The 56,701-nt window shown below is 28.6% G+C and carries 50 protein-coding genes and 8 tRNA genes; 26 read left to right on the forward strand and 32 right to left on the reverse strand.

Annotated features, from left to right (window positions below; translation table 4 throughout):
• Nucleotides 1-114 precede the first annotated feature (114 nt).
• From CJJ23_RS02495 to def, 4 genes are all read right to left on the reverse strand, one after another.
• Nucleotides 115-513: an RpiB/LacA/LacB family sugar-phosphate isomerase gene (locus CJJ23_RS02495; protein WP_095334798.1), complete on the reverse strand. Its 399-nt coding sequence runs from the start codon at nucleotides 511-513 to the stop codon at nucleotides 115-117.
• 9 nt (nucleotides 514-522) lie between these two features.
• Entirely contained in the window at nucleotides 523-2,676 is a 2,154-nt protein-coding gene (locus tag CJJ23_RS02500) for a phenylalanine--tRNA ligase subunit beta (protein ID WP_095334799.1), read from the reverse strand.
• A gap of 7 nt (nucleotides 2,677-2,683) precedes the next feature.
• Nucleotides 2,684-3,631: a phenylalanine--tRNA ligase subunit alpha gene (gene pheS, locus CJJ23_RS02505; protein WP_095334800.1), complete on the reverse strand. Its 948-nt coding sequence runs from the start codon at nucleotides 3,629-3,631 to the stop codon at nucleotides 2,684-2,686.
• Between the two features lie 117 nt (nucleotides 3,632-3,748).
• A complete protein-coding gene (gene def / locus CJJ23_RS02510; RefSeq protein ID WP_095334801.1) occupies nucleotides 3,749-4,300 on the reverse strand; it encodes a peptide deformylase in 552 nt (183 codons plus the stop codon).
• A 116-nt stretch (nucleotides 4,301-4,416) separates the two neighbouring features.
• Between def and rsmD the strand changes: the two genes are divergently transcribed.
• On the forward strand, nucleotides 4,417-4,980 hold the full coding sequence (gene rsmD / locus CJJ23_RS02515; RefSeq protein WP_095334802.1) for a 16S rRNA (guanine(966)-N(2))-methyltransferase RsmD: 564 nt from the start codon (nucleotides 4,417-4,419) through the stop codon (nucleotides 4,978-4,980).
• 79 nt (nucleotides 4,981-5,059) lie between these two features.
• On the opposite strand, the gene secDF is transcribed toward rsmD, so the two are convergent.
• The 8 genes from secDF to CJJ23_RS02555 form a co-directional block, all read right to left on the reverse strand.
• Nucleotides 5,060-7,651 carry a protein translocase subunit SecDF gene (secDF, locus tag CJJ23_RS02520; protein WP_095334803.1) on the reverse strand — a complete coding sequence of 864 codons (2,592 nt, stop codon included), beginning with the start codon at nucleotides 7,649-7,651 and terminating at the stop codon, nucleotides 5,060-5,062.
• A gap of 341 nt (nucleotides 7,652-7,992) precedes the next feature.
• Nucleotides 7,993-8,964 (reverse strand): Holliday junction branch migration DNA helicase RuvB, encoded by a 972-nt coding sequence (ruvB, locus tag CJJ23_RS02525; RefSeq protein ID WP_318024410.1) that lies wholly within the window; start codon nucleotides 8,962-8,964, stop codon nucleotides 7,993-7,995.
• On the reverse strand, nucleotides 8,930-9,532 hold the full coding sequence (gene ruvA, locus CJJ23_RS02530; RefSeq protein WP_095334804.1) for a Holliday junction branch migration protein RuvA: 603 nt from the start codon (nucleotides 9,530-9,532) through the stop codon (nucleotides 8,930-8,932). The genes ruvB and ruvA overlap by 35 nt, the downstream gene beginning before the upstream one ends.
• A 186-nt stretch (nucleotides 9,533-9,718) precedes the next feature.
• Nucleotides 9,719-9,803: transfer RNA gene (locus tag CJJ23_RS02535), tRNA-Leu, on the reverse strand.
• A 27-nt stretch (nucleotides 9,804-9,830) separates the two neighbouring features.
• Nucleotides 9,831-9,906 (reverse strand) — tRNA-Thr (locus tag CJJ23_RS02540).
• A 4-nt stretch (nucleotides 9,907-9,910) separates the two neighbouring features.
• Nucleotides 9,911-9,986 (reverse strand) — tRNA-Val (locus tag CJJ23_RS02545).
• 5 nt (nucleotides 9,987-9,991) lie between these two features.
• Nucleotides 9,992-10,067 (reverse strand) — tRNA-Glu (locus CJJ23_RS02550).
• 1 nt (nucleotide 10,068) lies between these two features.
• Nucleotides 10,069-10,143 (reverse strand) — tRNA-Asn (locus tag CJJ23_RS02555).
• Nucleotides 10,144-10,309: 166 nt separating this feature from the next.
• Between CJJ23_RS02555 and CJJ23_RS02560 the strand changes: the two genes are divergently transcribed.
• Nucleotides 10,310-11,200 carry a TraX family protein gene (locus tag CJJ23_RS02560; RefSeq protein WP_095334805.1) on the forward strand — a complete coding sequence of 297 codons (891 nt, stop codon included), beginning with the start codon at nucleotides 10,310-10,312 and terminating at the stop codon, nucleotides 11,198-11,200.
• 1 nt (nucleotide 11,201) lies between these two features.
• Here CJJ23_RS02560 and CJJ23_RS02565 read toward each other — a convergent pair whose 3' ends face one another.
• Nucleotides 11,202-11,915, reverse strand: a complete 714-nt coding sequence (locus CJJ23_RS02565) for a potassium channel family protein (RefSeq protein ID WP_084232240.1) — start codon at nucleotides 11,913-11,915, stop codon at nucleotides 11,202-11,204.
• A 75-nt stretch (nucleotides 11,916-11,990) separates the two neighbouring features.
• Between CJJ23_RS02565 and CJJ23_RS02570 the strand changes: the two genes are divergently transcribed.
• Together CJJ23_RS02570 and CJJ23_RS02575 are read left to right on the forward strand one after the other, a co-directional pair.
• Complete coding sequence (locus CJJ23_RS02570; RefSeq protein ID WP_095334806.1) at nucleotides 11,991-12,800, forward strand: Cof-type HAD-IIB family hydrolase; 810 nt, start codon at nucleotides 11,991-11,993, stop codon at nucleotides 12,798-12,800.
• Nucleotides 12,801-12,812: 12 nt separating this feature from the next.
• A tRNA-Cys gene (locus tag CJJ23_RS02575) sits at nucleotides 12,813-12,886 on the forward strand.
• A 107-nt stretch (nucleotides 12,887-12,993) separates the two neighbouring features.
• Here CJJ23_RS02575 and CJJ23_RS02580 read toward each other — a convergent pair.
• The 6 genes from CJJ23_RS02580 to prfA form a co-directional block, all read right to left on the reverse strand.
• Complete coding sequence (locus tag CJJ23_RS02580) at nucleotides 12,994-13,908, reverse strand: MMOB4860 family gliding motility internal complex protein (RefSeq protein WP_095334807.1); 915 nt, start codon at nucleotides 13,906-13,908, stop codon at nucleotides 12,994-12,996.
• Between the two features lie 92 nt (nucleotides 13,909-14,000).
• On the reverse strand, nucleotides 14,001-14,978 hold the full coding sequence (locus CJJ23_RS02585) for an MAGa3780 family membrane protein (protein ID WP_143823616.1): 978 nt from the start codon (nucleotides 14,976-14,978) through the stop codon (nucleotides 14,001-14,003).
• A gap of 197 nt (nucleotides 14,979-15,175) precedes the next feature.
• Complete coding sequence (locus CJJ23_RS02595; protein WP_095334810.1) at nucleotides 15,176-16,885, reverse strand: hypothetical protein; 1,710 nt, start codon at nucleotides 16,883-16,885, stop codon at nucleotides 15,176-15,178.
• Entirely contained in the window at nucleotides 16,885-17,610 is a 726-nt protein-coding gene (locus tag CJJ23_RS02600) for an ATP-binding cassette domain-containing protein (protein WP_095334811.1), read from the reverse strand. The genes CJJ23_RS02595 and CJJ23_RS02600 overlap by 1 nt, the downstream gene beginning before the upstream one ends.
• Nucleotides 17,603-18,310: a peptide chain release factor N(5)-glutamine methyltransferase gene (gene prmC, locus CJJ23_RS02605; RefSeq protein WP_095334812.1), complete on the reverse strand. Its 708-nt coding sequence runs from the start codon at nucleotides 18,308-18,310 to the stop codon at nucleotides 17,603-17,605. The genes CJJ23_RS02600 and prmC overlap by 8 nt, the downstream gene beginning before the upstream one ends.
• On the reverse strand, nucleotides 18,310-19,389 hold the full coding sequence (prfA, locus tag CJJ23_RS02610) for a peptide chain release factor 1 (RefSeq protein WP_095334813.1): 1,080 nt from the start codon (nucleotides 19,387-19,389) through the stop codon (nucleotides 18,310-18,312). Before prfA ends, prmC begins: the two co-directional genes overlap by 1 nt.
• A 40-nt stretch (nucleotides 19,390-19,429) precedes the next feature.
• On the opposite strand from prfA, the gene gltX reads away from it, so the two are divergent.
• Both gltX and CJJ23_RS02620 read left to right on the forward strand, forming a co-directional pair.
• A complete protein-coding gene (gene gltX, locus CJJ23_RS02615) occupies nucleotides 19,430-20,827 on the forward strand; it encodes a glutamate--tRNA ligase (protein ID WP_095334814.1) in 1,398 nt (465 codons plus the stop codon).
• A complete protein-coding gene (locus CJJ23_RS02620) occupies nucleotides 20,818-21,195 on the forward strand; it encodes a hypothetical protein (protein WP_095334815.1) in 378 nt (125 codons plus the stop codon). Before gltX ends, CJJ23_RS02620 begins: the two co-directional genes overlap by 10 nt.
• Nucleotides 21,196-21,272: 77 nt before the next feature.
• Here CJJ23_RS02620 and CJJ23_RS02625 read toward each other — a convergent pair.
• The 4 genes from CJJ23_RS02625 to CJJ23_RS02640 all read right to left on the reverse strand — a co-directional run bounded on the left by CJJ23_RS02625 (nucleotide 21,273) and on the right by CJJ23_RS02640 (nucleotide 22,953).
• A tRNA-Thr gene (locus CJJ23_RS02625) sits at nucleotides 21,273-21,347 on the reverse strand.
• 43 nt (nucleotides 21,348-21,390) lie between these two features.
• Nucleotides 21,391-21,855: a hypothetical protein gene (locus CJJ23_RS02630; RefSeq protein WP_095334816.1), complete on the reverse strand. Its 465-nt coding sequence runs from the start codon at nucleotides 21,853-21,855 to the stop codon at nucleotides 21,391-21,393.
• Nucleotides 21,848-22,318 carry a DUF4231 domain-containing protein gene (locus CJJ23_RS02635; RefSeq protein WP_180738012.1) on the reverse strand — a complete coding sequence of 157 codons (471 nt, stop codon included), beginning with the start codon at nucleotides 22,316-22,318 and terminating at the stop codon, nucleotides 21,848-21,850. Before CJJ23_RS02635 ends, CJJ23_RS02630 begins: the two co-directional genes overlap by 8 nt.
• 80 nt (nucleotides 22,319-22,398) lie before the next feature.
• The gene (locus tag CJJ23_RS02640) at nucleotides 22,399-22,953 is read right to left on the reverse strand and encodes a hypothetical protein (protein WP_095334818.1); all 555 of its coding nucleotides are present in this window, start codon (nucleotides 22,951-22,953) and stop codon (nucleotides 22,399-22,401) included.
• A gap of 113 nt (nucleotides 22,954-23,066) precedes the next feature.
• On the opposite strand from CJJ23_RS02640, the gene CJJ23_RS02645 reads away from it, so the two are divergent.
• A complete protein-coding gene (locus CJJ23_RS02645) occupies nucleotides 23,067-24,131 on the forward strand; it encodes a formate/nitrite transporter family protein (protein ID WP_095334819.1) in 1,065 nt (354 codons plus the stop codon).
• 113 nt (nucleotides 24,132-24,244) lie between these two features.
• Nucleotides 24,245-25,183 carry an MSC_0882 family membrane protein gene (locus tag CJJ23_RS02650; RefSeq protein WP_095334820.1) on the forward strand — a complete coding sequence of 313 codons (939 nt, stop codon included), beginning with the start codon at nucleotides 24,245-24,247 and terminating at the stop codon, nucleotides 25,181-25,183.
• Between the two features lie 353 nt (nucleotides 25,184-25,536).
• Here the strand turns inward: CJJ23_RS02650 and CJJ23_RS02655 are convergent, their stop codons facing one another.
• Nucleotides 25,537-26,268: a hypothetical protein gene (locus tag CJJ23_RS02655; protein ID WP_143823618.1), complete on the reverse strand. Its 732-nt coding sequence runs from the start codon at nucleotides 26,266-26,268 to the stop codon at nucleotides 25,537-25,539.
• A 284-nt stretch (nucleotides 26,269-26,552) separates the two neighbouring features.
• On the opposite strand from CJJ23_RS02655, the gene asnA reads away from it, so the two are divergent.
• The 9 genes from asnA (at nucleotide 26,553) to CJJ23_RS02700 (ending at nucleotide 35,360) form a co-directional block, all read left to right on the forward strand.
• Nucleotides 26,553-27,533: an aspartate--ammonia ligase gene (gene asnA, locus CJJ23_RS02660; RefSeq protein ID WP_095334822.1), complete on the forward strand. Its 981-nt coding sequence runs from the start codon at nucleotides 26,553-26,555 to the stop codon at nucleotides 27,531-27,533.
• Nucleotides 27,534-27,668: 135 nt separating this feature from the next.
• The gene (locus CJJ23_RS02665; protein ID WP_095334823.1) at nucleotides 27,669-28,679 is read left to right on the forward strand and encodes an SPFH domain-containing protein; all 1,011 of its coding nucleotides are present in this window, start codon (nucleotides 27,669-27,671) and stop codon (nucleotides 28,677-28,679) included.
• A 526-nt stretch (nucleotides 28,680-29,205) separates the two neighbouring features.
• Complete coding sequence (locus tag CJJ23_RS02670) at nucleotides 29,206-30,201, forward strand: YwaF family protein (protein WP_095334824.1); 996 nt, start codon at nucleotides 29,206-29,208, stop codon at nucleotides 30,199-30,201.
• Between the two features lie 104 nt (nucleotides 30,202-30,305).
• Complete coding sequence (gene dnaX / locus CJJ23_RS02675) at nucleotides 30,306-32,669, forward strand: DNA polymerase III subunit gamma/tau (RefSeq protein ID WP_095334825.1); 2,364 nt, start codon at nucleotides 30,306-30,308, stop codon at nucleotides 32,667-32,669.
• 3 nt (nucleotides 32,670-32,672) lie between these two features.
• A complete protein-coding gene (locus CJJ23_RS02680; protein ID WP_095334826.1) occupies nucleotides 32,673-32,960 on the forward strand; it encodes a YbaB/EbfC family nucleoid-associated protein in 288 nt (95 codons plus the stop codon).
• A gap of 2 nt (nucleotides 32,961-32,962) precedes the next feature.
• A complete protein-coding gene (locus CJJ23_RS02685; RefSeq protein ID WP_095334827.1) occupies nucleotides 32,963-33,550 on the forward strand; it encodes a toprim domain-containing protein in 588 nt (195 codons plus the stop codon).
• Between the two features lie 2 nt (nucleotides 33,551-33,552).
• Complete coding sequence (tmk, locus tag CJJ23_RS02690; protein ID WP_095334828.1) at nucleotides 33,553-34,188, forward strand: dTMP kinase; 636 nt, start codon at nucleotides 33,553-33,555, stop codon at nucleotides 34,186-34,188.
• A 2-nt stretch (nucleotides 34,189-34,190) separates the two neighbouring features.
• A complete protein-coding gene (locus tag CJJ23_RS02695) occupies nucleotides 34,191-35,099 on the forward strand; it encodes a hypothetical protein (protein ID WP_095334829.1) in 909 nt (302 codons plus the stop codon).
• A 185-nt stretch (nucleotides 35,100-35,284) separates the two neighbouring features.
• Nucleotides 35,285-35,360: transfer RNA gene (locus tag CJJ23_RS02700), tRNA-His, on the forward strand.
• An 8-nt stretch (nucleotides 35,361-35,368) separates the two neighbouring features.
• Here the strand turns inward: CJJ23_RS02700 and CJJ23_RS02705 are convergent.
• Entirely contained in the window at nucleotides 35,369-35,944 is a 576-nt protein-coding gene (locus CJJ23_RS02705; RefSeq protein ID WP_095334830.1) for a thymidine kinase, read from the reverse strand.
• A gap of 91 nt (nucleotides 35,945-36,035) precedes the next feature.
• Here CJJ23_RS02705 and CJJ23_RS02710 point away from each other — a divergent pair, with 91 nt between their 5' ends.
• From CJJ23_RS02710 to CJJ23_RS02730, 5 genes are all read left to right on the forward strand, one after another.
• Nucleotides 36,036-36,263 (forward strand): YneF family protein, encoded by a 228-nt coding sequence (locus tag CJJ23_RS02710; protein WP_084232265.1) that lies wholly within the window; start codon nucleotides 36,036-36,038, stop codon nucleotides 36,261-36,263.
• Between the two features lie 170 nt (nucleotides 36,264-36,433).
• On the forward strand, nucleotides 36,434-39,178 hold the full coding sequence (gene gyrA, locus CJJ23_RS02715; RefSeq protein WP_095334831.1) for a DNA gyrase subunit A: 2,745 nt from the start codon (nucleotides 36,434-36,436) through the stop codon (nucleotides 39,176-39,178).
• A gap of 126 nt (nucleotides 39,179-39,304) precedes the next feature.
• Nucleotides 39,305-41,140 carry an MIP family Ig-specific serine endopeptidase gene (locus tag CJJ23_RS02720; protein ID WP_095334832.1) on the forward strand — a complete coding sequence of 612 codons (1,836 nt, stop codon included), beginning with the start codon at nucleotides 39,305-39,307 and terminating at the stop codon, nucleotides 41,138-41,140.
• A 30-nt stretch (nucleotides 41,141-41,170) separates the two neighbouring features.
• Nucleotides 41,171-42,709: an MAG5620 family putative phospho-sugar mutase gene (locus CJJ23_RS02725; protein WP_095334833.1), complete on the forward strand. Its 1,539-nt coding sequence runs from the start codon at nucleotides 41,171-41,173 to the stop codon at nucleotides 42,707-42,709.
• A gap of 77 nt (nucleotides 42,710-42,786) precedes the next feature.
• Nucleotides 42,787-42,978 carry a hypothetical protein gene (locus CJJ23_RS02730; RefSeq protein WP_095334834.1) on the forward strand — a complete coding sequence of 64 codons (192 nt, stop codon included), beginning with the start codon at nucleotides 42,787-42,789 and terminating at the stop codon, nucleotides 42,976-42,978.
• Between the two features lie 385 nt (nucleotides 42,979-43,363).
• On the opposite strand, the gene CJJ23_RS02735 is transcribed toward CJJ23_RS02730, so the two are convergent.
• On the reverse strand, nucleotides 43,364-43,546 hold the full coding sequence (locus CJJ23_RS02735; RefSeq protein ID WP_095334835.1) for a hypothetical protein: 183 nt from the start codon (nucleotides 43,544-43,546) through the stop codon (nucleotides 43,364-43,366).
• Between the two features lie 522 nt (nucleotides 43,547-44,068).
• Here CJJ23_RS02735 and CJJ23_RS02740 point away from each other — a divergent pair.
• On the forward strand, nucleotides 44,069-44,563 hold the full coding sequence (locus CJJ23_RS02740) for a peroxiredoxin (RefSeq protein ID WP_095334836.1): 495 nt from the start codon (nucleotides 44,069-44,071) through the stop codon (nucleotides 44,561-44,563).
• A 67-nt stretch (nucleotides 44,564-44,630) separates the two neighbouring features.
• Here the strand turns inward: CJJ23_RS02740 and CJJ23_RS02745 are convergent, their stop codons facing one another.
• The 3 genes from CJJ23_RS02745 to CJJ23_RS02755 form a co-directional block, all read right to left on the reverse strand.
• Nucleotides 44,631-45,977, reverse strand: coding sequence for an ABC transporter permease subunit (locus tag CJJ23_RS02745; RefSeq protein WP_095334837.1), 1,347 nt, complete (start codon nucleotides 45,975-45,977; stop codon nucleotides 44,631-44,633).
• Nucleotides 45,961-47,568: a sugar ABC transporter ATP-binding protein gene (locus tag CJJ23_RS02750; protein ID WP_095334838.1), complete on the reverse strand. Its 1,608-nt coding sequence runs from the start codon at nucleotides 47,566-47,568 to the stop codon at nucleotides 45,961-45,963. The genes CJJ23_RS02745 and CJJ23_RS02750 overlap by 17 nt, the downstream gene beginning before the upstream one ends.
• A 72-nt stretch (nucleotides 47,569-47,640) precedes the next feature.
• Entirely contained in the window at nucleotides 47,641-49,254 is a 1,614-nt protein-coding gene (locus CJJ23_RS02755) for a substrate-binding domain-containing protein (RefSeq protein WP_095334839.1), read from the reverse strand.
• A gap of 286 nt (nucleotides 49,255-49,540) precedes the next feature.
• Between CJJ23_RS02755 and CJJ23_RS02760 the strand changes: the two genes are divergently transcribed.
• The 3 genes from CJJ23_RS02760 to CJJ23_RS02770 all read left to right on the forward strand — a co-directional run bounded on the left by CJJ23_RS02760 (nucleotide 49,541) and on the right by CJJ23_RS02770 (nucleotide 53,127).
• Nucleotides 49,541-50,176: a LemA family protein gene (locus CJJ23_RS02760; RefSeq protein ID WP_095334840.1), complete on the forward strand. Its 636-nt coding sequence runs from the start codon at nucleotides 49,541-49,543 to the stop codon at nucleotides 50,174-50,176.
• Between the two features lie 142 nt (nucleotides 50,177-50,318).
• Nucleotides 50,319-52,082 (forward strand): DUF2130 domain-containing protein, encoded by a 1,764-nt coding sequence (locus CJJ23_RS02765; protein WP_095334841.1) that lies wholly within the window; start codon nucleotides 50,319-50,321, stop codon nucleotides 52,080-52,082.
• 109 nt (nucleotides 52,083-52,191) lie between these two features.
• Entirely contained in the window at nucleotides 52,192-53,127 is a 936-nt protein-coding gene (locus CJJ23_RS02770) for a DUF3137 domain-containing protein (protein WP_095334842.1), read from the forward strand.
• A gap of 114 nt (nucleotides 53,128-53,241) precedes the next feature.
• On the opposite strand, the gene CJJ23_RS02775 is transcribed toward CJJ23_RS02770, so the two are convergent.
• From CJJ23_RS02775 to CJJ23_RS05045, 3 genes are all read right to left on the reverse strand, one after another.
• A complete protein-coding gene (locus CJJ23_RS02775) occupies nucleotides 53,242-54,279 on the reverse strand; it encodes a hypothetical protein (RefSeq protein WP_095334843.1) in 1,038 nt (345 codons plus the stop codon).
• A gap of 229 nt (nucleotides 54,280-54,508) precedes the next feature.
• Nucleotides 54,509-55,732, reverse strand: coding sequence for a hypothetical protein (locus CJJ23_RS02780; RefSeq protein ID WP_095334844.1), 1,224 nt, complete (start codon nucleotides 55,730-55,732; stop codon nucleotides 54,509-54,511).
• On the reverse strand, nucleotides 55,704-56,701 hold a 998-nt coding region (locus tag CJJ23_RS05045; protein WP_180738013.1), incomplete at its 5' end, for a S8 family serine peptidase. The genes CJJ23_RS02780 and CJJ23_RS05045, both read right to left, overlap by 29 nt.

Below are 56,701 nucleotides of genomic sequence, written 5' to 3' on the forward strand. Positions count from 1 at the left end.
AATAATAAAAATGAACTTTCGAATGAAAGTCCATTAAAATAAAAATGTAAGAGTTGCAGTTATTAGAACACTCTAGGAAAATCTAACAGCCAAAAACTGCTAGATTTTTTGTATTTATTGCTTCTCTAATTCATCTAAAGCATCAATAAAATTTTTTAAATTATGGGTTTTTCCACCCAAAGTAATGATTTTTGGTTTTTCAGTTTGAATAGATGTTTTGATTTCTGTTTCATTAGTCTTAATATTTAAAACATTTTCAACTTTTTGTTCAGTTAAATACTCTAAAACACCACGTCCTGAGCCACAAACTCCAACACCAAAAATGATGTCTTCGTCCTTCATAGCATCTTTCATTTTAGTTGCTAAGGTTGTGTATGAATTAACTCGATCTTCATTTGGATATGAACCTAAATCAACCACCTCATAATCACGTTTTTCTAGTTCATCAATAATTTCTTTTTTTAGTTCTAAACCTTGAGAAATATTACCGATGATGATTTTCTTTTTTGCCATAAAATACTCCTAATTTGTTTTTAAAAGAAGACTTGAATAATCTTCTTCACTATATATTCTAACAGTAATTATTTTTTTACCTTCTTTTTCAAATTCACTAATTATTTTATAGTCAAAGATTTTTTCTAAACTTGTAATCTTAGTTTCAATAACTTTTGAATTTTGATTTAATTCTAATTCAAAATTGACATCATAAACTTTTAATTGCTTGCTTAGATCAAAGCTATTTTTTGAATATTTTTTTGGAGTAATTTCATCAATTAAAATTTCAGCAATGACAACATCATATTCACTAATTGAAGCATCTAATCTAGCAATATAACCAACAACTTTATTATTTGATTTAATAATCAAGTTTTCTATTTTATTTGCAAAATCAAGAACATCTTTTTGATGCTCAAAAACTAAATCATAATTTCTAAAAATTCTGATTAAGTCATTTTTTAATTTTAAAAAACTAGATTGATTTGAAGCTAAAGCCATAACTCTTTTTGAGTTATTTACAATTCCTATTTCAAAAATTGAAACGTTATCCATTTTTCTTTTTACATTGTAATCTATGACACCTAAAAAGGAACTTATTAATGAGTTTCTAACTACTTCTCTTTCTTTAGAAACAAAGGTTTGTAAAACCATCTCTTTTGTAAATTTGAATGGATTAAAAATATTTTTTTCTTTTGAAATTAACGAGTATGTTTTAACTTCTTGATAGCCAAGTGAAGGAACAACATCTAGGAAATTATCAATATCTTCTTGAATGCTGAAAGGTGCCACTTTTGGGGCATTTGCGACAATTTTTTCATACCCGTAAAATCTTAAAATCTCTTCAACCATGTCTTGAGTATTTTCAATATCATGGCGGTAAGTTGGAATTATAACTTCATTATTTTTAAATTCAAAACCTAAAATTTCTAATGATTTAATTGCATCTTTAAAATCATATTTTTGATTATCTGAAAGATAATAATAAACATCTTCAATTTTGAATTTTAATGACTTATTTTTGAGTTCTAAATTTTCAGAAATAAGAACATCATTATTAAATTTATTAGCAACAAAAATAATTGCTAAGTTCATGGTTCCTTTTGAAATTTCTTTAGCAGACTGGCGACCAGCATTTGATTCAAGCTTAATTGTATTCATACTTTTTCTAATTGCTTTATTGTCAAAAATTCCAAATTCAAAAATGTAATTATGCCCTTTACTTTCCTTAACAGAAAATTTCTCAATTCCCATAACACCAGCTAAAGAAATAACATCATTATTATTTTTAATTACTAAAGTATTATCTAATTTAACTTCCTTATTTCCTAAAATTTCAACCTTGTCATTACTATTAGAAATATTTACATTTTGAAGATCTTTTTCGTAGTACACATGAGTTGGCATTCCTGTCATAATTAAAGATAGGTTTGTTAAATCAACAACATCATTAATTGATTTAATATTATTTTTAGCTAATAAAATTTGCTCTTCAATTGTGATTCCAAATTTATCTTTTGTTTTTAATAAAACAAAATTTTCAACTTCATTTTTAGTTACTTTTAAGTTTTTATTTAATTCATATTTATTTGAACTATTTTCAAGTTTTTGATTAACTTGAAAATATGCCCTAAGTTCTTGAGCCATTACTAAATATGAATTTGCATCGCTACGATTTGTAAGAATTTTAATGTCAATAATTTGATCATCTAATTTGTAATATTTAATAGGATCTAAGTTTAAATCAATCTTATCAATTAATAAGATTCCGTTTTTATGTTCTTCTCTAGCAAGCGTATCATTAGGGATTAATTCTGCAAAAGAAACCATCATTCCTTCTGAAACAATCCCCTTCATTTTTCTTGCTTCAATGGTTGTACCTTTTAATTTTGATCCAGGTACAAAAGCCATTAAGTAGGCACCATCTACAACATTTTTTGCAGCTGTTTGAATAATTCTGACTTGGTCATTAAATTGCACTTCACAAACTGTTAAATTGTCACCTTCAGGATTTTTATAGGTTTTCAAAACGTGTCCAAATTTAATGCCTTCAACATTTTGAAAACTACTAATTGACTCCACTTCAAAACCAATGCTGTTAATTGCTTTGCTAACATCTTCAATTGTTACAGAATTATCTAAACCTGCAAGTTCTTTTAATTTTAAATACGAAAATAACATATCGCTCCTAGAAGTTTTTTAAAAACCTTAAATCATTATTATATAAGTCTCTGATGTCTTCGATTTTGTACTTAATCATTGCTAAACGTTCAAGTCCTACACCTGCAGCAAAAGCGTTCATGCCGTTTGTATAGCCTGCATATTTCATTACGTTAGGATGAATAATTCCTGAACCTAAAACTTCAATTCAGCGACCTTCATAAAACATATCTACTTCACAAGAAGGCTCTGTAAAAGGAAAAAATGAAGGTCTTAATCTGATCTCAACTTCTTCTTCAATTACATAAGATAAAAAGCCTTTTAAAGTGTAAATTAATTCATTAAAAGTAACGTGTCCTACTGATATAAAATCACATTGACTAAATTGATGTGAATGAGTTTGATCATCACTATCATTACGATAAACTGCACCAATTGTAAAGTGAGAAAATGCCTTGTTTTTATTCTTTCTTAATTCATTTGCACTTCATCCTGTATTGTGAGTTCTTAATAAAGTTTTTTCATCAAAGTATAAAGAATCTTGCATTTCTCTTGCAGGATGCATTTGGGGAATATTTAAGGCTTCAAAATTAAGTTCATCACTAATAATTTCTTTTGCACTTTTATCATCTGTGTAATATCCATTTTGCATAAATCATTGTCGCATTCTTTTTGCAATTAAACTGATTGGATGATTACCATAATAAAGTCCATTATCAGCAAAAATATCACTTTGATATTTTTGATTTCTCAGAGTAATATTATGCACTCTAATTTGTTCTTCAATTTCTAAATAAATTGCTTCATATTTTTTATTAGCTTCTTGAAGTAATTTACCTTGTACTGCTTTTTCATTATTAGGTGCATTTCTTAAACTTAATTTTAATTTTCCTAATTCACCTTCAGCAGAATTGACACTTGCTTTGAATTGTTTTAATTCTTCAAGTGTAACTATATCTTTATATTTTTCTTTCATAAAACTCCTTGCTTATTTGAAATTAATAATATATTTTATTTTTGTTTTTAAACAAAATGAATTTGTTTTTTTATTTAAAAAACTTTTTATTTTTGATTTCATAAATCAAAAATTATTTTATAAAAGTTCGACACCTTCATCATTTCATAATCTTTTTTTATCGATATGATCGATAAATAATTTTCCATCAAGATGATCTAATTCATGTTGGAAAACAATGGCAACATAACCTTCAACTTCAAAGTCGTAAAGTCCATTCATAAAATATGAATATGCTTGCACTTTTATTTTTCTACTTCTTCTAATTAGTCCCTCTTGATTTGGATGTTTTTCATTAACACTTAAACATCCTTCACCTGTATGTAAAGCTTGCAAATCAATTGATTTTTCTAAAACCACTGGATTAATTAAAACATCCCTAAAATAGGGGTTTTTAGGATCAGAATCATTTGGAACATTAACGTAAAACATTCTTTTTAAAATTCCATATTGTACAGCAGCAACACCTACTCCTGGGCGATATTTTGTCCCTTCAGTTTGGCTGTTATCAATATGTCTGATCATTCTTTCTGCAAGTTTGTTATTAGCTTCATTAAGTGGTCAAGTAACTTCTTTTGAAATTTGCCTTAAACGCTTATCTGGTAGTTCAATAATATTTACTAGTTTCATAAAAATTATTATAAATAAGTTTTTATATCTTAAGCAATTTTATTTTGAAATATCTTGAATATTTTTTAATTAGATAAAGCTAATTAAAAAGCCCAAAAGAAAGTAAAATATAAAACATGTTAAGAATTATTGCAGGAAAATATCGCTCTCGAAAAATCGAAGCACCTCCTTATGAAATTACTAGACCAACAGGTGACAGAATGCGTGAAGCGACATTTTCAAAAATCCAAGCGAAGTTACCTGGAAAAATATTTTTAGATCTTTTTTCAGGTTCAGGTGCAAATCCAATTGAAGCAGTTAGTCGTAATGCAATGAAGGCAATTGCTGTTGAAAAAAATAAAATTGCTTTTTCTATTTTGCAAGATAATGTCAATAAATTAGGAATTAATAATATTGATCTTTATCATACTGATGCACTAAGTTTTTTAAGAATGAAAAGAGGAATTAAGGTTGATTTTATTTATTTAGATCCACCTTTTAAAGATGTTGAATTATTGAATCAAGTTTTAGAAACAATTATTGAATTTGATTTTTTAAATAAAAACGGCATGGTGATAATTGAAACAATTGAAAATGAATTATTAAAAATACCTGACAAATATGTCGTTATCAATTCAAAAAGAGACATCAAAACTTACTCAAATTCTAAGGTTATGATCTTCTTACATTTGAATAATTAATTATTCAAATTAAGACAAATAAAATAAGCACGAAAATGAAATCGTGCTTATTTTTTTGTGCAATTTTTAATGCTTAAAATTAAGCATTAAAATCGTTAAATCCAGAGAAAACTTGTTCTTCAACTTTTCCTGAACTTCAGAAATTATTAAGTTCTCTTCTTCTAATTCCTTTTTGTCTTCAGTTCTCAAAATGAGATCAAATATACATATAAGTAAAGTTAGAAGTATATAGAGAAATTCCTAAAGAAATAATAATTCCAATGCCTGCGTTGTAATCAATTACATTAGCAAAGGCACTAAAAACTACCATAATAACAACTAACAAGAAAGTAACAATTAATGATTTTTTAAAGTTTTCTTTAATTGATGTATTACTAATATTTCTAATAGTTAAACTATCCATTTTGACATTATAAAATTCATTGTAAATAACTGTTTTAACACGGTTAGCTAATGTTATTTTATCTGTGACTGAATAAACAAAGATAGTTACCACAGTTGCCATAAAGTAGTTATTAATTTCTAATCTTGTGATTAAGAAGAAAGCAATTAATAATGCAATATCTATCACATTTGTTAAGATTAAAGCTAGTGCAAAGGTTCATCTTAAACGAATAAATGAGTAACCAAAAACAACTGCAAAAGCAATTCCTAAAGTAATTGCAATATTAGTTAAATTAGTTTGTGCTTCTAATAAAGTAACCTGAGAAGAATTTAAAATTAAATTCGAAACAGCATTAGTATTAACTAGATTGTCTAAAACAGTTAAATTCTCTGCAGAAATTAAGTTTTTAGTTTTAATGACAACTGCATAAGTTAAGCCGTTAGTATTTGTTGCAAAACTTTGAATTTCACTTGGGTTAAAAATATTCAAGGCTCTGATTTCGCTTACTAGTTGATTAGCAGATGTTTGTTCAAAAACTAAATTCATCGCGCTATCACGCTGGATTACAATATTTGTTCCACCACTAAAATCTAATGAGCGATTAAATGGTGTTGCAGCATCTTGGTTAACACCTGCAATTGCTGCAAAAATAATTGCCCCAACTATTAATAAAATAACGATTGCTAGATTAAATCATTTTGCATTTTTTAAATAGTTAAAGGAAACTATTTTTTTCAAAAATTTTGAATTAGTTGTTTTCTCAGTTTTCTTCCTAATTCCTAATAAGTGTAATTTGTTTTCAAAATATTCACTATCAACGACTAACCTGGTTGCCATTCTTGTTACTAAAACTGCGATCAGTAATGTAAAGATGATTGATAAAATCATCGTTAAACTGTAAGTTCTAATTACTTTGAAACCAAAGTAAAATAGAACTGCAGCAATAATTATGGCAATTAAATTGTAGTCAAGTAGACTTAAGAAGATATTCGAAGCACTCGTTTTATAAGCCTTCTTGAGTGTATCCCCCGTGCCGACTTGCTGTTTGATTTTTTCAAAGAGCATAATACTTGTTGATAAAGCCATTGCACTTCCAACTAGTAGTCCAATAATTGAAGCTTCGCTTCATTCTCCATTTAACGCTGTAAAAACAGCCATCGTTACAAATAAGAATAAAGCAGTTGCAATCATGGCAATTACACCTAGCACTCCATAGTTTAAAACCATAAAAACAGCGACTAAACTAAAGGCTATAATCAAAGCATATTTAACATTATTAAAAGCATCTGACCCGTTTAAAGCATTAATAAATTGCTGTGAAATTTTTTCTAAAGAGTAATTAACTGTTGAAGCGTTAATGTCAAAAGCTCATTGCTTTGCCACTGTTGCAGTCATTGCTGCATTAATTAATAAGTTAGTTGAATTTTCAAAATTAGTAATTTCTTTAGTTGCAATTAAATATGAACTAGCATCAATTTCAACTTGTTTCAAACTATTATTAACGGTAGCGTTATTAATAGTTGAAGTTGGGCTATTCTTAACAAAAGCAAAGTTGTAAGGGTTATAGTTAACGCTTGCAAACGATGCTTGATTTTGGCTTAAATTTGCTTGTCTGACAAATTCTTCTAAGTTAAATCAAAAGACAACATTTTTATTAGTTGTATCTTGCATTTTAGTTAAAGTAATTTGGGTTCACTGAGTAGCAGCAGTTGATGATTCAAATTCTGCAATAATATTGGTTGTTCCATCATTTGCTAATTGTGTGGTTGCTGATGAAGCTTTGATTGGCACTTGATAGCGACTTCATTCGATTTCACTAGGATTTTGATAATCTAATTTTGTTAAACTAGAATTTGCTTGTCCATCAATAAAAAGTGGCACTCCATTTGTATCAGTCACTATAAAAGTTGGCTTATTAACAATTGTATTGGCAAATAAAGTAAGCTCATCATTATTTGTAACTCGTGAATCAGTTGCTTCAATCACTCCATTACCTAGTAAGGAAATATTAACACCTGCTAAACCAGTTCCAGAAGTTAAACGGTCGTTTAAATTCTGAGCGATCGAAACACTTAATTCATTATCTGCTTTTTGTCCTTCGCTATCATAAGCCTGAGCAGTAACTTGTGCACCACTACTATAATCAATTGAAGTTCTTGTATTATCTTTTAAATATAAAACTGATCCAAGGGTTACTATTAAGATTGAAGCTAATAATGAAAAGATTAATGTAAAAAATCTTCTGGGATTACTTCAGTGAAAAATTTTCTTGAAAAATTTCTTCAAAACTAACTCCTTGTTTTCTTAATTTGATATCAGTGATTTGTTTTTAAATTATAGAGCACATAAAAAGATATAGCAAAAATTAAATAATAAAAAATAATTGAAAAATCAAGTTGTAAATTTGACCTTTCAATTACTGATTTTTGAGAGTACGAAAACCTTTCTTTACCCTTTTTGGATAGAGAATTCTTCTTAAAAGTACAAAAACTAGTGTTTTTGATAGTTGAAAACTGCATCTAGAAGAAAATTCTGCTTTCTAGAAATCGTTTAGATAAAGAAAGTTTTAAACTTTTTGAGATGTTTTTGGAATAACTTTATAACTTAGTGAAGTTTTATAGACAAATTTATTGTTTAGAAATATTTCTTTCTAAGTATTTTTCTCCTTGTTGAGTAAGTTGGCGACCGCGAATTGTTTTATTAATTAGTTTAAAATTTAAAAGAGCTGGCTCAATTTCTTGAGTAATACTTTCTTTTGAACTGTTTAAAAGACCTGCCAAAACATCTAGTGAAACATATTTATTTTTAAAACTTTCACTCAGTGTTTGTAAGTATTTTAAATGCTCTTCATTCAGTCCAAATTCATAAAGACCTAAATAATCAAAAATCTTACTTAAGATTTTATGATTTAAATTTTCTAGTTTATTAAAGACTACATAGTCTTTAATTCTTGCTAGCAAATTATTAGTAATTCTAGGTGTAAGCTGTGAATATTCTGCAATGTAATCGATATTGTTTTCATCCAAATCTATCTTAATAATTTTTGCATTATTCTTAATAATTTTTTTAATATCACTAAGTTGATAAGTAACCATTTTGCTTAAAAAGCCAAAACGATCACGTAGTGGTTTAGAAATTATTTCTAATTTAGTAGTTGCTCCGATTAAAGTAAATGGTTTAACTTTCATTCTGACAACTTTTGAATTACTATCAACACCTAAAACAATATCGATTACAAAATCCTCCATCACTGAATAGAGCATTTCTTCAATATTTTTAGGTAAAGAATGAATTTCATCAATAAAAAGAATTGTATTTTCTTCAATTGCTGTTAAAACACTCAATAAGGTTGCTTTTTTCTCAAATAAAGAACCCTGTGAGTAATAAATTTTCATGCCACTTTCTTTTGCAATCACATTTGCAAGTGTAGTTTTTCCTGAACCTGGTGCCCCATATAATAAAATATGGGGCAAGACTTTGTTTTGAATCTGGGAAGATCCAATCATAATTTTTAATGTATTTTTAATTTTTTCTTGACCAATATATTGTTTAAAAGATGTTGGTCTAATTTCTAAATTCTGGTGCTTGGCTAATTGCAACAATTGCTCTTTCAATTAATTCTTCAAGGCTACCTCCTGCATCGATATGATCAAGGGCGTATTTGATTTGCCGTTTTTGATAACCTAAAACTTTTAATGAAGTTTCTAGTTCATTAATTTCTTGCTGCGAAGTAGTCATCACATTGATTTGTTCTCGAGCATTTTCTCGGTCAATCATTTTCAGCATTTTCTTTTCTAAAGTGAAAATAATTGTGTTTGCAACTTTAGCATTAACATAGGGAATAACTGAAAGTAAGTCAATATTTTTCTCAACAATCATGGCTGCAACTTTTTCTCATCCTTCATTTAAAATTGAAAAAGCAATCTTAGGACCAATGCCACTAATACTGATTAAATCAGCAAATAAAACCCTTTCACGAAAGGTTTTAAAACCATAAAGTTGTTCGCTATATTCAGTGCGATGCTCATAAATGTACAACTTACTTGAAACATCAAGAGCTCATTTTGAATTAGGATTTACCTTAATTGAATAGGCGTTTTCTGCCGCTTCGTAAATAATATTTTCACCATTTTGGTGGACAATTTTGCCAAATTTATATAAAATCATATTTTTCCTTATTTATTTTTATTTAAAGATCTTTGAGATAACCTCCCTTTATCTCACCTTAGTAATAAAGAAAAATGACAAAGTGCAAAAAAGTGGCACTACTTTTTTGCTAGATTATTTTTGTAAATTCAAAAATAAAAAAACAACCTTTTCAGGTTGCTTTTGGTTTGGTCATTTTAAATGATATGGTGCACGAGGAGGGACTTGAACCCTCACGCCGCAAAGCACTGGTGCCTAAAACCAGCGTGTCTGCCAATTTCACCACTCGCGCTTGTAGAGATGGTAGCTTAACGCTATATGGTGCCGACTATAGGAATCGAACCTACGACCTACTGATTACAAGTCAGTTGCTCTGCCTGCTGAGCTAAGTCGGCATAATGGTGGGGGTTGAGGGGCTCGAACCCACGACCCACAGCTTGTAAGGCTGTTGCTCTCCCAGCTGAGCTAAACCCCCATTAATGGTGACCTATACGGGACTCGAACCCGTGAATGCATGGATGAAAACCATGTGTGTTGACCGCTTCACCAATAGGCCATGGCGCCGATTACAAGATTTGAACTTGTGACCAACTGGTTAACAGCCAGCTGCTCTGCCACTGAGCTAAATCGGCAAGATTGCTTGAAGAGATGCTATTTTTTAGCCTTTTTATTATATACACTTTTGTCAGAACAAAATAAAAAAATTGAGATTTTTTTAAAGCGTTTTTTGGAGTAATTTTTTGGCTTCAAAAAATTAAAATTCAGTCAATATTAACAAAAAACAATATAATTAATTTTATGTCAAATGTCAATCTGAATAATAAAAAATCATGAAGTGAAAAATTTAAAACATCAAATCAAAACTTTAAGGTTGCGTTTCTTAGTTCAACCAAAAATTTAATTAAGTTTGATTTAAATAATTTTAGTTGAGAGTTTTTATCTTCAAATGTTTTACGCTGAATTGCAGTTTTTACAATGTTTATCGATCATGCAGGCTTAATTGCTAGACCTTCTGAAGTTTGATTTCGAATTGTGGGAAGGCTTGCTTTTCCAATCTTCGCCTTCTTAGCAGGAGTAGGTGTTAACTTTTCTAATCGCAAACTTTACTACGTATTAAGATTCTTAGTCATTGGTGTTATCATCCAATTATTTATAATTATTTTTTATTTTACAGTTAATAGAAATACTGGTTTAGGTCCTTTTTATTTTAATATCATGTTCACTTTATTTTTCGGAACTTTAGTGGGCTATGTTCATTATAAAAATAATATTGCAGGTTTTGCTTTAGCCTTAATTTTATTAGTTCCATTTTTACTAATTGACTTTTTAAATACAAGTGTAATCGTTAATAATAATTTATTAAACATCACAATTGACTATTCAACTTATGGATATTTATTAATTTTAGCTTCATATTTTAGTTTCTACTATGCTAAAAAACTAAATTCAAAAAACTGATTTATCTTCTTTAAAGTCGCTTTTATTGCACTTTTTCTAATTATTTCTGTTTTATTCATCGGTTTTTTACAAACAATGGGTAATACGCAGTGATATGCTTTATTTACTATTCCTTTATTTTTAGTTTATTCAAAAATAAAACCATATAAAAATATGGTTTTAAATATTTGGTTTTTATCTGCTTATGCTTTGAGTTTTATCATCCCTGCATTAACAGTTTTTTCATTTTAAATTATTCAACTGTATCTTTGAATTCATTACTTTTAGCAGTTGCTTGGTTTTCTTTATTAAAGATTTCAAAAATGTCGTTAATTACATCAAGAGGTCCGATTAAGGTGATTAGATCACCTTTTTTTAATATTGTATCACCAGTAGGAATCTTAGTAACTCCACCTGATTTAATCAGCACAATACTGATGCCCCTTTTTGTTAAGTTAAGTTCTTTAACTGGTTTATTTTCAATTTTATTATTAAATAATTGAGTCGAAGTCATAACAAAACCTCCACCCATCTCGGTCATATTTTTACTATATTTAATAAAACTATCACTCCCTGCAATTAAAGCAGTTCTAATTCCAGCTTCTTCTTCAGGTAAAACATATTGGTCAACACCAATTTGTTTTAAAACACGAGCATGCTTAATGCTTGTGGCACGTGCAATAATATGTTTAACATTAATTTCAAGTAGTGAAGCAACAATCTCGATATTATCAGGAGCAGCTACAATAACTGTTTCTAAGTTATGAACTCCTAATTTTTTTAAGGCTTCAATATCAGTTGCATCAGCAATATAAGCTGATGTAACTTGATTTGCTCAAGGTCTTAAATTAATTTCATCGTTATCAATTAAAACAATTGAACGTTGCATACTGCGAAGTTGTTTGGCTACTGATGAGCCAAAACGCCCTAAGCCAATAATTCCGATATCTTTTTTATATTTGATCATAAGTTTCCTTACATATTTTAACTTTAATTTAACTTTATCATTATAAATGAGGTATATCATTTATAATAGATATTTATGAAAGAAATTGAAGCATATTTTATTGACTTAGATGGTACGTATGTCGACATAGGGCATAAAAATGTCTCGAGTGCAAATAAACAAAGCGTCAGGCAGGCGCTAAAGCAAGGCAAAAAAGTAATTTTTGCTACAGGTCGCAACATGACAATTAACACGATGTGAATTATTAATTCAACCAATGTTAAAGATGCCATTTTTATGAATGGTGCTATCATCATGATGGATGGCAAAATCGTTAAAGAATCAAGAATTTCATCTGCAGCAGTTAATGCCTTAAATGACTATTTTATTAAAACAAAACCTTTTGTTGTCTTAAACAGTTTGATTAAAAAATGAGTTCACACAGGAAAATATTACTTGTATCCACTATTTTTTCTAATCGGAACGAAAATCTTACCCATGAAAGCTTTAAACACTTTTTACCCAGTCGTTCATAAGTACAATATCTTCTCTTTTTCAAAGAAGAAAATTCAAAAAATAGTTAGTGATTTAAAAGCTCTAAACTTAGATATTTCAATTGCAACCAGTTATAAAGATCGTGTGATTGAGATCACAAGTAAAGAAGCTTCTAAAGGTTTAGCAATTGAATATGTTTTGCAAAAATATCAAATTGATAAAGAAAACGCAGTTCATATTGGCGATTCCTTGAATGATTATAGTGCTAAAAACTATGTGGGCAAACTAATTGCAATGAGCGATTCAAATGAATCGTTTTTAAAGTTAGTTGATTATGTCGGTCCAAATCACAAAAAATCTGGAGTTGCAAAGATTATAAAAAATAATGAATTTTACGCAAAAATCAAGTAAGATTTTTATTACGGCACCATAGCTAAATGGCAAAGCATTGGTCTGCAACACCTTGACTGCCGGTTCGAGTCCGGTTGGTGCCTCCATTTGCAAATATTGCACCAATATAAAAAACTAGTTTTAGCAAATCTAAAACTAGTTTTTTATTACTTAAAAGTAATCAAAAAAGCCCCATTTTAGGGACTTTTAGGTATTAGAAATCACCATTTAATTCTTGGTCAATTAGACTTTGTTTACGTTTTGTATATGCTTCAGGAGTGATCATATTGTTTGCTAGTAATTGGTCTAATTGAGCAATTTTAACTTGAATTTGTGACTTAGGTGCTTGGTTAGTTTCAGGCATAAAGTCAAATTGTTGAGTTACATATTGTTGTTGAAAGAATGGATTTGGTTGTCTTTCAGGATTTGGATTAGGTGCAGGAATGTAGCCAGTTTTATGAAATTCGTTGTAGTATGCGTTTGAATTACTATTTGGTAGTGGATTCAAAGGCATCGGTAAGTGAGATACATCTAAACGAAATTCTTGTTCAACAACTTGAGGTTTAGGTTGCACAGGTGCAGGCGCTTGCTGTTTAGGTGGAATGTAAACAAGGTTATTATCTGGATAAGTAAAAGGTGAAGTCATCATGTACATTTGAGTTGTAGTTAATGCTTGCTGTCTTGTTGTATAAGTTTGACTTACAGTTGCATGATGATGTCCATGTTGTTGTTGATTTTGATTATCATAAACTTGAGGTTGATTTTGAAAATCACCTTGTTGAGTTTGATTTGGATTAGGCTGTGCATATGTTCATGTTTGAGTTGGCACTTGGTTTGGTTGTTGTGCTTGACTTACAGGAACTTGATTTTGTGCTACAAAATCAAATTGTTGTTGCATAGTTTGGTGTTGTGGTTGTAGCCCTTGTTGAGCATAAGGTTGTGGTTGTTGTGGAAATTGACCTTGTTGCTGGAACTGTGGTTGTTGAGCTTGTTGATTTCTAATGTATTGAGTTTGTGAAAAATTTTGAGGCTGTTGTTGGTATGCTTGCCCTTGATTTATTTGGTTGTTTACGTTAGGTTGTTCAACTGGTTGCCCGTATTGATTAAAAAATTGCTTTTTGTTATTCATTTCTTTCCTTTTTTTAAATTTGAAAATTTTTTATTTTATCTTGGTTTTAATTATAAATTAAAACTAAAAATTATATAAAAAAATGACTGATTTTAAGCAGGCATTTTTTTGTTTGCTTTTCTGAATGAAATCTGGTTTAAAATTAGTTCATCCTTCTTAGTGAACTTGCAAACTTTAAAACGTTTATCAGTTTTTTCTTTCTTAAATAAACGGTAATGTTTGATTGAATATGCACCAACAAAAAATAGTGTAATAAACGCTGGTAAAATATAAATTAAAGAAACCATTATTAAATGCATAGCAACTCTTCCAATAATTTTTCCTGCAGTTTCAGAAGAACCTAAGGAACTTATATATAAAGGTTGGAATGGGTTTGCAAATCCATAAACTACTACATAAGTTAAATATTTTTTATTAACATCTGCAATTTGCTCTGTAGTTGTGTTTGCCCCTAAGTTAGCAATTGCTTGGTTATGGTTTGCAACTAAAGTAGGATTATTTAAGGTTGAAAAAGCCATGATGATCATAAAAATATAATATGCAGTTAAATATAAGGGAATCATAATTCTGGTTTTTCTTAAAACAATAAATTCTTTTCTTACAAAAAATAAAACTATAAATCCAAAAACTGGAAATAGAAAATGTGTTAAGAAACTGTCAACAGCTGATAAGGTAATTTTTCAGTTTGTACTATTTCATGAAAGTAATAATCAATAAATTATGAAGGTAATTGAAATTCAAATTACGGCTGCAAAATATCAATTATATGAAGTATTTGTTTTTCTAAAAATTAGAATAAACATGGCGATTGCTAATATTAAATTTGACTGAGTAGTAAAATGTAAAAAACTATAACCTTGTCCTACTAGTTGTTGTAATTCATGTTCTAAATTATTTACAACTGGTGGCATTGCTGCTCTTGTCATGGTTCATATAAAACCAAATAAAGAAAAAAATAAAATTAATAAATCTGTAACTGTAAATTTCAGATTTCAAGATGATATCGAAAATAATTCATGTTTGTATCACACTCTACTTCCGTTATCACTATTTAAAATTTGTTTGTTCATGCTACTAATGATAGCGATTTTTAAAAAAATCTAAAAACTTTTTTAAAATAATCTGAATGGTTTAATTTTATTAAATTTGTTTTATAAAAATTAAAAAAGTAAGCAAAAATGCCTAAAACAGGCACTTTTAGACACTTTTTAGATTAATTAATTTACTGAGTAAAATCATTTGAAAATAATTTACTATCCATAAATAATTAATAAGGTTTTTCAAAGAAGAATTCTCTTGTATATATATTTTTATGAAAAGGCATTTTTAAAGTTTTGTTTCTAAAGAAATATGAAATACCTTTTCCGATTAAAATAATACCTGCTGCACCAATTGCAAAAATTACAACTTGAGGCAAAGCATTATTTAAAATTGTTGGATCACCTGCACCTGCAGTTAAATAAGTTAGTCCAATATAGGATGCTTGAAATTGCGACATGATTGTAAATTGCTGAAACATCTCATACATAATAACAGGTGCTGCTCATGAAACTATGACATGTTTTATGCTAGGAAAAACATAATAATAAGTTACATATAATCTGTTAAAACCACGTCTGATAATTCTGATGTTTTTTAATTTATTTTCATCAAAACCATCAATTGCATTTCTAATTGCAATTGCTAAACCATTTGACTGAACAATTGCGATCGCAAAAATTGCTGTAGTAAAAGTATTAGTAAAAATAGGTCTAATTAAAAAGAACAAAACAACCGTTGGCATTACTCTAAAAAAATAAACTATTAATTTTAAGAATCTTCTTAAGTATATTGTTTTTGTTTGTTTGGAAATTAAAATTCCAAAAAGTGTTCCAAAAATTAATGCCATTGCAATCGAAGCAAGTAACTGTGAATAGGCCGAAAAAATATGTGTTGCAACTGTTTCGATATTAAAGTTATCTCATGATGAAGCATTAAAAATAGTTGATACCGAATAAGAATAATTAGATCATTGCTCAGTTGTTGTCGTATTAAAGCCATAAACTAAACAAGCAAAAGTTGTAATCAAGAAAAATGAAAAAATAAAAAACTCGATGATTTGCACATTAATTAATTTTCTTCTTATGTTTTGAAAATGAAGATCATCTCTTTGTCTAAATAATCCTCATTTAACAATTTTGATAATGGCTAATTCAAGCAAAATATATGCCACAAGTAAAATAATTAAAGGTACTCCGACAACTGCATAGTTTTTATTTTCGCCAGAAACAAAACCTCTTACTAAATCAGCTGCATGAATAACTCCTAAAACAGGCATAAATGAAGTAAATCTTGTCATTCATTCTATTCTTTGAAAAATTTGTACGTATATTTCGAATGCTTTATAACGATGTATTTTTAAATAGACAATAAAACTATTTTCCAATTTCAAAGTTTGTGAATAAAACTTTCTGACTTCTACTTTTTCAATTATAGGTAAAAGTGAATTATGAAGATAAATTCAACTAACTCATCAAACAAAAAAGATTGTTCCCAAAAACGGATTAAGTTGCTTTGAATATAAGAAAGCAATTAAAATAAAAGGTAATAACATCTTTGCATAAATAAATGTTTTAGTCATATTTGAAACTATTTTTCTTTGTAAATTATTAGCGGCTAAATACACTGAAAAGAAGGAAAAAATATAACCTAAAAATGTTCCTGAAATACTATATAAAAGTGTAATGATAATAAAATGTCAACTACTAAAAAATAAATTTGAAGATGAATCAGATGAATTTGATAAGGCACCCATTTGTTCAAAAGAATAAAAAAATTCACTAATTCCAGTTCGTGAAATTTCTGCTTTATTTACAATAAAACTTACTATTACCAAAATAAAAGTAATTACAAAAACACTTAAAAAGATACCTCTTCTTAAATTATGATTTCGCCTTCTACTTTTGAAGAAATTAAGAACAAATTCCTTTGTCCTCATTAGATTTTATTTTCCTCAATTAATTTTAAAAATTCAGCCTTTGATGCTTTCCTTAATTTACGATTATCTAAATAATAAAAGTTTTCAAAATGATCTCTAAGTAAATCTAAATCACGTGAAACAAAAATCATTGTTGCCTTATTTTTATGACAATAATCTTTTACCATTTCAACGTATCATGATGATAAAGTTGAGTCAATATATGAAGTAGGATCATCTGCTAAAATAAATGTTTTGTCACTGATTAAAAGTTGTCCTAATTCTAATTTTGCACGAGAAGTAGGATCTAATGTTTTTGTAATTGCAAATGTTTTTGGAATTAAATCTACCATCGTTAAAACATCATAAATTTTACGATCTTGTTCGTCATCAACTAACCTAAAAAATTTCTGAATAGTTTTAGTTTTAGGAATTCATCTTTGCAGTTCTTCATAAACTGTTTCATACTCTAATGCATATGTTAAATTAGAAGAATAATGAATGCTTTTTCAATATTCTAATCTGACATTTTTACTTAACTTTTCAAAGTCATGTCCCTTGTAAGAAATAAAGCCTTCACTTAAAATTAATTCTTTCAAAAAGATCTTTAAAAAGTCGGATTCACCGCTAGTTTTGCGATCTGCGATAGCAATTATTTGTCCTTCTTCAATTTCAAAATTAATGTTTTTTAAAACATTATTTTTTTGATCTTGTAACTTAAATGAAGCATTTAAAATTTTAAGCATCAGCACCTTTTTGATAATAAGCAAATCTAATTTTGCCATTAATATCTTTAACAGTTTTAAAATTAAATTTTACAAAAAAATTGCTATGTCTGTGATTAATTTCAAAAAATAATCATCCATCTTTATTTAAATATTTATCATAGTCTTTTAAAATCTTTTTATAAACTTCTAGACCATCATCTTTTGCAATTAAAGCAACTTCAGGTTCATGTTCTAAAATAGTTTTATCAGGTATATCTTCAAGTATTAAATAAGGTGGATTAGCAACAATTAAATCATATGTTTTTGAAACATTTTCAAAAACATTACTTTTAAAAAAATGTACATTTTTAATGTCATTTAAAAGTGCATTTTTTTGACTTTGTTTTAAAGCTTCATCACTAATATCAACTGCATCAATTAAAGCATTGGAATAAATTTTAGCAAGTGCTAAAGCAATGAAACCTGAACCTGTTCCTATATCTAAAATTGAATTTATATTTTTAATTTTTTCCTTAATTAAAATAATTAATTCTTCAGTTTCATATCTAGGGATTAAAACATGATGGTCTAAATTAATAGTCACATTTGCCATTTCTAAATAACCAATAATTTTTTGAATAGGAACATTATCTGCTAACATTTTTAATTCTTTTTCAGAAATTTTTTCTTCAAGTTGATAACGCTTTTTTTCTAGTAAAAGTAGTTGCCTGCGATCCATTATAAATTTGCTTCTTTAATTAATTCTGCTTTTTCTTCTGCAAGTAAATTATCAATAATCATTTGTAATTTACCAGACATAATTGACTTTAAAGATGAACTAAAATTAATACGATGATCAGTTACACGATCTTGGGGATAGTTATAAGTTCTAATCTTTTCACTACGTGCTCCTGAACCAGCTAATTTTCTAAATTTATTTTCTTCTTCTTGTTTTTTTCTAAGTTCTAAATCATAAAGTTTTGATTTTAAAAGTTTCATTGCTAATTCCTTATTAGCAATTTGACTTTTACCTTCTTGCGAAGCAGAAACAACACCTGTTGGAATATGCGTAATACGCACAGCTGAATCAGTTGTATTAACAGATTGACCTCCTGGACCTGATGAACGATAAGTATCAATTCTTAAATCTGCTTGATTAATTTCGATTTCAATATCATCATCAATTTCAGGCATTACAGTAACTGTTGCAGTTGAAGTATGTACTCTTCCTTGAGTTTCAGTTACTGGAATGCGTTGTACACGATGAACACCTGATTCAAATTTTAATTTTGAATAAGCTCTTTCACCTGAAATTGATAAGGAAATTAAAGTAAAGCCACCATTTGCTGCATAACTTCTGTCAATAACTGAAACACTCATTTCGTTATTGACTGCTCATTTTTTATACATGTCAAATAGGTCACCTGCAAAAATGTTGGCTTCATCGCCACCTGCAGCACCTCTAATTTCCATTAAAACGTTTAAACTATCTCTTTCATCTTTAGGTAATAAAAGAATGGTTAATTCTTCTGTAAGTGTTTCTAATTGAGGTTCTAACTCAGTAATTTCCTTTTTAGCTAAAGCAATTAATTCAGGATCATCCATGATTTCGAGAATTTCTTTGGCTTCAGTTATTTTTTTTTCATAATCTAGATATTTGCTGAAAGTATCAGCAATATCTTTTAGGTTAGATAGATCACGAGAAACTTTATTGTATTTCTTAATGTCGTTGACAGTTTCAGGATCTTCTAATAATTTATTTAATTCTTGATATTTGCTATAAATTTCTTTAAGCGAGTTGTACATTGATTTTTCCATAGTTATTCTCTATTATATACTTATGTGCTAAAATTTGAGCATGCAAAAAATTAGAACTAGATATGCCCCTTCACCGACAGGTTACCTTCATATTGGTGGGGCAAGAACTGCCCTTTTTGCTTATTTATATGCAAAAAATAAAAATGGTGACTTTATTATCAGAATTGAGGATACTGATATTGAGCGTAATGTTGAAAACGGTGAAAGCTCACAAATTGACAATTTAAGATGATTAGGAATTGAAGCTGATGAATCACCTTTAAAACCTAATCCTGACTATGCACCTTATCGCCAGAGCGAAAAATTTGATAGATACTATGAAATAGCTTTAAAGTTAATTCAAGATGGTTTAGCTTATAAAGCTTATGATTCTGATGAAGAACTAGAAAAACAAAAACAAGAAGCAGAAGCAAAAGGGCTTGCTTCATTTCGTTATGACCGTAACTGATTAAAAATTTCTGATGAAGAAAAACAAAAACGAGATCTTAAACACAAATTTGTGATTCGTTTAATTTCAAAGCCAAATATTATTTATAAATGAAACGACCGCGTTAGAGGAGAAATTTCATTTGATTCAAATGACATTGGTGACTGAGTAATTATTAAAAGCAATAAAATTGCAACCTACAATTTTGCAGTTGTAATTGATGATCATGATATGGCCATCACTGATGTTCTTCGTGGTGAAGAACATATCACAAATACACCTAAACAGTTAATGGTTTATGATGCTTTAGGATGAAAACACCCAAACTTTGGACACTTAACAATTATCACTAATGAAGATGGTAAAAAACTTTCAAAAAGAGATACATCTTTAAAACAATTTATTGAAGATTATAAAATTGAAGGTTATCATCCTGATGGAATTTTCAACTTTTTAGCATTACTAGGTTGAACTCATCCTGACGCTAAAGAAGTGATGAATCATGAAACTTTAATTAAAGATTTTAACCCATCTCGTTTATCAAAATCACCTTCTAAATTTGACATTGAAAAAATGAATTGATTTTCAAAACAATATTGACAAAAAGAAAATGATGAAGTTATTATTGAAAAATTAAGACGCTTAAAAAACGATGATAATTGACTAGAAATTTTTGTCAAAATTCATAAACCACATATGGTAACTGTGAAACAAATTGAAGATGAATTAAAAGAATATCTAGAGCCAAAAATTGTTGACCAAAAATTTAATGATGATGAAATAAAAGTAATTAAAACATTTGCCAAATTTTTATCTGAAACTAAATTTACAAACGAAAATATTAAGTCAGCAATTGACCTAACATCTAAACTTTTAAATGTAAAAGGTAAACCCTTATTTATGAGCATTAGAAGAGCTTTTACTTTTAAAGAACATGGGCCTGAATTAGCTAATTCAATTTACTTATATGGAGAGACATTTATTAAAAATGTTATTAAAAAATGACTGTAAATTTTAAATCAAATTTTGTTCAAAATGGAAATGATTTTGAAGTCGCTTTTAAAGCACCTTTATTGCAAGAAGATGAATTTGAGGGAGCGAAAGTAATTGAATTTATTGATCCTGAAAGAAAGATTGTAAATCGCTTTGAATTTGGTGAAAAAGAAATTTTAATTATCGCCGGACCTTCTTCAATTCAACTAGTTTTAGATGAAACAGTTGATAATGAATATCCCGTTGAAGGTAAATTTATGCCGATTGTAACCTTTATGAAAGAATACAATAAAGAAGAAAACTTATTTGAATTCAAATATGAATTATTAAGTACTCGTGGTGATGAAATCGGAAAATTTCACATAACAATTTCAATTGAAGAGTAAAAAAATAAACTTTGTTTCAAGCAAAGTTTATTTTTTATATTTGGTCTAAAAACACGGTTTTACCGATAGTTTAGATATGGTGCCGATAACTGGAATTGAACCAGCGACCCCATCCTTACCATGGATGTGCTCTGCCCCTGAGCTATATCGGCACTAAATAATTTTATATTATTTAGCAAACAATTTTTAAAATTTTTATAATTCAGTATCGTTTTTATTTTGGGTCTCAACTATGCTTTCATAAATCTCGACAATTTCTTGTGGATAGTTATTTCCCTTGATATCACTCAATGTTAATTCTGCTAACTTTTTTTCTTCTTGTAAAAAATTAATACTATTTTTAAAAGCAAATAAAGAGATTACTGAATCAACAAAAGTTATTAAAGCAAACATGATTGTAATTGTAATAAAAAAGACAATTGTTTCAACTGGAAAAATGTTATATCTTATTTGTAATAAGTTTAAAATAAGCAAAGAAAAATTTAAAAATAATTGTAAAAAACGAAGAGCTAAAAATGTATTTTTTGAACGCTTTTCTTTCTTCTCATTTATCGCTCTAATAGCTTCATATTTTTGATATGCATCTTTTCTTTTAGGGTCTTTATTTAATAAGGAATCATCATCATTATTTTTAAATAAAAACTTCATTAAATTAGCCATTATTTTCCTTTCTTAATTTTGACTGTCTTGTAATTTTAACGCTTATAAAATTAACAATTCTAACTGTCTCTTCATAAAGATTTTTATCCTTAGTTTCAAGATCAGAATACTCTGCTAAATTTAATTCATATAGCATTTTTTCATATTCTAATTCTCTAATTCTAACCTTTGCTTTTTTATATTTATCATTAACACTAAAAAAAGCCACCATACCAATTATTGCTGATGATGCAGCAGAAATAATTGCCGTAAAAATCGGGTATGAACTTGTATTTGCTCCACCAATAGTAATTGAATTTCGAAGGTAAATTAAAGCGTTATTATATTCAATATCTAAATCTGTTAATGAAGTTCCTTCTGCTGCAGTTCTAAGAGCAGATGAACCTAATGAAGTAACGGCTGCTAAGTGTAAAACAGAAATTACTGCTGTATAAAAAATAAGCAAAAAGCTTATGATGTTCATAAGATAAAATAAAATTCTATAAACATGTAAATGGATTTTACTTTTCTTATAATAGCCTTCAAAAAATAAAAAATAATTCATTATAATTCTCTTTTCATTTTTTTAATTATGAACTGTTTAAAAGTTAAAAATTTCTTTTTAGAATAATATTCAATCGTTTGGTTACAGTCATTTATAAATTGTTCAACTTTATATTCTGAGTCGTATTTCAAGTGAGTTAAAAAGTAAGATAGTTCACGATTGACTCCACGATAACTTTTAAATTTCTGATTGATCGTAAAAAATTGAACAAAGAAATTTATAAAAAAGCTAATGATAATAAATGAACAAGTAATGATCGAAAGTTGAATAGCATCTGAGTAACTAATTCCTAAATTAACAACAAAAGCACTGCGTTCAATTGCAGAAATATCTGCAGCAGTTAAAGAATTACGTTTATTAACAATAAAAATGAGTGCTACTATCGCTAAAACTAAGATGATTATACTGATTGTAGTCGATACTAGGTTCAAAATTGAGTTACTTATGGCTGAAGTAAGCATTTTGTTCTTAGAAATCTTTAATTTCTTCTCAAAAAACTGGTGTAGTATCTCAACTTTCTCTCTTTCTGTGAAATTTTGAGTGGTTTTTTTCATATTTTTTGCAGTTTCTCCTTATTTGTAATTATCAGCCTGCTATAGTGCTAATATGATTATGTATATATTTTAGAATATCTACAATTTATATATTAATTTGAACAGGAAATTATATGCATAATTATAAAGATAATTTTGACAATGCATTAAACTATTCGACAGCAAAAGCAACAATGGTCTGATGGAGAATTGTTATCATGGGTATCCTTGGTACAGTTTACATGGGACTTGCTTATGTTGGCTATATTAAAGTTGCAGCCCAATTTTTAACTCCCGAAAGCATTGCTTTAGCAGCATCAGCAGGTGCTGCCAAGCAAATTGCTTTTGAACCTGGAGGAATTTTATTAGCATCATTCATGCTACCAATCGGAGTAGTCTTAATAGTCTTTCTAGGGGGTAGCCTATTTGCTAGCGACAGCATTAATATGATTGCTGTTTTTTCACAGGTTATTAAAGTTAGAACAATGTTTAGAAAATGATTAATTGTTTTAACTGCTAATGTGATGGGAGGTTTCTTAATCGCTTTTGTAATGTGATGAGGAAATGTCTTTAATGCTCGAGATATCAAGGTAATTGCTTTTATTGTTGAAGCAAAAACTGAAACAGAATGATGAATGGTAATTGGTAATTCTTTCGCCGCAAATATTATTGTTGCTGGAATGATCTGAGCTTCACTTGCAACAAGTAACCCAGTTGGTAAAATCGCTATTATTATGTTGCCTTTTGGTTTATTTGTTTTAACAGGATTTAACTTAGTAGTTTCAAATGCAATCGTATTTGCTTTCGCTATTTTATCAAATGACAGAGTGGCACCTTGATTAACTGAACCAGGAGAGTGAATCGGAAGGGCAATTTACATTAACTTCTTCCCTAGTGCTTTAGGTAACTGATTATCAGGAGCCTTATTCTTACCAGGACTTTACTACTTATTAATTAAGTTCAAAGTAAAACCAGGATCAAGATTATTGAACTTAGGAATTTTCAAAATGGCTGAAGAAGGTACAAAAATTGAATCAAGTGAAAAAACTTTCTTCTACACACCTTTTGATGCAACATGTAAATTTAATACTGAAAGTACTTTTAACCCTTTCAGAACTGCTTATAGAAAAATTAAGCGCAAAATGTTCCCAAACCAAACGGAACATAATCATGCTTCGCATAAAAATCATAAGCACTAAAAAATAGTTTTTTAAACAAGTCAAAACAAAGCAGATAAATCATCTGCTTTTTTTATAAATTACAAAATAATTTATAAAAATTTCTTTAGCATGCTTTTGCTATAATTAAAAATATGAACATCAAACCACTCAATGATACTTCAACCATTAACATCATCACACCTAGTGAACAGATGCAAAAGATTTATCTTGAAACAACTACTTTTCAAAAGCCACCTAACGAGATTATTCCTAATGGGTTATATCGAGTTTTTCGCTTTGAAAGGTTTTTTGATGTTTTTATGATGGTTGCTTTATCAATGATCATTTTGACAATGGCAGCCATAATTATTGTTAATACAATTCGCCCTGATTTATTACTGACACCAACAATTAAGCAAGAATTAACTTTTAATGTCGCTGAAAATACGACTTTACAGCCTTTAATAGCGATTTATATTATTACTGCTTTAGTAATTTTTGCAGCTTTTGCAAAAATAATTTCAGTCTCTATCGACTTTAGCTCGATCAAAAGATCGATGGAACAATATCGTAATAATTTAAAAAATGAAGATTATTCTTCACCAGCTTATATTGATAATTTATATAAACGTTTGATCGTTGGTCAGGTTAATCATAATTGAATCACAATTCACTTATTATGATTTGGAGGCTTATTTGTAGCAATTCTTTTTGGTCTAAAAAATGCTGATTGATCAATTGGTGAACCAGGTGGAGTTTACTTACCAATTACTTGAAATATCTGAATTAAAAATGCTTTTATCGATCCTGATTTAGTCGTTACTTTATTTGTCACAATTCTACTTGCTTGAATTTTGAGTCACATTGTTTTTTTTCTTGTTAGAAAAAAACGCAAAATGGATATTGAAAGTTTTTTTGCAAAATCACAACTAGCAGATGTTGAAACTAGCCAAAAATGAGTAAGTAAAACTAGAAAAATTTGATTTACAACCTTTTTAATTTTGAACCTGATTTTAATAATAATTCCTGCTGCATATTTAATTTATCAAGTGATTAAAAAACGTAAGCAAATTTCTGCTTTAGCAACTTAAAAAATAATTTTAATAGCAAAAACTTTTGCTATTTTTTTATGCTTAAAAAAATTTAAAAAGCATAAAAAGAACCCGCTTTGAAAGCGGGAATATATTAGAAAAGAATATATAAATTTATAAATTAAAGAGTACAATAGAACCAATTTTGATCCTATTTGGGGTTTGTTCAAGAATAAATATAATTCATATTTTGACCTATATTTTGAAGTTGTCTCTTTGCAACTGTTTTATGCTCTTGATTACATAAAACATAATAATTATGAAATATCTGCAAAAATTTTTGCAAAAAGCGCTTTGTTTTAGTAAGGAAGGCTTAAAATAGCCAAAATATGGTATAATATATAAACTATTTTTTAAGATCTATTTCTGCGAAATCAATTTCATCAACTTCATCCGCTTGATGAATCTTCATCGTCATCATCTTGATCTGAATCTTGTTCATCTGATTGCTCGTTAGATGAATTATTTTGTTGATTATTTGAAGAGTTATTTACATTAGAATTACTTGTGCTACCTGAATTAGTTTGCTGATTGCTATTTGTATCAGTTGTATTTGATGTATTAGTTTGTTGGATGGTTGTTCTGCCTTGTTGATTATTTGATGAAGAAGTAGAAGTATTTGCGCCAAATAATTGGGTTAAATTAATTTTTGTACCATCAATAGTTATGAATTGACTTCCATTTTCTGCTGAAAGTGAAATACCATGCTGATTTCCACTTGAATCTGCAAAAGTATAACTACCACTTGTTGTATTATTTGTTCCAATATTACTAATTGCTGACAAAATATCTGTAACAATTTCTGAATCTCAATTATTAGCCAAATAATTCATTATTTGTTGAGTTGTTTCTGCTCCAATTTTTGAGTTTAATTCCTGAACAACCTGACCTGCTTTTTCTAAAGTGCCACTAAAATCAGCATTACCAATATCAGTGGCAAGCTGTTGAATTCTTTTAATATTTTCAGCAATTTGTTCTGCATTAATACTTTTTGTAACTACCACTGCTGTAACAGAAGCAGCGACAATTGCAACAGCAGAAACAGCTGCTAAGGTTCCGTATAAAATCAATTTTTTCTTATGCATTATTGAGCCAATTTTAACAGTATTTTAAAATATCAATGAAAATTGAAATATCTTAATTATTTTTTAAAAAGCACTAATTAATTATGCTTAAATTATCTAACCCACTGTTATAAATGATAAAAATTTGATGTTAAAATAATTTATATTATAAAAACAGACTTAAAAACTGCTTTTGTTTTTGCAAATTACTTTAGTTTTTACGCAAAACTAAAATATCTATAACAAAAATGGCTTTTGTAGTTTATTATTTACTAATATTTATATCGAATTAAAAATGGAGAATAATGTACAAAACAAAATTAGATATCAATCAAACTCAGGTAGCAATTGGCTTAATTAAAAGTGTTTTTCCAAAATATTTATCTCAAGAATTACATTTAACAAGAGCAACTGCACCTTTATTCTTAGACCCTAAAACTGGTTTAAATGATGGACTAAATGGTGAAACACCAGTTAGTTTTCAATTCAAAAATATTGACACGACAGTGGAAATCGTACACTCTTTAGCAAAGTGAAAACGACATTCATTAAAGGTTTATGAATTTCAAGAAAACACTGGAATTTATACAGACATGAACGCTATTAGAAGAGCTGAAGATCTAGATGAAGTACACTCATTTTATGTTGATCAGTGAGATTGAGAAAAAGTTATTAATGTTCAAGACCGTAATTTAAATTACTTAAAAATGACAGTTAAATCAATTTATCATCAAATCAAACGCATGGAATATTTACTTAAAAGTGAATATTACAACCTAGAAATTAAGTTGCCTGATGAGTTGACTTTTATCACTGCTCAAGAATTAGAAGATCTTTATCCAGACTTAAATCCTGAGCAAAGAGAGCACCAATTTGCTAGAAAAGTTAAAGCATTTTTTGTCATCGGAGTTGGTTACAGCTTAAAAAGTGGTGTTAAACATTCGGGTCGTGCTTTTGACTACGATGATTGAAATTTAAATGGAGATTTAATTGTTTATCATCCTGTTTTAGACCGTGCTTTAGAACTAAGCAGCATGGGAATCAGAGTCGATAGTACTTCAATTGTAAAACAAGCAAATAAATCAAGTAATGAAGTTGCAAGTATTAGTCCTTATCACAAAGGAGTAATTGAAAACCAATTACCTCTTACAATTGGTGGAGGAATCGGTCAATCAAGACTATGCATGTTCTTATTAGAAAAGGCTCATATTGGTGAGGTTCAAGTATCTTATTGAAGTGAAGCAGAAATTAAAACTGCTTTAGCTAAAGGTATCAAATTATTATAGTTTTTAAAATTTACGCTCCTTTTTAAGAGCGTATTTTTTAAAGTTTTATGAACTTCCAAGCAAATAATATTTTTGAGATTAATTTAATTTGGAATATAATTTAAAAGTAAATAACAAGAGAAAAAGAGGTGTCGAATGTTAGATGGCGGCCAAATAGCTGGAATCATCATTGCAGTACTAATTATAGGATCTATAATTTTATTTTTAGCACTGTCAATCAAGATCGTTCCACAAGCAAGTTTTTTTATGGTTGAAAGACTTGGTAAATTTAAAAAGAGTTGACAAGCAGGAATTCACTTTATGATTCCTGTAATCGATCGAATAGTTTTAAAAGAAACTATTCGTGAGAAGGTGATTGATTTCCCTGCACAAAACGTTATTACCAAAGATAACGTTACCATGCGAGTTGATACAGTTACATACTTACAAATCATGGATCCACAAAAATATTTTTATGGAGTTGAAAACGCTGTGTTAGCGATTGAAAACTTAGTAGCAACAACCTTACGTAACTTTTTGGGAAATATTACAGTTGATGAAACATTAACATCTAGAAATAGAATTAATGGAGAATTAACTCAAATCTTAGATGTTGCTAGTGATGCATGAGGTGTTAAAGTTAACCGTGTTGAATTAAAAGAAATTGCTCCACCTGCTTCAATTTTACAAGCAATGGAAAAACTATTGCAAGCTGAAAGAGATAAGTCAGCAATCATAACTGAAGCAGAAGGATATAAAACTTCAAAAATTGAAAGAGCACTTGGAGATAGTGAAGCAATTAAATATTTAGCTGAAGCTAATAAACAAAAAACTATTTTAGAAGCTGAAGCTAACCAAGAAAAAATTCGCCTTGAAGCAGAAGCTAATAAAGAAAAAATAATTTTAGAAGGTGAAGGAAGAAGACGTTATGTTGAACTTTTAAAAGCAGCAGGCGTTGACCAAAAAATTCTTCAATGAATTGCTTTAGATAAAATTGATACATTAGCAAATGGTAATGCAACTAAAATTATTATTCCACCTGATTTAGCTTCAACTGCAAGAAGCATGTCAACTTTTGCAACCCTATTTGATTCAAAAGATGAAGCTAAAAATCATTCAAATAATCACCATATTAATTTAAATGAATTAATAGAAGAAACTAAATAATTTTAAAAATTAAGGGTCATAAATATGACTCTTTTTATTGCCTTATTTTAAAATTTTGTATAAAAATTATTAGGTGTTTTATCAATTAAATTTTAATGCCTGTTTTAGAAAAAGATAGATTCATAATTTTTAAAAATAGCTATATATTTAATTTTAAAATATTTACCATTCATTTTCTAAAATAATTAAATTATGCTTTCATATTTTTAAAAAATATATGTAGCAAAATAAAAATAAATAGTTATTAAATTCAATTTTAGATTACAAGTATAAAATGTTATCAATGAGTAAAATCTAATTAGAACAATTTTATTTTTTGAAAAAAAATAATGTCAATAAATTTAAAAACTTTTGCAAAGCAAATAAATTTAAAATAAAATGATTTACATAATATTTTCAGATATTCAAAAATTAGTTTTTTATTCTGAAAACGGGTACATATATACTTTTTTTTGAAAAATTGGCTCATTAATAATATTTTTTAAATATTTTCAAAATAATTTGAAAATTTAATAAACTTTAATACATGAATAATTACAACTTTTTTAGCTGAGCAGGAAATAATACAATTTTTGCAGGTGGACAAAAAATATTAATGATCGCACTTATAGTTGTTGCACTTTTAGCAATGGTTGTAGTTTCATTTTTTACACCATACATTAAGCGTAAATATGATAGTTATATTTACTTACAACAACAAAATGCAAAATCAAAATCAATGTTTTATTTTAAAACAAATTGATGATGAATTATCATTGCATCTTTTTTAGTTTTTATTTTCTTTTTTAGGATTTTGATTTTTACAAATTCAATCGTAAATACTGATCTTCCTATTTATCCAAGAATTTGAGAATTAGTACCACTTCATTGAACTCGTATTTCGATGGTTTTATTAATTGTAGTTTTATTTTCAGTTGGAAAAGTTAAATCAAGTTCTTACACTTACTTTTTATTTTTACCTTCGATAGCAACTGGATTTCTTGCTTTAACAAATCCTGATTTAGGACCTAGACCTGAAGCATATGCAGGAATAGAAGTTCATTGAGGTGCAGACAGTTATGTTTTTTGAGACTATTATTTTGTTCATATTTTTAACGTTATTGTACCATGAATGTTATTGATTTTATATAGACCAAAATTAACTTTCAAAACTTTAATTTATTCATTTATAGTTATTTGAATTTATTTAATTTCAGTTTTTATAATTAATATCTCATTAGCTAGTTCAAGTGAAACTGTAGATGAAATTTGAATTTCAAATTATGCTTATTTAGCACCAGATAGATATAATCCAACTTTATCGGGATTTGCAAAACCTTTAACCTTATGACCATATAATTTAATTACCTATCTAATTTTGTTTACATTTACAAATTGATTAATTTCAATTATTTATTACTACATAGATAAGGCATTTAAAAAATATTATCCATACCATCAATTAAACCCTGAATGAAACTTTATAATTAATGTAAAAAAACAATTTTTAAAGTGCAAAATATGGTTAACCAAAACTAGATAAATCAGCAGAATTTAATTCTGTTTTTTTATTAAATTTAATATTTATATTAACTAAAAAAAGACTACATCATAATATAATTAAATAAATTAATAGAAGGAAGTGTTATGTCATATCAAGCGTTATATCGTGTCTATCGTCCTACAACTTTTGATGAAGTAAAAGGTCAAGACGCAGTTGTTACAACTTTGAAAAATATTCTCGAAAACGATAAATTAGTGCATGCTTATTTATTCAGTGGACCACATGGAACTGGTAAAACATCGATTGCCAAGATTTTTGCAAACGCAATTAATTGTATCCACAAAATTGATAGCCAAAACCCTTGCCAAATTTGTGTTGATAAATTAGCATCAAATCTTGATATTACTGAATTAGATGCAGCTTCTAATAATGGTGCTGATGATATTCGCCGTATTAACGATGATGCCATTTCAATGCCCTTAAATGGTAAATATAAAGTATTTATCATCGATGAAGTTCATATGCTTTCTAAGGCTGCATTTAATGCTTTTTTAAAGACATTAGAAGAAGCACCCAAACATAGTGTTTTTATTTTAGCAACAACTGAAGCTAATAAAATTCCTGCAACAATTTTAAGTAGAGTGCAACGACTAAACTTTAGAAGAATTAGTAACACAATTTTGAAAATGCATCTTCAAGATATTTTGATTAAAGAACATATTGAATTTGATGAACAATCATTAAATTATATTGTTAAATTAGCAAATGGGTCATTGCGTGATGCTTTATCAATTGCTGATCAAGCATCAGTTTATGGAAATAAACATATTACCATTCAGTCGCTAATTTCAGCCTTTGGAATTACTTCATATGAAACAGTTATTGACTTATTAAATTTTGCTTCAAATGATTTAGCAAAAGCAATGAAAATGCTTCATAATTTAAATAATTCGGGTGCTAATGCAGAATATTTATTAAACAATATTATTGCTATTATTAAAGATTTTATTTTGATGAGTAAAACCAATACTGATGAATTTAATAGTGTCTTAACTTTTGACCAAAAGAAACAATTTTATTTTACAACTAAAACTGCTTATGATTTATTAGACTTTGCAATTCAAACTTTTGAAAGACTTTATACTTCAAATACACCTTTTGATTTACTAGAAATTTTAGTGATTCGAATTCATAATCATTTAGGTGATTTAAATTTAAAAACTCAAGTTTTTTCAACAACTGAAATGGAAAAACGTTTGAAAGAAATCAAAGCTGAAGATAATCAAAATCGCTTTAAAGTAATTCAAAATGTCAAAGTTGATGATGAAATTAGCAACGCTCCAAAAACTTCTTCATTAAATGTTTTTGGAAGTTTTGTAAAAAGTGTTTCAAATAGTAAAGCAAGTGATTTAGCAGATGTTGAAATTGCTAGTACAAAATCAATTCAAATTGATACTGATGATTTACGTGGAATTCAAACTCCACCTGAAAAAGATTCGATTTTTGATATCGTTGGTGTGCAAGATGATCAAGTTGTTAAACCAATTGAATTTCAAGAAACTCAAAGAATTAAAGTTAAGGAGCAACCAAAAACAGCACCAACGATTGCACCTAAAACAAGTAATTTTGAAGCAACTAGCACCGACTTATTAAAGCAAACTAATGACTTTATTTCATCAATTAATGAATCAAATGATTATATGGATACTCAGGAAAATTTCATTTCTACAAATGAAATTTTAATCGATACTGATTTAGTTAATAACAACGAATTGATTTCATCAAATTTCAACGAAAACATTAATGCATTTAACACACTTAAAGAAGATAAAGTTTCTTCTGATACCGCTGAATTAGTGGATACAGTTATTTTAAATGAACCTGTTTTAAAAATAGATGAAACACAAATGGCAACTACTTCAATGAAGCCCCAATTTAAAGGTGATACTTTAAATAACACACTAGATTTTTCTAACACTGAAACAAATAGTTTTAATAAAACTGATACAAAAATTGACTTAAATAATTTAGCAATTAATTTAGTTACAAAAGATGTTCATTCAAAATCTGATTTAATTAATTTATTTAAACTAAGACATTCAAAAGATGCTGGTGAATATGAAAAAGAAAGTTATCGAAATCGCCGTTCACATTTTGAAAATATCAGATTTAAAGATTATGAATATCTTTTTAGCAAATTAAAATTTGTAACATCAGGAGAAAATTTTGTTATCCTAACTAGTGATGATGATAACGTTGTTTTCTCAACATTAGAGAAAGTCGAAGACCCTAAATTCTACGATTTAATTTACAGTATCTTTAAAGAAAATAAACATGTTTTTGTCGCAACAAGTAATTTAATTACCGAAGCAAAAAACGATTGAAAAATTAATCGTGATAAATATATGAGCGAACTTAAGCCTCAACCTTTAAAAGAAAATAAGAAGAAAATTGATCCTGAAGAAACCTTAATTAATATCTTCGGAGATGATTTAAACAAGGAGTAAATTATGAATAATAATGAAATGATGAAGCTTGCAAAAAAAATGCAAGCTGAAATGGAAAAAAGAGAAAAGAAAGTTCAACAAGAAAATTTTACTGTTGAAAAACAAGGCATTAAAGTTACCTTCAATGGTATGAGACAATTAAAAGAAATTAAAATTGATGATGCCTTAATTGATCCTGAAGATCCTGAAACATTAGAAACAATGATTCAAATTGCTGTTAATGAAGTACTTGAAAAAATTGATGCGGCTTACGACGCAATCGAAGCAGAAGCTAAGAATTTTCCTTTTTAATAATGGCTTCGAAAACGTTTGAAAATTTAGTTGAAAGTTTAACTAAGTTAGATTCAGTTAGCAAAAGATCAGCAGCAAAATTAGCTAATGATTTTTTAAAATTAAGTGAAAAAGAAATTGAAGATTTTACTGCCATTTTAAATGAAGCAAGAGCTAAGAATCAGTATTGTAAATCATGTAATTTATTTCAAGAAATGCCTATCTGCACTTACTGCTTAAATACTAATTTAGATAAGAGTCTTTTGATTTCTGAATCATCACAAAATATTTTTAAGTTTGCAAGTATTGAAAATTATCATGGCTATTTTTTTGTAAGCAATCCTTTATTAAAAATTAGAAATCAGATTGCATCTATTGCTTGAAAAGATCAATTAATAAATTTTGTTGAAAAATATAAAATTGAAGAAATTATTTTAGCAATTTCACCGACTTTAAATGGTGAAATTACTATTACATATATTAAAAATTTATTTGCTGATCATGATATTAAAATTACTAGATTAGCACTAGGGATTCCAGTTAATAGTGACATCGATTATATCGATAATATTACTTTAAAAAGCGCAGTTACAAATCGAGTGAAAGGTTAAAGATGTTAATCACTTTAGAAGGTTTAGATGGTTCAGGAAAAACTACAATTGCTAATTCAATTTTTAATGAATTAGTTGGATTAGGTTTAGAAAAAAATTTCATCTTCACAAGAGAACCAGGTGGAGCAGGAATTATTGAAGCTGAAAAAATTAGAGAAGTTATCTTGGATAGTCATAGCCGTTTAAGTAATATTTCTGAGGCTCTTTTATATTCTGCTTCGAGAAGAATTCATATCGATAGAGTAATTGAACCTAACTATGAAAATAAAATAATTATTTGTGATCGTTACATTGATTCATTTTATGCTTATCAAGGTTATGGTCGTGAATTAGGGATTAAGTGAACAAAAGATTTAACCGAATTAGTAATTGGTAAGTACAAACCTGACTTAACAATCTTTATTGATATCACTTATGAAGAAACACGCAACAGGCGTGAAAAGCGTGAAACGACCGACCGTTTAGAAACACAGAGTCAAGATTTTTATAAGCGAACTTATGAAGGTTATTGAAAATTAATTAATGAAGATCGTGAGCGCTTTTTAGTAATTGATGGCAAATTAAGTGTCGAAGAAATTGTCAAAATAATTATGGACAAAATTAAGACACTTGATAAATTTAAAAAAATGGGTAAATAAAAATGAATCAAAATATTGACTATTTAAGAAATATTGTAAATAATAAAATGGTTTCACACGCCATTATTTTTAAGGCGAGTCCAAATACAAATGTGGATGAGCCTTTATTATTTTTAGTCAATAGTTTAAATAATTCTAATTATGAAAAATTAGATAAGAGTCTTATTTCAAATAATATTTTATTATTAGATGATGTCAAAGAAGACTTAGTAAAAAATAATTTAGTTGAAGTTTTAGAGAAATTATTTAAGACAACTTTGGTTGCAAATAAACCAAATATTTTTATCATAAAAGAAATCGAAAATGCTTCAAATGCTTTTAATAATTCATTATTAAAAAGTATCGAAGAAGCGCCTGAAAATAGTTATATATTCATCGTAACATATAACTATCATAAAATTCTTTCAACTATAAAATCAAGATGTCAAAGCATCACAATTTTACCTTTATCTTTCAAAGAAAAGATGCTCTATTTAGAGAGCCTTAATTTCAAATCTCGTTACCCAGAAATATATGCAGAATTGTTCGATAATTACGAACAAATAAAACAAAATTTTAATGATAAAACCGAAGAAATTATTAATAAAACTTTAACTGCTTTTTTAAATAGTTATGAAAATTTTTATAAGCTAGTTCATTTTTTACATCTTGAAATTTCTAAAACAAAATATGAATTAACCTTAAATATTTTAAAAATTTTTTACAAGGTTTTAACTCAAAGTTTTGATTTAAAAATGGGTAAAAAAAATAGTGATGTCTTAGCAAAAATGAGAGAAAAAAATATCCCTTATATTAAGGTTAATTTAGCAATAGATGATTTTTTATTTAAGATTAAAAAATATAGAAATTTTTTCATTACAAAAGAGATCTTAATTTCTCAAATAGTTAATATTTATAAAGAACAAATTTAATTTTATATTCTAAAAATTAAATTTAAAATGTAAAACATGAAAACAAAAATCCAGTTTCAAATTTTAAAACTGGATTTTTTTGTTCTTCATAAATTAACTTATTAGCCTTTAAAATTAGATCAGATATACACTTAATTTTTTTATATTATTGTAAAAAAATTAATATATAATTTTAAACGCATGTGGTGAATATGGCGAAGTGGTCAACGCAGCGGGTTGTGGTCCCGTCACGCGCGGGTTCGAATCCCGTTATTCACCCCATTTTTTTATTACCTTTTTTGGTTTTTTTGTTTAGTACCTAAAATGTGACATGAACGACATCTTGCTTCATAAATGTCATCATCACCTAATAAGTTTTCTTGATCATCTTGAATAGTTCTAAAAGTAGTAGTTGCTGCTTGTTGACAATTTGAACAAACTGCTTTTAATTTTGTAATGTGTTCAGCAACTGCAAGTAGTTTTGCAATTACTTTAAAAGGTTCTTTTTTAAAGTTTGTATCAAGTCCTGATACAACAACATATTTACCCTGATTAGCAAGTTCTTCAACAACTTTAACTAAATCTAAATCAAAAAAATGTGCTTCATCAATAATGACTGCATCATAGTCTTTGGCTAGTTCTAAAATTTTGGCAGAATGATTAACAGGTGTTGCACTAACTTCAATTCCTGCTCTTGATCTGATTTTATCAATACCAAAGCGTGTGTCAAAACTAGGTTTGACAACTAAAACCTTGCGTCGTGCATGGTTTAAAATTCTTAACTTTTTAAGAATTTCTTCGCTTTTACCTGAAAACATTGGACCAGTGATAACTTCAATCGCCCCTGGCGTATATTGTGGATACATATTACCTCTTTCATATATCTATATAATTTAATATTACATTGTTATTTTATGTATAATAAGAACTAATAAAATTTTTTTACTAGGAGCATAAATGGAATTAGGTTTAGCAATTGGTCTGATCGTTGGACTATCAATCTTATTTCTTTTAGTTGGGGGTATCACAGCCTTTTTTGTAACTAAAAAAATCTTTGAAAAACAACTACGAGAAAACCCTCCTATTAATGAAAGCATGATTCGTGTCATGTTTAATCAAATGGGTGTAAAAGCTAGCGAAGCACGCATTAAACAAGTAATGCGTTCAATGCAAAACGCAAAATAGAAAATCCGTTTTCATACGGATTTTTTTGATTTTTAAGCTTAAAAATCAACTGCAAATAATTATGAAAAAAATCACAATAAAGCGAAAAATTTTCCTGTTTAAAAGTTGTCTTAGTTTATAATTTAAATAATGCAAATTAATTTTGTTAAATATTATTTTTAAGGTGTTATATGAGTTTAGATAATAACCATGACGGTCAAGACGAAGACCGCAAAAAAACAGGAACCTTTGAAATTCCTGAAGATGATTTAAAAGTTGTTTTTGAAGAAAATAAAAAGGCTCCTAAAAAATCTAAAGAAGTAGAAGAAGCTGAAGAAGAAAATCCTGCTGCTAAAGAAGAGTATCAAGTTCAATCACAAATCATTGATGAAACAGTTAATGGGATTTCTCCACGTTTTGTTTCTAACGAGATGCAAATTTCTTTCTTAGAATATGCAATGAGCGTAATCGTTTCTCGTGCCTTACCTGATGCACGTGACGGGTTAAAACCCGTACATCGCCGTATTTTATTCGGGATGCACGAAATCGGCGTTTTACATACATCAGCACATAAAAAATCAGCGAGAATTGTCGGGGATGTACTTGGTAAGTACCACCCCCATGGTGATAGTTCAGTTTATGAAGCAATGGTAAGGATGGCTCAAGATTTTTCAATGCGCTATCCTTTAGTAGATGGTCACGGTAACTTTGGATCAATCGATGGTGATGCAGCTGCTGCGATGCGTTATACAGAAGCAAGGCTTTCAAAAATTGCTTTCCACATGCTAGATGGAATCAAGAAAAATGCTGTTGATTTTGTCGATAACTATGATGGTAGTGAAAAAGAACCTGCAGTCTTACCGGCTCGTTTTCCTAACCTTTTAGTTTCAGGTGGCCAAGGTATTGCTGTCGGAATGGCAACCACAATTGCTCCCCATAATTTAGGCGAAACAATTGATGCAGCGATTGCTTATGCACGTAATAATGAAATTACAACTGCTGAGTTAATGCAATATATCAAAGGACCTGATTTTCCTACAGGTGGAATTATTTTAGGTACAAGAGGTATTTATGATGCTTTTGAAACAGGTAAAGGATCTATTCCTTTACGTTCAAAAGCAGCGATTACTCATTTTGATAGTGGTAAAAGCCGTATCGTTATTAGTCAGATTCCTTATGGTGTGCAAAAGACTTCAATTATTGAAAAAATTGCTTACCTAGTTAAAGAAAAAATAGTTGAAGGTATTAGCGATTTACGTGATGAAACTAACAACAAAGGAATTCGTGTTGTTCTAGAAATTAAACGTGGTTTTGTGCCTGAAGTGGTTTTAAATAAGTTATTTAAAAACACTAACTTACAAATTAATTTCAATGTCAACATGGTCGCACTAGTAGGTGGTGTACCTCAGACTTTAACATTGAGAAAAACTTTAGAAGTTTATCTTGAGCATCAAAAAGATACTACTAGAAGAGAACTTACTTTTGATCTAGAAAAAGCAGAAGCAAGATTACATATCTTACATGGATTAAGAATTGCTACTCAAAATATCGATAAAGTTATTAGCATTATCCGCTCATCAAGAGCTGATGAAGATGCTCGTGCAAAACTAGCAACTGAATTTAACTTAAGTGAAATTCAGACAAAAGCAATTGTTGATATGAGACTAGGTCGTTTAACTGGTTTATCAATTGAAAAAACTGATGCAGAAATTGCTGAAACAGAAGCGTTTGTTAATAATTTAAAAGATATCTTAGGCGATGAATCTAAGTTATTAGAATTAATTATTAAAAACCTAGAAGAAATTAAAGCTAAATATAACGATGCTCGCCGTACTGAAATCGATGGACAAGCATTTGGTTCAATTAGTGATGAAGACTTAATTCCTGTTAAAGATATTGTGCTTACTCGTTCAGTAAAAGGTTATGTAAAACGCATTGCCTTAGAAGAATACAAAGTCCAAAACCGTGGTGGTGTTGGTGTAAGAACTGCTAAAACATATGATGATGACGATATTAGCGATATCCTACCAACAACTACTCATACTGACTTATTAATCTTTACAAGTTTTGGTAAGGTCTTTAGAATTAGAGCTCACATGGTACCTGAAGTTTCTAAGCAAGCTAAAGGAACACCGTTTGTTAATCTAGTCCAAATCGATCCTAAAGAAAAAATTGTTTCATGATTAACAACTGATGCTTATAACGAAGATCAATTCTTATTAACAGTAACTAAAAACGGAATTGTTAAACGTTCAAATTTAAGTTTATTTGAACGTATTAACGCAAATGGAAAAATTGCTGTTAACTTAAAAGATGGCGATGAATTAATCAGAGCCATGGTTGTAAGTGATAGTGAAGAATTAATTTTAGGTTCTTCAGATGGAAAAATTTGTCGCTTCGATGTGACTGAAGTAAGGTCAATGGGAAGAACAGCTGCTGGGGTTAAAGGTATTACTTTATCAGAAAAAGCAGAAGTTGTGGCTGTCTCATCTTCAAGCGAAGGTAACTTAATTTTTGCCCTAGGTGCTGATGGTTTTGGTAAGAAAACTTCGGCTGATGAATATCGTAAAACACGCCGTGGTGCTAAGGGTGTTCAGACCTTAAAAGTGCAAAAAGCAGGTGACTTAGTTTACGCAGGTTTTGTTAACGGAAACGAAGATGTTTTAGTTATTAATTCAAGTGGAATTACCATTAGAACTTCACTAGAACAAGTTAGTGAAACAGTTAATCGTGCTACCAAAGGTGTGCGTGTTATTCGTTTAAAAGATAATGAAAAAATTAAATCTGTTGGTATCTTAAATATTCAAAAAATTGAAGAAGAAATTATTAGAAGAACAACTGAATTATCTTTAAATGATCTAAATAATCCACCTGTAAGTGTGATTGCTGAAGCACCTTCAAGTGATGATAATTTAGAAGATCAAGATGAAATTTAATTAAATTGATATGTTGCCAAAAGCAACATATTTTTTTATCTATCAAAAAAATTCAATAAATGGTTTAAATAATTTAAAGTTAGTCTATTTGGATTATTTTGACAAATATCACTGATAATTAAAGATATGAAAAAATTCAAATTACTTTTAAGTTCTTCTTTAGTTTCTGCTGTTGCACTAAGTGCAACATTAATTGCTTGTACACAAATTGAAGACCCTGGAACTCTGCCACCTAGAAAAGTTGTTGATCCAACACCTACTCCACCAGCACAAGATCCTGGAACACCTAGTGGATCAGGAACAACACCACCAGCAGATAAACCATGAATACCACCTAAAAATGGTGATCCAGAGCAATCAAATCCACCTAAAAGTGAAGATCCAGGAACAGGACAAAAATCTGAAACACCCCCAAATAACGGGGTTTCAGATCCAATATCAAAAAATAACATTGACAAAAATCTAAATTTACAGACTACTTTAAGAGAAGTTAATAACAAGGAAATTGAAACTAAAATAGACCCAAAAATTCCATCAAATGAGATTTATAAAAATCTTTATGACAGAACATTTTCAATACGTTTTAGCATTCAACAGGAAGATGGCATAATTGCTGCACCTAGCTATTGAGGTACATCATGATTACTAGATTATCATAAGGATGAAGTTGATGAAAATCAAATTACCTTATATCTAGCAACCAATGTTCACGTAGTTTCTGAAATAGGGAACTCTAGTCCACTTAAAGATTCAGGTTGAGATTATTCATCTAATAAAGCAGGTGAAGTTAAATATGTTTCTTTAGGAAAATTAACTGAAGCACCTATTTTTAACCCCTTAAATCAAGAAGAAAATAACATTAAATTTGCAAATAATCAAAGACAAACTACATTAGCACATTTTTATACTAATAGTGACAAAGGTAATCAAATCGGTACCCAAATAAGTGCAATAACTGCAGCTCCTAGATTAATTTTTGCTGCCGTAGATTTCATGGATAAATCAGTTAGTGACCAACTTTCAGATATGCACGAAAAATGAAATTCAAGTACGAGATATCAAGCAGATTCTGATAGAAAAAGTATTGATCAATTAGGTTTTTTTAAGGATTTTGCAGTCGTTGCAGTTGATGTAGATCTAAGTAAAAAAGAAGTGCTAAATAAAGGTACAGGAGCACCTGATACTAATGAAAAAATCAATGCAGAATTTGAATCATGAATCAAAAATGCAATGAAGGCAGTTGATGAAACCATTAACTTGGCTAAGACTAAAAAACTTCCAAATAATGATGGTGATAGATCTTATGTGACATATGACATTCCATCAGCTCTTCATGATAATGAAGAGAATGCAAAAGAAGCAGAAAAATACAACGCTAAAACTGAATATGATAATGTCTATATTTTAGGTTATCCTGTTTCAGGTGGTTTTGCAAAAATTAAATGAAACAATAATGAAGCAAGATATAGTGAAACAAATAAGAATTTGAAAGCCATTGCTAGAAATAATGATTCTTATAATCCTTTTACAGATTATAAGAATGCAAGACAAGAAGAATCAATTATTAAATGAGAACCAGATGCCCTTAGTTTAGAAACTTTTTTCAAAAAGTGATACATAGATTATTATGGTTATCAAATTCGTTCTAACTTCTCAGAAATGGGTGGTGGTGCTTCTGGCTCATTAGTTATGACAGATTATGGATTACCTTTGGGAATCCATTATCGTTCATCAGGATTAGGAGATTCTGCTGCTAGTGTTTATGAATTATTTGTGCAGGCTCGTGATGAAAAAGTTAAAATAGCTAGCACCAATAAAGACATCATTTTATACAAATACAACTTGTTTGATAAAACTGGTAATGAAAAACAAACAACTTCATATCGCAGTAATTTAAAAGCAATTATTGATAAAGAAAATAAAGGTATTTATAAAACTGCACTATTTCCTGAAGGTGTTTAAAATCTGTTTTAATAATGTAAAATAAAAAGTATGAATAATACTTTTGCACACTGAATAAATTTTTATGCTGATGACAAAAAAACATTAGCACATCTTAAAAACATTGAAAAAAATTTGGATAAATATCCAGATTTTTTTGCTAGACCTTACTTTAATGAAAGGGGTTTTAGTTTTGAAAAAGGACTAGGTTATAACCGTTTTAATACACTAACTATGTCTTTAGTTTTCCAATCTTTTTTAAATTTAATTCCTGAAAATATTAACTTAAATATTTTAGTTGCTTATAACAACGATAGCGATTTAGCTTACTATGCAGAACTAGCTCAGCAGATTTTTTCAAAAAGAAATTTCAAAGTATTTCTTTTTGAAAGAGTTGAAGTTGTTAATAGCATTATTAATGAAACTTATAAAAATATAAACCTAGATGCTGCTATTTATTTGAATTATATTAAGGAACAACGCAAATACAAGGTTACTTTTTTAGATGGGCAAGCTAATTCAATTGCTTTAGAAGTTTATGAAAAAATAACTGAAAATATTTTTAAACTAGACCCTAATCAGGATATCCATAAAATGATGAAAGCGCCTTTATATTTAAAAGAAACTGCAATTTTTGATGAATATCGCAAAAAAGTTTTAAGCCTTTCTAAAAGAGCAACTGATGTCAAGGATTTAATAATTGCACTTAGTCATAACTCACAAGCATTTGCACAATTAAGTAGCAAAATTTTAGGTTCCTTAAATTTTGAATATCGTTATGTATCATCAAATAAAATACTTGCTCCTTTAATTGATAACACCATGCAATTATCACGTTCTGCTATTAAAGCAGATGCTGATTTACTATATTCAAGTGATAGTGGTGCAACATTTTTAAACATCGCAATTAATGTTGGAAGCAAAATGCATTTCCTAGAAAAGTTTGAATTTCTAACTTTATTTTTAGACCTTTATCTATTAGATAAAAAAGTAGGCAAAATAGATTTAAGAAATAAAGTGATTGTATTACCTCAATATTTAGGAATTTTACTCGATCCTATTTTTAAAAAATATGAAGTTAATTGATTGGCGATTGAGCAAAATTATAAAAATGAAGTTTCACAACAAGACATCTTATTTTTAATCAACAAAGATAATCAATTTAACTTTAACACTAACTTAATTGACTACTTTGACCACTTGCAAATTTTGGTAGTTTTTTCAGAATTATTAAACTATTACAAAACTCAAAAAGGAAGTATTGGTAATGTTTTTAAACAATCAATCCAACTTTATAAACCTATTTTTGTAATTAAAAATATTTTTCATAGTGAACTACATCAAGTTGAAAAACTACTTTCATACTTTGATGAAAATAAATTTCCTGGAGAATTTAAAAGTTGAACTATGACAGTTAATCCTGCTTATTTTATTGTTCAAGATTATGAAAAAAATATTTTAATTAAAATTGAATATGAATTTTTTAAGAAAATTCTTTTCGTTGAAGTTTATGAAAGAAACTTCAAAAAGGCAAAACGTGCAAAAGCAGTTTTCCACCATATTCATAAAATAGTTAAAGCAAAAGAGTAATTTTTTTAGCGATTGCAGTTTGTAGATTGATCTTTAATATATATAATTAAATAACTAAATAAACTAAGGAGAAAATTATGAGTCAAAAAGATAAAGTTAAAAAAATTCTTAAAAAAAGTAACATTAAAGACCTTGATGAAGTTTTAAGGATACTTGATGAAGAAATACCACATGATGCCAAGGTAGAAATTAATTGTGATGAATCAACAGTTGAGTCAATAAATTGTTCATTTCGCTTTACGTTTCCAAAAGAAAAACTAAAAAAGTAATTTAAATTTTTAAATTGCTTTAAAATTTACAAAAAATTAATTTTTTTGTATGATTACTTATAGTACGTATTTTGCGTATAAATAATCCCCCGCATTAGTGTTAAAGCTATCACCTAGTACGCCCCATTGCAGTGATAGAAGTTGCTAAAGGCATAAGATATGAGAAAGAATTTTATAAGACTGTCTAACTAGTATGTCCTCAAGTGATCGGATTGGGCTGTAAACAAGCGGCAGAGAAAAAGAGCTTTTTTGGCTCTTTTTTATTACTTTGAAATACACCAAAAATCAACTTTATGTTAGTTATTAATCAAATATTTTATTTATCTTTCCTTTTAATAAGTTCTAAGATCATATCAAGTTTATCATTTGTATCTTTATTTTGTTTTTAAGCTTTTGCAAAACCTTCTTTCATCTCAGAACGAATTTCATGTGCAGCTTTTTCTAGTTTAGCGTCAAACTTTTTTTCTTGTCTTTTTTCCATTTGCTTCATTTCATGTCGTAAAATGGAAACCGTTGCTGTTGCTGATTCTTTGATCTTTTCTAATGTTCACTTTTGTCATCATTGCAAATTTTCTCCATTTCCATTCTCCCCACCAGGTTGTCCTGGTGGATCGATAGGTGGTTCAAACTGTTTAGGTGTTCCTTTAGCACTATATTCATAAAGAATGTTACCTGTTTGATCATCTGCAGTTAGATGATTTTTTATTTCTTCAAGGTCGTATTCTTTATCTAGTTCTTTAACTGTTTTATCGCAATTACATTTTTTGAATTTTGCTGGTTTTCATTACTCATATTACTTAATTATAACTAAAGAAAATTGCTATTAATTTTTTTCAGTTTTTTTCATATTAGTATTAAAAATTGCTTCATTTGAATGAACCAATTAGCGATTTTATAAAATAAAACTGTTTTGAATGACTCCAATTAATTCATCATGATTAATAGTAGAATCACATGTAACAACTTATAAGCACTGATCTAATTAAATAAAATTTTTTTTATTTAATTGCTTTACTTTTTTTAAAAGTTTTATAATGATTATATATATTCAGAAAGGATTCATTAATATTGAGATATTAATGATTTATAAATGCAAACAGAATTTAAAAAAGTTAAATACAATACTGTTAAAGAATTAATTAAAGTAGGAGAAAAACTATCTTTTAAAGCAGTTAATCGTGATTTAGAAGAAATTGACTTTAAAGCAAAAAAAGTGACTGTAGTTTCACCATTTCCTGCTATTAGTACTAAAGTTTGTGATGAACAAACTCGTGGTCTAAGTATCATTGCTGAAAAGTATGCTGATAAAGTTGATGTTGTTTCAATTTCATTAGACTTACCTTTTACATTAGCAGATTGATGTGGAGCACATGGTGTTGAAAATGTTGACACTCTAAGTGATTGAAGATACCTAGATTTTGGTAAAAAAACTGGTTTTCTAGTTGATAAACTACACTTATTAAACCGTGGTGTAATTATTGTTGATGAAAATTCAGTAGTTAAATTTGTCACAGCTAATACTAACATTCATGATCAAATTAACTTCGAAGAAGTTAATACTGAACTAGATAAACTAATTAAATAAAACTTCAAAATTTAAAAATAAAAGCGAGCATAAACTCGCTTTTTTTATATGTTTTAAAGTTAATAAACTATGAAACTTTTCTTCTAGTTAAGGTGTCATAAGCAACAACTGAAACTAAAATTGCTGCTTGAATAATGTTGATGAAAGCAGCTTGTTGTTCAAGAATGTTCATACCTAATTGAATGAAGTTAATGATGAATGAACCAATAATAGTTCCTACAACTGTACCAACTCCACCTGAAACTGAAGCACCCCCAACAAACACTGATGAAATAACAGTTAATTCTTGTGAAGCTCCATCGTTAGCAACAATAGCTTGTTGAATTGAAGCAAATACCATTCCTGTAAATCCACTGATTACCCCGATAACCACAAAGATCATCATAGTTGTAAATTCAACATTTACCCCTGATAAAGCAGCAGCTTTTTTATTTCCCCCGATTGCATAGATCGCTCTACCAAAACGAGTGTTTTTTGAAATAAACATGAAGACTGCAATAATTATTACAACGTAAAGGATGTATAACTGCAACCCAAATCTAGACATAGAAATTAATAAAGCAACAGCTAAGAAGAATCCTATAACAATTACTTGTTTGATAATTAAGTAAGCAATGTGTCCTGGATTAAGTCCAAATTTTTTCTTTTGAATATATGCAACAACATTCATTACAACTACTAATACACCAATGACAATAAATAGTAAGAAAGCAACGATATAGAAGTTTGAAAGTCCACTACCTAAATTAACATCGATAGTTAATAAAGTGAAATCTTTAAAGGCATCTCCGTTAATCCCTAGTGCAGGTGAATCAGCAGCAATTGTTGTTCCTGCTGATAAAAATAGTAATAGCCCTTGGAATAAAAGCATTCCCCCTAGAGTAACAATGAAGGCAGGGATTTTTAAGTATCCTACTAAAAATCCACTAGTAATTCCGATCGCTAATCCAACAGCAATTGCTGTAAAAAATGCCGCAGCCACCGAACCATTTGTTTCTAAATAAGTTCTAACGGCTATATAACCAGTTAAACCAAAGAGCCTACCGACTGATAAGTCGATGTTACCACTAATGATAACTCATAGCATTGGCATTGCAATTAGTAAGATCTGCACGTTATTTCTTAACATCGTATTAAACTGGTCAGGTTGTAAAATGTGTGATGGAGAACTAATTGATGTTCAAACTGAGAATAAAATAACTACAAATAAAAGGATGTAGTACATCGAGTTACGGTTTAAATGCTTTTTAATAAACCTTGTGTATGGACTAGTTTTTTTATAATAAGTAGTCGCTCGATATTTGACTTTGACTCCCTTAATAGAATCACTTAGATAATCTAGACCTTTATTAATTTGTGACTTGATATCTGAAACAAAGTTTCCTACAGGGTTTGACTTATTTTGTTTTGACATTTTCTTTTACCTTTCCAACTGAAATTTCGAAGATCTTTTCTTGAGTTGCTTCGCTAGTTTTAATTTCGCCTTTAACATAGCCACCATCCATGACAAAAATGCGATCTGTTAAGCCAATTAATTCTTCTAATTCTGAACTAATGACAATTACACTTTTGCCTGCTGCTGCTAAATCAAAAATAATTTTATAAATTTCGTATTTTGAACCAACATCAATTCCTTTTGTTGGTTCATCAATAATTAATGTTTGAAATTTAGTTGTCAAGGCTTTGGCAATAACGACTTTTTGTTGGTTACCACCTGAAAGAGTTTCAACATTATATTGAATATCTGGAACTTTAATTTTGAGTTTTTCTTTTAGTTCCATTGAATTTTTTACGAGTCTATTATGTTGTAAAACAGATGCTTTTGTATAAAGATGAAGTGATGCTGAACCAATATTGTTATCGATTGTAAACATCTGAATTAGACCTGTTAATTTCCTATCTTCAGAAGCATACATCAGCCCCATTTTAATGGCTTCTAGAGGTCTTTTTATATTAACTCTTTTTTTGTTAACATAAATTTCACCGCTTTCGATTGTTCCAAATTGCTTTCCAAAAACTGATAAAGCAAGTTCAGACCGACCCGATCCTACTAGCCCCGATAAACCAACTATTTCTCCTGCTTTAACATTAAAATAACCATTTTTCACGACATAAACATCACTAAATTTAGGGTGTTGGACTCTAAAATTTTCGACTCTTAAAGTTTCTTCTCCTATTTTGCGATTCTCAGGTTTAGGTGGAAACTTAGCTTCTAAAGCACGACCAACAATGTCTTTAATAAGTTGTTGTTCAGTAATTTTTGTTTCTTCATTATTGTATGAAGAAATGAATTTTCCATCACGAATAACAACAATATCATCTGCGACATATTCCACTTCTTTTAACTTATGAGAAACGAAAATTGATGTAATGTCATGATCATCTCTTAGTTTTTTCATTAAATCTAAAAGTTTAAAACTTTCTTTGTCGTTTAATGAAGAAGTAGGCTCATCAAGAATTAATAATTTAGATTCTTGACTAAGAGCTTTTGCAATCTCAATTAATTGCTGTTGGGCAACTGATAAATTTCCTGCAATATCTTCAACATTGACATTTGTTAAACCAACTAGATCAAGTCACTTTTTAGATTCTTTAATCATTTCAGTTCATTTTAAAACACCAAATTTTTTGCGATAGTGACCCATAAAAACATTTTCATAAATAGGTAAGAAAGGTGAAATAGATAGTTCTTGGTGAATAATTGCTATTCCCTTGCTTTCTGAATCACTAATTGACTGAAATTTGGCTTTTTCGCCATCAAAATAAACTGTTCCTTCATGCGAAGTATGAGGAATAACACCTGAAATAACCTTCAATAAAGTACTTTTACCAGCACCATTTTCACCAATTAAAGAAAGAATTTTACCTCTTCTTACTGAAAATGAAACATCACTAAGTGCAGTTACACCAGGATATTTTTTAGTGATTTTATCCAGTTTTAGAATAAATTCACTTTTGGATTTTGCTTTTGGTTTTGGAGCAGGTTGATTAATATTTGTTTGCATTTTTTCCTTGCTTTATAAAAAGAATTAACTTGAAAAAGTTAAATCTTTTTATATTTGTATTCTGATAATTGATTATGATGGGAATTCAGTTGCAACATTTTCAGGTGTTACAATAACTGGTGTAAAGCTAAATGTTGTAATAACTTTGCTTCCTACTTTATATGAAGTAGTATCTAATTGTCAATTATCATTTGGGCTAGTTAATTTTACAAATGCTGCAACTTGTTCTCTTGTTGCGTTAGGGTACGCTGTAAGTAATGTTAAAATTGCTGTACCTGCTCTTGATAGAGGTTCATCAGCTTTTTTAATAGTCATGTCAACTTTGCTGTTTTTTGCTTTTAATGAAGAAACAACTCCCTCGATACCATCTTGACCAGTAATAAATACTTTTGATCAAATTGTATCTTTTTCTGCAGTACCAGCTACTGTTTTTAGAGCATCAGCAAGACCAATTGCTAATCCATCATTAGGTGCTAGAATACCAACTAAATTAGCTCTTTGAGTTTCTGTTGCTGTATTGTAAACAGTTTGGAATGAAGCAGCTGCTGTTTGCGCAACTCAGTCAGTTGTTGCAACATTTTCAAATGCTGTTGCTGTATTTAAAAATTTAAGGTGTGCATCTTCTGTTTGAGCTTTTTTAATTACTTCCATTGCACCGTTAAAGAATAATTTTGAGTTATTATCAGCTGGATCACCTGCTGATAAGTAGATAAATTTATCTTCAGATAATTTTTTACCTTTAACTTCTTCAATTAATGCATTAACATTGTCTTCGACACTTTTACTTGCATCTCAAGAATGTGTTGCACTATAAATTGCTTTAACTAGACTGTATCCTTGTAAAGTTCCAACACGCTCATTGTTATATGTTACGTAGTAATCATATTTGTCGCTACCTGTAATTAAACGGTCATATGCAACAAGTGGAACTTTTCTGTGGCTTGCGTCATTAACTACTGATCCAATTGATGCAGAGTCTTTTGCTGAAACAAGTACACCTTTAGCACCACTAGTTAAAGCAGTTTCCAAAGCAGAGTTTTGTTTAATTTGGTCACCGTTATTAGTTGTTTTTCCACCAAAACCGCTATTAGTTGCAGCAGTTTGTAATATACCTTCTGCTGTTTTTCATCTAGGGTTTGTTGGGTCACTAACTGCTAAAGCAAATTGAGCAGATCCAACTGGGTTTTTTGCTTTTCCAGTAATTTGTTTTACGAAGTGAACAGTTGAATCACCTTTAGTTGCTTTAAGTAAAACATTTAATTTAGATGAATCTGTTCCATCGTATGCAACTGAAACAACTGTTAGTGTTACTGTTGTATCAGTTGGTGCAGTTACTGTGACATCTTTTGTTGTCAACTCTGCCGTTCTTGTGGCTTTAGTATCAGCTGACAAGGTTGGAGTAACAGTTGCTTTGTTTGCTGTTAATCATGTTTGTAAAGCAGCTTTATCTGTTGTCCCCGTAACTTCTTCTAAGTTTCCTGAGAAAGTTAAAGTAGTTAAGAAGTCTTTGTTTGCTTGCAAGTCTTTTGTTACTTGAGCAGGTTCTACTGAAACACCGTTTGAACAAGCAATCGCTGTTGTTGCTGCAGCAACTGCACTAAGTGCTAGCGCTGGTAATAAAATATATTTTTTAAAACTTTTTTTCATAAATAAAATATCCTTTGTTTGTATGTATTTAATAGTCATATTTTATTCCTTTCGCAAATTTGTCGGCAATTTTTTTCAAAAATCTTTCAAATTGTGAAAAAAAGGCAGTTTTTTCATATCAAAGTACTAACATTCAATTATTTGTACTCATTTTTAATAATTTTTGATATACACCCTGAATTTAATTCAATAGTTAAAATTAGCAGCCTAGAGCCTAAAATTTAACTAACTAAAACATTTGAATTAATTAATATTTTCAATTAAATCTGCTTTTTTGATAAGATTGCTATGTTTAAATAATCTTTAAATCACAAAAGGAGACCTTATGAATTTGGTAAACCCTAACAACGAAGGCAAAGAAACAGGTTTTAGCCCTAACGTTGATAACACTGAAAGAAGCGCTAAAATAAGCACTGGTGCGAAAGTAGTTTGAATTATTTTATGAATCTTAATAATTCCACTTATTTATCACGTAGTTAAAAGCAACTGATTTAATCGCCAACAAATGAGCATTAATAATGCTGCTTCAAGTATCGATACATACTTAAAAAACCGTAAAGACACCTTAACAAAACTAGTTGATGCAACTAAAAGTTATGTAAATTATGAAGGTGAAACTTTAAAAGCAATTACTTCACTAAGAAATATGAATATTTCAAGAAATAACTTTGGTGATGCTGATGCCATGATTAATTCAGCTTTTGGTCGTTTAATGGCTGTGGCTGAAAACTATCCTCAATTAAAAGCTGAATCAATGTTTCAACAAATGATGGAACAAGCAACTTACATTGAAAAAGAACTAGCAGCTGCTAGAAGAAACTATAATATGAATGTCACCCAATACAATAACCAATTGTATTCATGACCTGCAAGCGTAGTTGCTGGTTTTAAAAACTTAATGCAAATGCCTTTATTTGCTGCTTCAGCAACTGACAAACAAGACGTTTCATTATCAATTTAAAATTTATCTCTTCAAAACTTTGAAGAGATTTTTTATTGCATTTTAGCATTAAAATTGGCTTATCAAAAACTTCGAAATTTTTCGACAATTATTTTTTAATCGAGTAATAATAAAATTATATACATACATCAAGGTGGTCAAAATGAATCCAAAATTCAAACTAGAAATTATTAAGGGTGAAGTAGTTTTAGTAACTAATAATAGCCATATCAGCATTAATGAGATTATTGCTGAATTAATTTCAAATAAAAATGATCTTTTAAATCAAGATCAAAAAGCATGAGAAGACTTAATGGAAAAAGTTTTCGAATTTGTTAACAAAACAAATAAAAGAGAATTAACTGACAAAGAAAAAGAGGAACTAGTTAAAAATAGTCCTTTATTCAAAGCGGTTGAACAAGAAAAAACTAGATTAGAAGCTGAAAAGCAAAAAATCGAAGATGAAAAAGCAGATCTTGCTGAAAGAAAGCAAAATTCAGAAATAAAATTAAATAATGACATTAATGATTTAAAAATTCAAATTAATAATGTCCAAAATGAAAAAAAATTAATTCAGGAAAAATTAGAACGTGAACAAAAATCTAAAGAATCTGAAATTGCTGCAAAGAAAAAAGAAATTGAACAACTTTTAGAAACGGAAAAAGCAAAAATACAATCTGCATCAGCAGATGATAAAATTAAAATGCAAGATGACCATAATAAAAGTCTTGAATTTTTAAAAAAGCAACTTAGTAATTTAGAATTAGAAAAACTATCTGTTGAAAAAGAGCTTGAAAAGGAGCAAGAATTTAAAGCAAATGAATTACTTAAAAAAGAAAACGAGCTTAAAGCGAAATTAGAAAATGAAAAATTAAGATTAGAAGCAGAATTAACTTCAAAACTTAATAAAGAATTTGAAAATAAAAAAGATGAACTCGTTAAGAAAATTAAAGAAGAAGAATATAAACAATTAGTAGCTCGCCTAGAAGAGCAAAAAAGAGACATTTCTGAATCTTATAAAGAACAATTATCTAAAAAAGATGATGAACTAAGAGAAGTCAAACAAATAGCGCAAGCGCGCTTAACAAGCAATATAAAAGTTCGTGGAAATGAACTAGAAAATTACTTATGAAGTCAGGCAAGAGAGTTTTTAGTTGATGAAAATTTAACTATTGAAAAGGCTAAAGAAATTAATAAAACACTTCCTGATTTTATCCTTGAAATTTTATATAGAGGTAAACCTGAAAGAACTTTTGTACTTGAAATGAAAACTGAATTATCAGAAAATGGAAAACAAAAAAACAGAGATTTCTACGAAAAACTAGAAAAAGATCGTAAGAATAACAATGCTGATTTTGGGATTTTAATTACTGAATTAGAAAAGGAACAAAACTTTATGGTTCGCTTTGTGTCGGGTCATGAAAGACTAATTGAAATGAGACCCGACTATTTCTTAACATACTTCATTAATCAAAAAAGAGACATGCTTGAACTTGCTAGAAGAAGAGAAGAAATTGCTAGTGATTCAGAGTTTAAGGATCTTAAAGCTAGAGAAACAATTAGAGAATTTTTCGAAGAATTAAAAGATCATATTAACAAAAATCTAATTGGAATAATTCAAAAAGAATTAGAAACAATTATGAAGAGAGTTGATGTAATTGAAAAGGCTGCAAAAAGTATTCGCAAAAGTGTAACTGTTAAAATTAAAGAGTTAGCATTTCAATCAACAATTGATCTATTAGAAAATACTGAAAAATTTATCGAAGCAACTTCTAAATTAAAACCTAAAGATCCGTTAACAATTGAAAAAGAAAAACAAGCTAATAAAGAACAAATTAGACTAATTCAAAAAGAAACTGAAGTTTATGAACCTGAAGATGATTCTGGATTTGAAGTAGTTGATGAAGATGATGAAGAGCAAAAATAGTTAGCTTAAAACTACTTAATCAACTAATTTTACACCACTTAAAATTAATAGTTTTAAGTGGTTTTTTATTTCAGTTAATTAACTAATATTATTTATAATAAGGATTAATATGAAAAAAGTTACAGAGCCACTTAGTTATAAAGAATTTGAACAGCGTGTTTATCGCTACACTTATCCTTTTGTAATTGAAACAGTTGAAAAGTTTTTTAAAGAACATCAAAGGCAATTAAAATGATTAAACCCTGGATGACTTGTTTTAGGAATTTTATTACTTCCTGTTTTTTTTATCGGAATCGCCTTCATTGTACTTTATTGAAGTTCTTCATCGTTATTAATAACTGAATTAAAAAGACAATTAAAACCTAATCATATTTATAAAAATATTTTTGATAGTATTTCTGAAGATTTTGAATTTATCTCAGCACAAAATAGTGGTGATTTAGATCCTAGAGATTATCCAATTGCTAGTTATGGTGTACCAGTAATGGCTTTTAAAAGCATCGTGCAACGTTCACCTGAATTTAATATTAGATATCGAGAAAATCTTTTCTCGATTAGATCACTAACTTATGAATGAATTGAAACAGTTGGTAAGGTGGAAACTAGAAGAAGACAAGAAGTTGCCATTGCTAAAATGCTAATGAAACCTAATGAATTCAGTGATTTTGATTTTACTTGATTTCAAAAAAGTTTATTTACTCGCTCACAAAATATTCAAACTGAAAATAAACAATTTAATAGTGTCTTTGCCATGAAAAGTAACGACCCTATTAAAGCTTTAATGGTAGCAACTCCTTATTCAATGGAAACTTTATTAAAGCATTATCGAAATAATATTTCAACTAACTTATTACATTTAACTAAGAATAGAAATACCTTTAAAATTTCTTTTGCAGTTTCATTAAAAGGATTTTTAATTTTAAATTATAAAGTTACAAATAATGCTGAAACTGTCGTTAGAAATATTCTAAGTGACATCATGGGCGACATGTATGAACTGTATTCAATCGTTGCTTTACTGGCAATTCCACCGATGTTAGATTAATTAAAATATTACCTTTTATGAATTTTCATAAAGGTTTTTTATTAATTTTTTATGTAATTTTAGATTGCAAAAACTGCATAAAAAATGGTTGCTTAGGCAACCAACTTTAATCTTTTAAACAATTCTTAATTCAATTGGAATTCTAATTAGTAAATAAATTTGGAAGATTTCATTAATAATTGAATTAGCAAAATTATTGGCAATTTTATCGGTTAATAATGAAAAACCAAAATGCAAACTAGGAGTGTAATCAATATAAGGAACAAACTTAATTTGCAATGAGTTATCAATTTTTTCTAAACTTCATTTTTTAGCTCTAATTCCTGATTTAGCTAAATTTAATAAGGTTGCTTTTGTTTTGTCATCAAGCAATTCTTTTAATAAATTAATGCTATTAGTTTTTGCTTTAAAGAAGCTATCAAATTCTTCATTAGCAGATTCAAATTCTCTCAGTTTATCAAAACGAGGTGAATCAGATTTTAAAGTAAAGATTAATTTTTTATAAAACTGCACATTTTTTTGGCTTGTACTTAAATCATATTTAACTAGTCCAATTACTCTTTTAGGAAATAAATCTTTTTTCTTCCCTCAAGTATAACTTTGCAGTTGGAAAATAATTTTTGAACCGTTATATTCTAATAACATCTGGTTAGTACGTGAATTAATTAAACCTTCTTCAGGGATTTCAAATTCGCCTGTATGTCTGACTGAACTCAGTTCTAAAAAGTCTTTATCAGCTGCTCCATAAAATTTAAAACCTTGAAAATTAGCAAACACTCTTTTATAAATTAAAGTTTTATCAATTACATTTGAAAGATATTGAATAATTTTATTGCGTCTTGTGATTCTTGTTACAAATAATATAAAAGCAATTAAGAAAACAGCAATTGCAGCAAAAGCTAAAGCAATTTGATAAACCTGTGCTTGTCCTGGGTTTAAAATCAATCAAGTAGCAACTGCAGTGGCAATTGCAGCAATTCCTATTACAAATAAAATTATTATAAAAATACCAAAGAAAAAACTATTAATAAATAATCACCATGATGGTAATTCCTTAATTCTTTTTTCAATTCTTGGAATTAATAGTAGTTTAATTCCATCACGGTTTGCTTTACGAAACCGTGTCTGCAGGTCTTTGTAATCTTTAGTCATATTCTTTTCTTTAATATAAATTATACAGTCATTTTTTAGCAAAATGAAATTTACTCATACTATTCTAGCAAAAAAGCAAAATTTTCGGTAAAAAGTTAATACATGTCTCCGTTTTTCTGCAAAAATTTGAATTAGTTTCACTTTGAGAGTTTAAAAAACAGTTTAGAAAAAATTCCAAACTGTTTTTGGTTTTGATTATGTTGATTAATAGAACTAAGTTATTCTTTTCTTATCTTCTTCCATAAGGAATATATGAATAACCTCTGATGTGCAAATTTCAATCATTCATATTAAATTCGCTAATCTTATTTTTTTCAATTGGTATCAGCATTGAACTTAATCTTTTTCATGATCAATAGTGATTTAATTGTTCATCTAATGGACAATTAGGACAAGGATCAACTTCGTCATCGTACAAAAATTCAATTGTGAATTTATGACTTTCAGGTTCTATTTTATAAGAATTAATTTTAATTCCCTTACTTAAATCACCAATTCCTACATTACCATCGCCATATGTAGACCTAAGATCTTTAACAAATAAATAATCATATTTTTCAAAATCCATTTTAGAATTAATAGCGTCAAAATTGAAGGTCTCTGTTCAAGGAAAGTATTTTTTAGATAATTCTTCATCAGAAAGTTTTTCTGTTTTATACCAATATAAATAGTCTTCTAAAGCAATAAAATATTTCAAATACTTTTCACGATCTTGATCTTCTAGCCTTAATGCTTGTTTTAATTCACCTTCGTTTTTTACTAAACTAACAGATTTTAAATGATTAGGATATGGTTTTTGCTCACTAAAATACTTTATGAAATCTTCGTATTGATTACTAGAATCAGCAACAAATTTAGGTTCATATTCTCAATTTCATTTTTTAATAAATGTTTCCCACTTAGAAATATAAGAATTATTAATTTCAACTGGATACCAGTTATATGAGTCCCTGTCTTTGTCTGTTTTATCTAATTTTTTATTTTTCCAATCATTTTCAATGATCCATTGAAAATCACTAAATGTGAAATCCATAAAATTTCAAGTATTTAGTTGTAAATAATTTTTGTTGTCTATCGTTGTTTTAACAAATAAGCCAGAACCTTTTAAAATACTTTTATCATTAAATGGCACATGTGGTCCTTTATTAATATTTGATGCACTGTTTTTAATAATTTCTGTATTATCAAATGTTGAAGATTTTTTAAAAGTACTTTTATTGCTAAACGGTGAAATAGGCTCCTTAGGAGAACCCTTATCCTCCAAAGGCTCTGGCGCTTTAGGAATGTCTTTATTTTCTAATGGTGTAGAATCCTTTTGAATGTTCTTATGATTTAATCCTATATTAGGTGAGCATGCAATAAATAATGAAACAGTTGAAACAGAAATTACAGGAGCTATCAATATTAAGAACATTTTATTTTTATTATATTTTAGAATAGGTAAGGGCGACATCCATATCCTTACTTCTGGCATCATCATTTTCGAAATACACATTGAATCTGTATGTTCCTGATGTCTCTGCCTTAAACTCGATTGTTTTAGTATTGACTCTTTGGGTTTCTCCAGAAATATTTGTAAAATTAGTTGCAGTAATTGTTCTTGCAGTTCAATGCTCAAAATAATAATGATTATCAGGTTTAACAATAGTTAATCCTAATTGTGTTGGACCGATGAAATGCTTATCGTAGACTGCAGGAGTATCACTCGAACTTTTTGGTCTTAAAACTCAGTCTAATGAATCTTGATTTTTTCATGTGATGTTAACTCTGTATTTATCACCTGCACTTAAGTAAATTGATTTACTACGTGGTTTCGCTCTACCATTACTACTTCTAAGAACAAAGTAATCTAAATTCTCAAGCGATTCCTTCATTCTTGAAAAATTTGCAACGCCAAAACCTATTTTTTGTTCATAAACAAGGTGGTTCTCAACATGCTCATAACTATCTTTAAATTTTGTTGAATAATTATTTCTTGAACCAGAAATTAACGCACTCTTTGCAATTAATGAATCTGCTCCTTTATCGAAATAATTAGAATAATTATTTTTTAAAAAAGATATCATCGCAGTAACAGAAGGTGCAGAGTAACTTGTGCCATTTTTATGTTTTTCAGTGTCAGCAGGTTCAAGACCTGTCTGTTGCTCAAATGTATCTGGCACAGATGTTGTTATATAATTATCCTTTCTTGATCACTCACTGAAATCTTGTGCAACTATTGGAGAAACTTCTTTAACCGCCCCTACCACAATAGAATTTAAAGACAATTTATAACTGTCTGTATATTTTGCTAATTCAAACTCATAACCCCTTTTTATGGGTGCACCATACTTGTCATATCCACGAGAAACATCACCATCATTACCTGCAGATTGTATAAAAATTACATCAGGATTAGCATTAATAACATTATCTAGTCACT

The sequence above is a fragment of the Mycoplasmopsis agassizii genome, assembly GCF_002276225.1.
Classification (GTDB): Bacteria; Bacillota_I; Bacilli_A; order Mycoplasmatales; family Metamycoplasmataceae; genus Mycoplasmopsis_B; species Mycoplasmopsis_B agassizii_A.